Source organism: Paramylibacter ulvae (assembly GCF_014652655.1).
Taxonomy (GTDB): domain Bacteria; phylum Pseudomonadota; class Alphaproteobacteria; order Rhodobacterales; family Rhodobacteraceae; genus Amylibacter; species Amylibacter ulvae.
Genome location: NZ_BMZF01000004.1, coordinates 1 through 57,671, shown reverse-complemented (window position 1 = coordinate 57,671; position 57,671 = coordinate 1). Strand labels below are relative to the sequence as shown.

The following is a 57,671-nucleotide window of genomic DNA, read 5'->3' as shown; positions in this document are numbered from 1 at the left end:
CTGGTTGCAACGTCTTCACTGCGTTGAAACAATCCCCACGCCCCGCGTAAAAATCCAACGCTTAATATCACCGCAGCGGCGAAATACACTGGGCCACCAATACTTGTGAATGCCAGCGCAAGGGTAACGGGCGCCAACAAGATCGTGTAAATTAAAATTTGTTTACGCGTATATGGTTTGCCATGTGTCACAGTCATCATCGGCACCCCCGCCGCCGAATAATCATGGTTCATAAACAATGCCAGCGACCAAAAATGGGGTGGAGTCCACATAAAAATCAACGAAAACATCAACACGCTTTCAACAGAAACGCCACCCGTTGCCGCGGCCCAACCCACCATCGGTGGGAATGCGCCCGCCGCACCACCAATCACGATGTTTTGCGGGGTCGAGCGTTTCAGCCACATCGAATACACCACCGCATAGAAAAAGATGGTAAATGCCAGCAATCCCGCCGCCACCCAATTGGAAGTCAGCCCCAACATGCCAACCGCCAACACAGATAACCACAATCCCATGATCAATGCATTGCTTGGCGTTACACGCCCAGATGGAATGGGGCGCCCTTGTGTGCGCTTCATAATCTGATCAATGTCGGCATCCCACCACATGTTCAACGCACCTGACGCACCCGCGCCCAACGCAATGAACAATACGGCAGAAAACGCCAAAACAGGGTTCATGGAAACGGGTGCCACCAACAATCCAACCGCAGCGGTAAAAACCACCAACGACATGACTCGTGGTTTTAACAATGCAAAAAAATCGCCGAATTCGGCGTCATAGGATTGATTTGTCACGGTTGTTCCTGCCCAAATTGCAGCGCGGACAGGTCATCGACCCATCCGCGATAGGGATTAGTTTGCAGTTGCAACTTTCACGTCACGTGGGATGCCTGCATATTCTTCGATCGCGCCATCCAACCAGTTTTCATATACTTCTTCGCTCACAACCTTGACCGTGATCGGCATATATGTGTGGTCTTTACCGCACAATTCTGAACACTGGCCAAAATAAACGCCTTCTTTTTCAGCGTTAAACCAAAGCTCTGCCAAACGACCAGGAACTGCGTCTTGCTTTACGCCAAACGCTGGTATTGTCCATGAATGGATCACATCCGCGCCCGTCACCTGTACAACAACGGTTTTACCAACGGGCACAACAACGGCTGTGTCTGTTGCCAGCAAAAATTCGTCTTCGCTGTAACCTTTGTCGGCCAGCAAAGTTTTCACGGATGGTGACAATTTGAATTCATCGCCCTCTGTACCCTCGGGCATGGTCGCAGGGTGGCCCAACATATAGCTGTCAAAACCAAAACCGTGATCCACATATTCATGTGTCCAGTACCATTGGTTGCCAATCGCCTTGATGGTGATATCCGCCTCTGGAATGATTTGTTGCTTGTTCAAACGGTTCAAGCTTGGGCCGACCATAAAGATCAGCACCAGAACAGGAATAAACGTCCACGCGATTTCAATCGCAGTGTTGTGGGTGAATGTCGCAGGTGTTGGGTTGCGACGACGGTTATAGCGAATAATCACCCAAACCAACAAAAGCGTCACAAAAACAGTGATAATCGTAATGATAATCAACAGGAAATTATCCATCCAATGGATATCACGCGCCAATTCTGTCACGGCGGGCTGCCAGCCCATAGCACCATCAACGGGTTTACCAATTGATTCCAAACCTTGCAGCGAATCTTGTGCCAATGCACTCCCCGCGGCCATTACACCTGCCAGTGTTGCGCCAAATCTATTCAAAACCTTTGAAATCGCCATGCGTCCGATCCTGTCATTCTTGGCTGTTTTAGCCATTTTTCGGGGCTCTTACAATGTAACAAGAGAATCCCCAGTTGTTTCCTTGGCCTGAAAAACCATAATAAGGGCAAAAGAACAAGTATTCCCTTTGCGGCATTCAGCCGCTTTTGGACAGATTTATCAAAAGGACAGCACAAATGAACAACCAAACAGCGCCCTTTCGCCCGTTTGAAACCGATATCGACGAAAAAGCTGCCCTAAAAACTCTGCAAAACGCAGTAGCGGGTGCCGATGATGGGGAATTATTTCTGGAACGGCGTAAATCAGAGGCATTGGTATTCGATGATGGCCGTCTCAAAAACGCCAGCTACAACGCGTCAGAGGGTTTTGGCCTTCGCGCCGTGCGCGGTGAAACTGCGGGTTATGCCCATTCCACAACAATGACCGAATCCGCACTGAAACGCGCCGCTGAAACTGCTCGCCTCGCGGTTGGCGCGGGTGGTGCCACCCTTGCAAGCGCACCACAGGCAACCAATCAACGCCTTTACACCGATGCCGATCCAATGGCCGATGCAGAATTTTCTGTCAAAATCGAAACCCTGAAAGAGATCGACGATTTCACCCGAACCCTCGATAAACGCGTGGTACAGGTCAGCGCGACAATCGCCGCCAGCCTACAAGAGGTTGAAATCATGCGACCCGAGGGTACAATTTTGCGCGATGTGCGCCCGATGACCCGCCTAAACGTCAGCGTCATTGTTGAACAAAACGGGCGGCGCGAAAGCGGATCCGCAGGAGGCGGTGGCCGCTATTTGCTTTCCCCACTTTTGCAATCTGATCACTGGCAAAAAACCGCGAAAGAGGCATTGCGCATCGCGCTTGTTAATCTTGATGCCGAACCTGCCCCCGCAGGTGTGTTTGACGTAGCCCTTGGCAATGGCTGGCCGGGTATCTTGCTACACGAGGCTGTCGGCCACGGACTAGAAGGCGATTTTAACCGCAAAAAAACCTCTGCCTTTGCGGGGCTGATGGGGAAACAAGTCGCCGCCAAAGGTGTCACCGTTCTGGACGATGGCACAATCCCTGATCGTCGCGGCTCCATCAGCTTTGATGACGAAGGCACACAATCACAAAAAAACACCCTGATCGAAGACGGTATTCTGGTCGGCTATATGCAAGATCGTCAAAATGCACGCTTGATGGGTGTCGCCCCCACGGGCAATGGACGACGCGAAAGCTATGCGCATGCCCCAATGCCGCGCATGACCAACACCTATATGGAAGGCGGCAATGCGGATCCTTCTGAAATCGTTGCCGACATTAAAGATGGTATATATGCCGTTGGGTTTGGCGGTGGTCAGGTCGATATCACCAACGGAAAATTCGTGTTTTCCTGTACCGAGGCTTACCGTGTCAAAAACGGTAAAATCGGCGCACCCGTCAAAGGGGCAACACTAATCGGCGATGGGGCAACCGCCCTGAAACATATCCGCGCCATTGGCAACGATATGGCACTTGACCCCGGCATGGGTAATTGTGGCAAGGCGGGTCAATGGGTGCCCGTGGGCGTTGGTCAGCCAACATTGTTGATCGGTGGGCTCACCGTGGGTGGCTCACAAACTTAAACCCCTCTCCCATCGCCATTTTGCAAAAATATCCGCGCCGCAGGTATCCGCACGGCAAGTGGGATTTTTCGTCGGTGCAGCGCTCCGTCTACATTTTTAGTTGCGAATGACTCGCAATTTGGTGGTCACGCCCTATATAATATGGCATGAACAGACGCCAATTTACACAATCCATCCTCGCCACGGGTGGCGCACTTGCCGCGCCCACGCGCTTTGCCATCGGTGCAATGGGCACATCACCCGCTGCGGCCTACGTTGCCAAAACAGGGCTCGATGCATATGGGATGGCGGGATTTGCCGCACGTATTCACGATAATCTGACGCTCGAAACATTCATCCATAATTATTCATTTCCACCCGATGTCGCGACAGACTTGATGCAACATCTGATCAAAACAAATGTCATCGCGCCGGCAAATGCGCAGGGCGTGTTCAAGGCGATAGATTATTTCGACACACCTGCGCCAATTCAAAACATTGCGGCCAAACAGCCCGACGCACGAAAATCGCTTTCACAGATCAAACACCATTTTGACGAGTGCGACATTTCGGTTGAACCGATCAAAGAGCCTGAAACAGATGAATAGGCGCCAATTCTCCCAATCCATCGCCGCCCTTTTCGCTGCACCCGCATTGCCAACGGCAGCATTGGCGACACCTGTTGCACAAACTGCGGTGCCCAGCATGGCCTATTGCTGGGCGGATTATCTTACGCGTATGCACAAGGTCTGTAGCCCACAAATGCTCGCGCCTTTTTTGCGCATTGATCAAAGCACAGCAAAACTCATTCACGCACAACTGATCGCTGAAAATTACCTCACCGCCAGTGGTGCTGCCCACCCCAACTTGGTCGCACGCCAACCAAAATCCATTCCACATGCCGCGTCAAAAACAGTTGAACCAAAACAGCAAGCCAAACGCACAAATACGACAAACACCCCACAACCCCACGAACAACCACGCAACGCTGTCCAAGACGATATACCAGCGCTCGCGGAAATCTGGGAACAAAACTCAGATCAACCTTGCGAAGACATCAATACATACCTTCATACCGAACTTGCCAACACTATCGTCATCGGTGCCATTGGTGCGCCTGTGGGGTTTTACATTCACAACGGAACATCCATTTGTCATCTGTTTGCACAAACTGCCGACGCTGAAACAACGCTGCGCGATCACGCAAACGCCACTGTACTTGGTGATCAATCACCACACACCCTTTCAGATCAGGAACCAATGTTATGAACCGTCGCCAATTCACACAAGGCCTTGGCGCCATCGCATCCGCACCGATCAAACCGCTCACATTTGGGTTGGGCGGGCTTACGCAATCCAATCTGTATGAACGCGCGGTGTACTACGCAAACCTCTGGGATCGTGCCGCACCTGAAATGTTTATGGGTGTGCTCAACACGACAGAGGATGAAACACTATCCATCATTGCCAAATTGCAATCACAAAATGTGATTTCAGTTCCCGATGAAAACGGTTTTGTACGCGCCATTGCGCCCTATTGGAAATTGTCCGATGCCGCATTGCGCGTCGCACAACAAAGCGCGGTGACCGTTTCCAACATCGTCAAAAAACCAGATATCAGATCCACGATTGAACGTATCATTGATGAACCCGTGGAAACAGATCCACAGGAAACAGCGCAATCAACACCTGAGGAAACATCATGAACCGGCGTCAATTCACACTCGCACTTGGCGCAGCTGCTGTTATGCCAAACATATCAATTGCGACACCGTCAGGCGTAACAAAAACGCTCGGTGCGAAATCGGCACAATATGCACATTTATGGGGGCGCGGCATTGCGCAGGCACGCCCAGACATCACCGCCAAAACGCTGACCTCTATCTTGCAAATTCCCCAACCACTGGCACAAGACGTGATGCGGCATCTGGTTAAAACCAACGTAGTCACCGCCGCAAATGCCCAAGGCGTGTATCAAACCATCCGCCCCGATATTGCCACCATGAATCGAACCAGTCTAAATTTCGACACCACCAATGTTAAAAAACTGGCAAATCGCATCATCGCGGACGAGGATGGAACCAAAACTGCGTTGCCACAGGAACCAACCATATGAACCGTCGTCAATTCACCCAATCGCTCGCCGCATTGATCAGCGCGCCCGCAATCCCCGCCGCAGCACTTGCAAAAACCGCGACGACAACGCCGCTTCATATGTTTCAACACCCGTATAGCTGGGCCGCATTCACGGCGCGCATCCATGACAAAGCATCCCCAGCCATGTTCAAACGCCAATTGGCGCTAACCGATGAAATGGCACAACATGTCTATGATGTGCTGCTTAAGGAAAACGTCATTACGATGCCGGATGCGCTGGGGGTCAGTAAAACACTGAAACCATTCGGGCGTTCGGCTGAACGTGTTGCGAACCTGTATTCCCAAAATACCGATCAGGCTTCGTTGAAATCCAATCTGCGCGAACGTGCTGAAAAAATGTTGAATGATGATGAAGCGGGTGAAATTGAATCAAATGATTCAAACTCTGTTAACCATCAGGTGACACAGTCAGAACATGAGCGAACGATTCCACAAAATACCACCCAACCGCATGCCGAAATCCGTGAAGGATCAGATCAACTGGCTGCGCCTGACCCGATCGCGCCGGGTGGGGCCCGCGACATTCATCCGTCTGTTGAATGAATATGAATCGGTTGATGCGGCACTTGACGCATTGCCAAACATCGCGCGCGACGCAGGTGTTTCAAAATACACAACCTGTAACGTTGGCGTCGCCGAACGCGAATATGATGCGGGGCGGCATTTGGGGTTCACCCCGTTATTTCTGGGTCATCCAGATTATCCAACGCTATTAAACGAAGCCCCCGACGCACCGCCATTTTTATGGGCACAGGGAAATATCACACTTGGGCAACGCGACATCGTGGCCATGGTTGGTGCGCGCAACGCATCATCGTTGGGGCGGCGCATTGCGGGGAATATCGCGCGTGAATTGGGCGCAGCTGGCGTTTGCGTTGCATCGGGTTTGGCGCGTGGTATCGACGCCGCCGCACATCAGGCAAGCTTGCAAACGGGAACAATCGCGGTGCAAGCGGGTGGCCTTGATGTGATTTATCCCAAAGAAAATGACGCACTCACAAATGATATCGCACAATCGGGTCTGCGCCTGTCCGAACAACCCATCGGATTAATCCCACAGGCACGCCATTTTCCCCAACGCAACCGTATCATCGCGGGTGTTTCATCCGCCATTGTTGTGGTGGAAGGTGCCGCAAGATCAGGCAGTTTAATCACCGCACGTATCGCCGCCGAATTGGGGCGCGAGGTGATGGCCGTGCCCGGCAATCCCATGGATGGGCGCGCCACAGGGTGCAATATATTAATCCGCGAAGGGGCCACATTAATCCGAAGCGGTGCAGACATCCTTGAGTCACTTGACCGCCCCGAACAATCGCAAATGGCGTTTGCCGAACCACCCGCCGCTGAAATCCCGCGCCTGTCTGCGCGCCAAATTGCCGATCGGATTCTAAATCTGCTTGGCCCTTCTGCGGTCTCCGAGGATGACGTGATCCGCGATACAGGCTTGCCAACAAATTCCGTTTCCCCCCAAATCACCGCACTTGAAATCACGGGCGATATTTCGCGCCACCCAGGTGGCAAGCTGGCAAGAAAGGCATAATTCACCCCGCTTCAAATCTTATTTTTGTCCGCCCCATTGACATTGTACCGATAACCAACACATGTTCCGCGCCCATAGCCTATGGCCAAATTCGCTTAAAGGAATCAGTTATGCCTGTTGTTGTTGTCGAGTCTCCTGCCAAAGCAAAGACCATTAATAAATACCTTGGCAAAGACTACACCGTGCTTGCCTCTTATGGTCACGTGCGTGATCTGCCGCCCAAGGATGGTTCGGTTGATACCGACAATAATTTCGATATGAAATGGGAGGTCGCAAACGACAGCCGCAAACACATCAAGGCCATTGCCGATGCGCTTAAGAGCGATGATGAACTGATCCTCGCAACCGACCCCGACCGCGAAGGCGAAGCCATCAGTTGGCATCTCGAAGAAACTTTGCGCAAACGCAAAGCGATCAAAAAGTCCACGGCCGTAAGCCGCGTTGTGTTCAACGCCATCACAAAAACCGCCGTAACCGAAGCGATGAAAAATCCCCGCGCCGTTGATATGGAACTGGTCGAGGCATATTTGGCACGCCGTGCGCTTGATTATCTGGTGGGTTTTAACCTCTCGCCCGTATTGTGGCGCAAATTGCCCGGTTCAAAATCCGCAGGGCGCGTGCAATCCGTATGTCTGCGTTTGATTGTTGAACGCGAAATGGAAATTGAAAAATTCAAACCGCGCGAATATTGGTCGGTGAAAACCACCCTAACCAATTCGCGTGGCCAAGATTTTGATACCAGTTTGCGTATGCTTGCCGGCAAAAAGCTTGAGAAATACGATCTTGAAAACGAGGTCAGCGCGGAAATGGCGGTTCAGGCCGTCACCTCGCGTGATTTGTCGGTGCAATCGGTCGAAAGTAAACCTGCCAATCGCAACCCATCCGCACCGTTTATGACATCGACCCTGCAACAAGAAGCAAGCCGCAAATTTGGCTTTGGCGCACGTCAAACCATGTCCACCGCGCAACGTTTATACGAGGCTGGACACATCACATATATGCGTACCGATGGCATCGACATGGCTCCCGAAGCCGTGACCGAAGCACGCACCGCAATTTCTGGCCTCTACGGCAAAGAATTTGTGTCACCGGAGCCGCGCATTTACAAAAACAAAGCGAAAAACGCACAAGAGGCGCACGAATGTATTCGCCCAACCGTGATGGACGCAACGCCAGAAAGCCTGTCCAAATTGGAAGCGGATCAACGCAAATTATACGATTTGATTTGGAAACGTACGCTTGCCAGCCAAATGTCATCGGCCAAAATCGAACGTACCACGGTCGACATCGGATCGGATGACGGTCAGGTTGGCCTGCGCGCCACGGGTCAAGTGATCACGTTCGAAGGTTTCTTAAAGGTTTACGAAGAAGGTCGCGATGATGACGCGGTGATTGATGATGATGACAAGCGTTTACCACAGCTAACCAATGGCGAGGCTTGCGCGAAAAAATCGGTCACACCGAACCAGCATTTCACCCAACCACCGCCCCGTTACACAGAGGCGACATTGGTCAAACGCATGGAAGAATTGGGCATCGGTCGCCCATCGACATATGCATCAATCGTCACAACAATTCAAACGCGCGAATATGTGCGCAAAGAAAAAAATCGCCTGATCGCCGAGGATAAAGGGCGATTGGTGATCGCCTTTTTGGAAAACTATTTCCGCCAATACGTGGGCTATAATTTCACCGCCCAGTTGGAAGAAGAACTTGATGAAATTTCCGCAGGTGACGCTAATTACATCGATGTTCTGACCCGTTTCTGGCGTGATTTTTCCGCTGCGATCGGTGAAACCGCCGATTTGCGCATCACCGAAGTATTGGAAAAAATCAACGAGGTGTTGGAACCCCACCTGTTCCCCCCAACCGAGGATGGATCAGATCCACGCGTGTGTAAAACATGTGGCACAGGGCGTTTGTCCATGCGTACCGCACGATCAGGTGGTGCATTTATTGGCTGTTCGAATTATCCCGAATGCCGATACACCCGTCCATTGGCAGGTGAACTCGAGGGTGGCGATATCGCAGGCCCCGACGGGAAACCGCTAGGGCTTGATGATGACGGCGAAACCATCACCTTGCGAACAGGTCGTTTTGGCCCCTATGTTCAGCGCGGCAATGCAACGGATGAAATTCCAAAACCACCACGTGCATCCATCCCCAAAGGGTCGGATCTCAGCGAGGTAGGGCTCGAGCGTGCATTGCAATTGTTATCCCTGCCGCGCAAGGTTGGCGACCATCCCGATGGGGGCACAATCACCGCCGCAATCGGGCGTTTTGGTCCCTATGTGATGTGGGAAAAACCACTGGAAGAAGGTAAGAAAACCGCACAAAAAATCTATGCCAACATGAAAGACCCAGAAGAGGTTTTTACCGTTGGCATGAACCGCGCGGTGGAATTGATCACAGAAAAGGCCAATAAAACTGGGCGCGGCGCCGCGGCGACACCGTTGAAAGAATTGGGTGAACACCCAACCGAGGGTGGCTCAGTGAACGTCATGGACGGTCGATATGGCCCCTATGTCAAATGGGCCAAGGTTAATGCAACATTGCCAAAGGACATCGAACCTGCAGATGTGACAATGGAAAAGGCTGTGGAATTGATCACAGAAAAGGCAGGCAAGGCAAAACCTGCGCGCAAGAAAGCTGCGCCCAAGAAAAAAGCGGCAGCCAAGAAAAAGGCACCTGCAAAAAAAGCGGCCCCCAAAAAGGCCGCTTCAAAAACCAAAGCCGCGGAATAATTCCCGCGGCTTGCCGTTACGCGATTTCGCGCCCTTCCACACAGGCGCCATAAATGGTGGTGATTAACGACAACCCCACCATCGTTGCAACCCATTGAAACGCACCCATCACAACCGCGCCGATCACATTCACGGGCAGGAATGATTGCAATACCTGTCCGGTGATGCTGAATATCAACGACATCAAAACAGCCGCGACAAAGATATCTTTGCTACGGCTTTCCGTGTGTTTCCAAGCCTGTGCAAATGTCATTTCGCTCCCGATCGCGGTGGCGGGTAACACCATCGCCAATCGTGTCGACAACCAGATAATACCTGCAAACAACGCGATCATACCAAGCCCTGATAAAATCGGCGAAACCGCTGCCAGCATCCCCACGATCATCATGGGGATGATTGCGATTCCGATGATTAACAACCCCAATAAAATTGATTTCCAAATATACGCCATCACACGTGCACGGTTCCACGCGGGCACAACACCTTGGGCGTATTCTTCCAACAATACAAATCGATGCCACGCAACCGCGATCCACGACAACGACAAGATGGTGACAACAACAATCAACAATGCGCTGATCGTGGCACCCCCCGCGCGTTGTGCCATTTGTGCAGGGTCTTGTAATTGTGCCGCGTCAAAACCGCCAGTGATAGAGACCATCAACGCCGTGACAATCACAAATTGCACGATATAAATAACCGCGCTCACCCGAACTGCATCGTTGATATTGTCGCCAACCATCGCAATGGCTTTTTTAAAAAATACTATACCCGTTTCCATAACGCACCTCTATAATTTGCGGCGATTATAGGTGGCGTATCACAAAATCCAAGCGCATTCAGACCGATGCCTGTGTTAAACGCCCACGCACTAGACATTGCAAATCGCGCAGATTGCTTTTCCAATCATCACCGGCCAGTCGCGCCGCAAACCGCGTTGCGCATTCCATCATTTCCTGGTCATGCGCCACGCGCGCAACGGATTGCAAAAATTGTGCGGTGTATTGCAACACCTCGTGATCCGCGCGAATAATTGCGGCATCCATCATTTTGGCAATGTCGCGCAAATCTTCTTCGTATGCGTCTTCATCTGGTTCAACCGCATCGCCCGCAACCCGCGGTACAAAATCCGCCGATTTTTCGCTCGCATCCAATACCGACAACACCGATTGTTGAAATCCTGCCAAATCAAAGAACGGTTTTTCGATGAATTGCGCCGCGCCAGATGCCAGCGCATCGCCGCGCAAATAATCTGCACCGCTCATTGCGATCACCTTTGGCGCCCCTTGCCCGATCGCGACAATTTGGGTGATAAAATCCACACCAGATCCATCTGGCAGGCCCATATCAACGATCACCACATCGGGGCGGTAAATGCGGATATGTTTGCGCGCCGATTCCAAACAATCCGCACGGCGCAAACGCGCACCGCTGCGAATGGCCAACAGTCGCACCGCATCGGCGAAATAACGGCTGTCTTCGATCAACAGAATCGTCAACCCCAACAGCGGGCGTTTGGCGGTTCTGCGCGGGGCTAAGTGATTGTCATCACTGGCAAATTCTTCCATTTTCGGTTCTCCAGTCAAATTGCAGCGTATTTTTATAAAACCAATTGAATCCTAATATCGCCCTAACGCCGCGCGCATTTGCCCCGCTAATTCCCTTGCAAGCCTAAATCCATTTGGCCTAGATACCCCCAAAGGAGACCACAATGATTGGACGATTAAACCACGTGGCCATCGCAGTGCCAGATTTGAACAGCGCGATGGCGATGTATCGCGATACATTGGGTGCAGATGTGGCAGAACCATTTGATCAACCCGAACACGGTGTGACGGTGGTGTTCATCACCCTGCCCAACACAAAAATAGAGCTGATCTATCCACTGGGTGACGATAGCCCGATCAATAACTTTTTGGCCAAAAACCCCGATGGCGGCATCCATCACATGTGTTATGAGGTGGACGATATCATCGCTTCACGTGACAAACTGATCGCCAATGGCGCGCGCGTCCTTGGCAAGGGCGAACCCAAAATCGGGGCGCATGGCAAACCCGTGCTGTTTCTGCACCCCAAAGATTTCAACGGCACCTTGATCGAATTGGAACAAGTGTAATGAACATCAGCGCCGCACTCGTCCTCTTGGCCGTCACATGGTTTATGGTTCTGTTTATCGTCCTGCCCATCCGCCTGAAATCACAGGGCGAGGATAACAACGTGGTGCCTGGTACTCCTGCCAGCGCCCCGGCCGATCCGCAAATCAAAAAACGCATGCTGATCGTGACGATAATTTCCATCCCGCTCTGGCTGTTTTTTGTGTGGCTGATTTCATCTGGTTTGATCACAGCGGAACAAATGGACATTTACAATATCATTGAATCCAACTAGGGGCAGGTGGAAACCTCTGTTCAAAGGAACATAACATGTCTGTACTTACCGAAGGCGATATCGTCGTACTCGTCTCTGGCTCGCCACGTTTGGCAGTCGAAAAAATCACTGGCAAAGCCATCTCTGTTGTTTGGATCAACGAAGGCAGCGTCAATCGCGATACATTCGATATCGCCCTCATTCGCAAATGGGAGGCCCCAGCAGGTGGCGACCGTGGCGGTGATCGTGGCGGTTTCAAGGGTGGCGACCGCGGTGGTGACCGTGGCGGATTCAAAGGCGGCGACCGTGGTGGAGATCGCGGCGGCAAAGGCGGCTTTAAGGGCGGTGATCGCGGTGGTGATCGTGGCGGCGACAAGGGTCGCGGCAAACCGTTCGAAGGCAAAAGCTTTGACAAACCCAACAAAGACAAATCATTCTTTCGCAAAGATTGATCCGTTGGGCGCGGTAACGCGCGGGTAAAGAATTAGGAGACGGTCAAGGGAAACCTTGGCCGTTTTTTTGTGAATAACGAGCAAACAAAAAACCACCTATAGTTGAAAAAATTTTATTTTCTTGCTATTGTGCCACAATATTTAAGTAATTGAAAAACAGAGTAATAAATTTGCTCGGAAGAGAATTCGAGAATGAATATATTCAAGAGTGAAACTGCGCCTTTTGCTATTGTCATTTTCGTCGCTGCGCTAGGTTGGTATATTTCAACTTTGCAAGAGGCGTTAAGTGACCGGCTTTCATTGATATATTCTTTTTCAAAATCTCAATCTGGCTCTGTATTTCGACTTGAAAACATATCTAGAGAAAATGTTTTCGAAGGTGAATTTACGCTCACGTGCCTATCGCAAGATAGTTCGGCTCCCTGCTTTGACGTGTCTAATAATAACAAACCACAATACCGTATTGTAACACCTTATAATTTATCAAACGAAATCGACCCAACGATGTCGCCTCTAGGTGGCACCATAAAAGTTACGGCTTGGATTCCTCCCTCCGCATCGGTCGAGATTATTTTTCAATCTGACTACCCCCTAAAGAACTTTCGGTTCCAGTACTTTCCTTCAAAAAACGTTGTATCTAAAGAAAGCAATCCAAAGTTCTTTGAAAAAAATTTGCAAAGCAGTGTTATCAAACACTTTGATTCAGCCCTCATCTACGCTTTTGCCATTACATCAATTGTCTTCGCAATTTATGTGGCCAAACACCTTCTCAATGAAATTAAGCCTTACTTTAAAAAAATCGTACCAAATGGGAGACGACAAAATGCGCAAGCTGAAACTTCCAATACCCATAGTCCTAGCGGCACTGGTAGCGCCCCTCCAACTAGCGAGAGCTCAGGAATTTCAAATTGAGTTTAATACTTATTCTTCTCTATCCAAAGAAACTGGCGTTCAAGCAGATATAAAAGTCATCTATCCAGACGATTCAATTCAAGAGTTTCGCACGAACGAAAACGGCTATCGAAACGCAAAGCTGAAAATGTGTGATGCTAACGTCAAAATCGAGGCACGCTCGATCTGGGGAACACATACGATGGCGCGCAAAAATTGCGATCCTGTGCCAGTAGAGCTCGAAATGACCCCGACAATCCAAGCTGGGTTAGTTGAAAGTGTCTTAAGGCGGATCAGTCAAGAAAATCAGGAAAGCTACCCAATTACCTCAAGGAATTATTTTGTAGAGTTCCAACAAGCAGTCGAATCCGCAAATGTTTCAAAAGCAGCAGAGTCAGCAAATAACCTCCAATGGTCTTTGCTAAACGAAGGGCGTTCAATATCCGCTTACGAATTTGGGGTTTTTGCTCAAGCAGCTGGCTTTGCATCATTCGCAAATATAGAAAATTCGTCGATCAATTCTATAGGTCAAATTGAAAATTCTTTGATGGTCGTAGATTACCAACGCGACCTGATAGTGATGTCAAACAACGGCAAGTCATATCTAGAAAAAGCACAAAATGAATTAGGTATATTTCCAAGTGGTTCATGGGATGCACAAACTTTTCGCTCTTTGAGTGATGCAGAAGCCTTACGTGAACAAAGAATGTAAACCTAGTCTTTTTGCCCTTGAACCATGCCCCCCATCTGTCCGCCACGTGTCCCCCGCATGTCCGACGGATGTCCTACACCCAAAATCGGGGCTATTTCGCGGTGTTGATACGGTGAAACAGGTGGGTAAATGTGGCCACACCCAGCACGGGGATGAACAGGTTTATGAACGGAACCGACAGCGGTACCGCCATCAAAAATCCTGCCAGGAAAATCTGAAATCGGTGTTTTTTACGCATTGCATTTGCGCCCGCACGGCCCAGTTTTCGCATCGCGACAAGTTGGAAATATTCACGCCCCAATAACATCCCATTCACCGCCCAAAACAGGATCGGTGCAATCGGTGTAAATATCAAATACAGCACCAGTGCGCACAGGTTCACCACCACCAACAATGCCAAAAATTTCGCGCTATCAATCAGCATATCCATGAACGGAACGGGGCTGACATCCGCCAGCGTGGGGTAATGTTTATCCTCCACCGCATCGGCCACTTGTTCCAAAAAGAACCCTGTGAAAATTGATGCCACAGGCACCATTAAAAACACCGACATGCCGATCATTGCGAACAGAACAAAGCCAGACAACAGGCTGCTTAACCAAGCAATTTCGCCGACCCAAGGCAGGCTAATCGTATCGGGTAAAATCCATTGCACCCCCATGGTCACGGTGGCCAGCAACGCAACCGTCAACGCCACGCCATATCCCATGACGCGCAAAAATCGGCTATCATTTAATTGTGAAATGGCTTTCTGAAAATCGCTGAATATCATCGGTTTCATCCTTTGTTAGAATGCAACCTAATCCTTATTCGCAAAATTTCCAGCAACGACTTGCCCAAAGTTTTGTGATCGGGCAAGTCTTTGATTTTATGTCGCAAATCTGCGCAGAATTATTTATCCTCTGCGGGAATAACCCGCAGGTGCAATTCACGAAGCTGTTCATTTGTCGGCTCTGATGGGCCGCCCAGCATCAAATCTTCGGCGCGTTGGTTCATCGGGAACATGATCACTTGGCGGATGTTTGATTCATCGGCCAACAGCATCACAATACGGTCAATCCCTGCCGCACAACCACCATGGGGTGGCGCGCCATATGTGAACGCATTGACCATCCCGCCAAAGCGTTTTTCAACCTCTTCTTTGGGGTATCCCGCGATTTCAAATGCCTTGTACATGATTTCGGGCTGGTGGTTTCGGATCGCACCCGAAATCAGCTCGTAACCGTTACAGGCCAGATCGTATTGGTAACCCAAAATCGTTTCGGGGTCTTCTGCGCTCAACGCATCCATCCCGCCTTGTGGCATGGAAAATGGGTTGTGGCTGAAATCGACCTTGCCGCTTTCTGGATCGCGCTCATACATCGGGAAATCGACGATCCATGCGAATTGGAAACTGTCCTTATCGGTCAATTCCAGCTCTTCGCCAATCACGGTGCGCGCACGCCCCGCAACCGATTCAAATGCCGCTGGTTTGCCGCCCAAGAAAAACGCAGCATCGCCAACCGCAAGGCCAAGCTGTTGACGGATCGCCTCTGTACGCTCTGGCCCGATGTTTTTTGCCAACGGCCCCGCGGCCTCCATCCCTTCGCCCTGATCGCGCCAGAAAATATAGCCCATGCCGGGCAACCCTTCTTGTTGCGCAAATTTGTTCATCCGATCACAGAATTTCCGCGACCCACCCTTGGGCGCCGGGATCGCACGAATTTCAGTGCCTTCGTTTTCCAAAAGCTTGGCAAAAATTGCGAAACCAGAGCCTGCGAAATGTTCAGACACAACCTGCATTTTAATCGGGTTACGCAGGTCTGGTTTATCGGTGCCATACCACAGCGCGGAATCTTTGTATGAAATCTGTGGCCAGTCTTGAGACACGGGGCGACCCTTGCCAAATTCCTCAAAAATACCCTTAACCACTGGCTCAATCGTATCGAACACATCTTGTTGATTTACAAAGGACATTTCCAGATCGAGCTGGTAAAAATCGGTTGGGCTTCGGTCGGCGCGCGGGTCTTCGTCACGGAAACACGGTGCGATTTGGAAGTATTTATCAAAACCCGCGACCATGATCATTTGTTTGAACTGTTGCGGGGCTTGTGGCAGGGCGTAAAACTTGCCCGGGTGCAGGCGTGATGGCACCAAAAAATCGCGTGCACCCTCTGGTGATGATGCGGTGATAATTGGCGTTTGAAATTCGTTGAAACCCTGTCCATCCATGCGGCTACGGATGGATTTCACGACGTTTGAACGCAGGATAATATTGTTGTGCAATGTTTCACGGCGCAGGTCCAAGAAACGATATTTCAGGCGGGTTTCTTCGGGGAAATCTGGTTCGTCGAACACTTGCAATGGCAATTCTTTGGAGGCGCCCAACACTTCCATATCACGCACAAAAATTTCCACTTCGCCCGTGGGAATGTTTTTGTTTACCAATTCTGGTGCGCGTGCCTTTACCTCGCCATCAATGCGAATGCACCATTCTGAACGGACCTTTTCCAGTTCAGAAAACGCAGGGCTGTCGGGATCGGCCAAAACCTGTGTAATGCCGTAATGATCGCGCAGGTCGATGAACAAAATCCCGCCGTGATCGCGCACACGATGCACCCAACCAGACAGGCGAACATTTTCGCCAACATGTTTCGCGTTAAGATCTGCGCAAGTATGGCTGCGGTAGCTGTGCATCGGACATCCCTTCAAGGGTTTAAATTTGGATTATTCTGTTGCGCTGATACACTTGTTTATCGCCAAATTGTCAAGCCTTGGGCGCATAAAACCGCCAAACAACACGGATCGACGTTGTTTTCCATCGGTTCGGGAAAAACCGCGATCTGACAGAACCAAAAACGGCGCCCCAATGGGACGCCGCAATTTTAATGATCAAAAGTCGTGAATTACGACATGCCATTCAATGCTGAGCGAATGCCGTCTGCGTATTGCTGGCTGATCTTCGCATAGTGGCTCAGCGCCAAATCTACGATATGATCGGGCACGCCCACCATGGATGCGGCGGTGTTTGAATACAGCCGCGCCTGTTGGTCAGCGTTCATCAAATCATGCAACGCGCGTGGCTGACCGTAGTCATCATTGCCATCACGGTGATTGAAACGATCGGCATTTCCATCAAGTGGCAATGCTGGCTCGTTAAAGTCGGGTGATTCAGTTGCGCCACCCATTGAGTTTGGCTCGTAATAGGCATCTTTCGCACCTGTCACCTGACCCAACACATTCATAGCACCATCTTTGTGATAATGATGCACAGGGCATTTTGGCTGGTTCACAGGCAGTTGTTCGTAATGTGTGCCAATCCGATAGCGATGCGCATCCGCATAACTGAATATACGCGCTTGCAGAACCTTATCTGGGCTAAACCCGATGCCGGGTACGATGTTTGATGGGCTATACGCAGCCGTTTCAATTTCCGCGAAATAGTTATCGGCATTGCGGTTCAATTCCAATGTGCCCACGTCGATCAATGGGAAATCGCCATGCGGCCAAACCTTGGTCAGATCAAACGGGTTATATGGTGTTTGCGCGGCTTGTTCCTCGGTCATCACCTGAATTTTCATGTCCCATTTTGGGAATTCACCAGATTCAATCGTACCGAACAAGGATTCTTGGTATCCCTCGCGGGTTTCGCCAATTTTTTGGCCCGCTTCTTCGTTTGTCAAATGCGCGTGGCCTTGTTGTGTTTTAAAGTGGAACTTCACCCAAACACGTTCATTATCCGCATTGATCATCGCATATGTATGGCTGCCGTAGCCGTTCATGTTCATTGGTGTTGTTGGGCAACCGCGATCGGACATCAAGATTGTTACCTGATGCAATGCCTCTGGGCTTTGCGACCAGTAATCCCACATCGCGGTGGCGCTACGCAGGTTGGTGCGCGGGTGGCGTTTTTGCGTGTGGATGAAATCTGGGAATTTGTAAGGGTCGCGCAGGAAAAACACAGGTGTGTTATTGCCAACCAGATCCCAGTTGCCCTCGTCCGTGTAAAATTTCAGCGCAAAACCACGCACATCGCGTTCGTTGTCCGCCGCACCCAATTCACCTGCTACCGTAGAAAAGCGGCAAATCATCGATGTTTGTTTGCCTACTTTGGAAAAAATATCCGCCTTGGTGTATTTGGAAATGTCGTTGGTGATGGTCAATGTCCCGTGTGCACCCCAACCTTTGGCGTGTACAACACGTTCTGGGATACGTTCGCGGTTTTGATGCGCCAACTTTTCGATCAATTGGTAATCCTGCATCAATACAGGGCCGCGTTCACCTGCGGTTTGTGAATTTTGGTTATCTCCGATTGGCGCACCTGCGGTGGTGGTTAATCGCTTGGTTTTGTCAGACATCTGGCTCTCCTCTGGTTATGGAATCAACTGTTCTTAAAAACAGAGTAATCTAGAAAAATGATAATTTAAAATTGCAAAATAATTTAATTTTGATAGGTAAAAGTTATGAAAGTATCTTTGCGTCAATTGCAATATTTCCAAAGTTTGTGTCAGCATGGCCATTTTGGCCGTGCGGCGGCAGCGGCAAATGTATCTCAACCCGCACTTTCCGTAAAAATCAAAGAGTTGGAGGAAACATTGGGCAGTGCATTAATAGATCGCACTGCACGCCCCATATCGCCAACGCCGTTTGGGGCGGATATATTGGCGCGGTCAAAATCAATTTTGACCGATGTGCATGATCTGGAAAATGCGGCACGCCTGAAACGCGGATTACAGGGGCGGTTTAGCCTTGGGGTGATCCCAACCGTGGCGCCCTATCTATTGCCGAGTGCGATTGCCAAAATTCAATCAAATCTGCCTGATCTGGATCTGCACCTGCGCGAAGCACAAACCGACATTTTGCTGGAAGAGTTGCAAAACGGACAGCTTGATGCCTGTGTCATTGCAACCGACGTGCTCAATGATAATTTGCGCCAACGCCATTTGTTCGATGACCGTTTCATGTTGGCCATACATGCCGACCAAGCGGCGGCAATGTTTTTAGCAGATGGTGAAATCGCGCTCACCGATATGGCACCCCTGAAATTGCTATTATTGTCAGAAGGTCATTGTTTGCGCGACCAAGCACAAAGCCTGTGCCGTTATGCTAGCCAAGAAACATTGAACCAAATCGGGGCGAGTTCATTGTTAACCCTCACGCAACTTGCGGCGGGGGGGTATGGTGCTACATTATTGCCCGAACTTGCGTTTGATCCATCGTATCGCGATGAAAACCTATCGGTATTACGATTGGCCGAACCCCAACCCGATCGCAAAATATCGTTGGTCACGAAACGCAACTTGGATCGCGCGATGGACGTCACCCAAATCGCCGATATCCTCGCCGATGCAGGACGCGAAAAAACAGAGGCAACCCGCGCCTGTTTTCCCAACCTATAATTTACGTGCCGATGCGCGCTTCACCAGTTCACGGCCCAATTTGCGTGAAAAACCGTTGATCATTTCATTTTCGACATCACGCACAGTACGATACAGTTTTTGTGCGAGGTCAGATTTCAAAAATTCCACATATTCTGCGAACTCTTCATTGGATGCGTTTTGATATGTGAACGCGGTGCCATTCAAAATGTCCAGCTTCATACCATTGGCGATTTCATCATGTTGCGCCGCCATATGACGCAACACTTGTTGTTCTGTCACACCCAATGGATTGTCGCTCGCACTGATCATCCCCATGGTCAGCGCAAACCCCATATTCATCGCACCCGCCGTGCTATTTTCAACAATGCCCAGCGCATCGATCAAATCATTGATTTGCCCCAGACGTTCTGGATTTACCTCTGACAATTCTTGCAAAATACCGGGGCCATAGGTTTCGGCCATACCAATACTTTCCACACCATTGGCCGCATTTTCCAACTGCGTCATTTCATATCCGATGCCCGATGAAAAATAAGTAGTCAGCGTTTCGGACTGCGTTGCAGTCAACGCATTTGTCAGCGCCTCTGCTGTGGCCTGCATGATGGCGTCTGGCTGGTAAACTTGTTCAACAACCACGTCCCAATCGTCAAAAACCTCGTCGCCCATATCGGGTGCGTTATCTTTGACGGCCTTCATTTGTGGCACCAAGCTGGCAATCGCCACATCAAATCCCATCAGGGTCAACAATTTACCACCGCGCGTGTCTTCATAGGCCTGCACAGATGTCGCAATTGTAAAAACGATGGCGACACATGAAATAAGATACCGCATTGAACTCTCCTATTGTTTCGCACAGCTTTGCGTATTGCGGCTCAGCCTGTCAAATCAACTTGGCACGAATAAGGCCGCGGAGCGAATTGCCAACATAAATCGCACTGGCCACTTTCAAATCAGCGGGTGTTAAAATTGCTTCGCGAACGCGATGTTCATCCAACATGGATTGGCGCAAAATACCAGGCAGCAAACCCGATTGCAGCGGCGGCGTGCATAACTGGCCATCAATCTCCACAAACAGATTGGTAATCGCACCCTCGCACAGTTCCCCCCGTTCGTTTTGATAAATATATTCATCCACCCCATCGGGCAGATTGGCGCGATCCTGATCATATCCAGCGCGCTGGTTTGTTTTTACCCTTAACCACGGATCATCCGATTGCAATCGGCGCGGTGCAATTGCGACATTCCAATCGCGCGCAATCGGTGTGAACGCGAATGTTTCAACCACAATCGCACCTGTTTTTGCAATCGTTAAGCGCACGCGGCATGTGGCATCACCAACAGCCGCCCCCAAGGTTTGCAACGCATCTGCACGATCAAACGAAACCCCGAGCGTTTCACAACTACGCGCCGCGCGATCCAGATGCAGCCCAAGACGCACGAATCCGTCCTGCCCATCAAACCGCAAGGTTTCAATTACAATCAGCCCATCGGGCGAATTTTGGTATAGCGTGCTTTCCACAATGCTTCCTCATATTCGCTGTCCGCGGTTGAATCATAAACAACCCCGCCACCTACGTTTAGTCGCACCGATTGATCGTCAAACAGGCTTAATGTGCGGATTGCCACATTAAACGCCATTTCCCCAGATGGTGCGATCCACCCAATGGACCCGCAATAAATATCACGCGGGAATGGTTCCAGATCATTAATCACTTCCATCGCGCGCAACTTGGGCGCGCCTGTGATCGATCCACAGGGGAACAGCGCTTGAAACAGATCTTCTACGCTTAACCCATCTTGCAAATCCGCCTCGACCAGCGATGTCATCTGATGCACGGTGGCGTAACTCTCGATGGTGAACAATTCAGGCACACGCACCGATCCCACCTTGGCCACGCGTGAAATATCATTGCGCAACAAATCCACAATCATCAGGTTTTCCGCACGGTTTTTCTCATCACTTTGCAAGAATGCTTTGAGATCGGCATCCTCACCCGCGGTCTTGCCCCGTGGTACCGTGCCTTTCATCGGGCGCGTTGAAATCACACCCGCTGCGTCCACTTTGAAAAACAGCTCTGGCGAGCGGCTCACCAATATCGGCCCCTGCCCCAGTTGAACAATCCCACCATAATTCACAGGCTGCCCATGGCGCAATGCGGCGTAAAGACCAAGGGGCGAACCTTTGAATTTACTGTCCATCGGGAATGTCAGATTGGTCTGATAAAAATCACCAGCGGCGATATATTCCGCCACCTGCGCAAATGCAGTACCATATTCATCCGCTGACCATTTGGGGCTTGGCGCATCCAGTGTCGCTTGCGCCGCTTCACTTTGTGCGCGATGCATCAACCCACGCGTTGCGGCCATTTCCACACCATCAAACACGCCAAAACATAACAACGGGCTTTGCCGTCCCTCTGGCATACGCGGCGCCAATCGCGGCTCAAACACATAGCCAAGCTCGTATGACGCAAACCCCGCCAGCCATTTACCAGCCGCTCGCGCCGCCTCGATGCGCGCAAACGCATCCGCCACATCGTCCGCGTCCCATGCGACAATCACTTCGCTTGGATCAACAAATCCCGCCAAATCACCATTTGGCCCCGTGTCAAATATGATAAACCGCTCGCTCACACGCCATCCCTTACTTGCACACCTATGTAATCACCCGATCACATCTATGCCAGAGAGAAACGTGAAATATGCCGCGTATTACAACTTCTTTGCAAGCTCTTCTAATGAGAATAACTGTTCTATCTTGTTGGCAAGTTCACGCAGGTTTTGCGTAATGTTTGCATTATCAATTGGCGATTCAGAGATTGGCTCAATGCCCTGCTCTTGAAACATTGCATTCATCGCCTTTCGCGACGCAACACCGCCCTTTTCAATGAACCTTGCAAACGCCCGCGCGCCTTCTTCGGGGCGTCCAGCGGCACTATATGCTACCCCACGGATCAATTCATCTGTATCCATACCCAAGATGTGTTTGCCGAAGAAAAATAGAAACGTATCCCATAGGTCACTTCGAGCTGCTCGTGCGAGCAACGCTGCTTCCACATCTTTCTCGATATAAATCTTTGCTTGTGTATCATCGTTCAACTTAAAATGCGCCATTGCCAACAGGATATGCCTTGCTTCATGTTCTGGCTCCAATTGTGCTACTGTGGTGAATGCCGCCAATGCCTTTTCATAATCGCCCGTCTGTTGAACATGTAACAAACCAAGAAAAAAATATGGCAGCTGTTTGTTCTCCCACCGTTGTGCGGTTTCGTTCAAAAAGCCAACCAACTGGTCATAATTTTGCGCTTTCAAATGCATTGCCGAAACACCATTTAGTGCGGCGTAATTCGAAGGTTTCATTTCCAGCACCTGCTGAAAATCACGCAATGCTTTGCCATATTCACCGCGTTTTTTATAAAACTTTGCACGGTTCAAATATGTGTGGAACCGCGTTGGCCGCAACGCAATTGCCGTTTCAAAATCGGCCTCTGCCGCATCAATATCACCTGCTGCGTTGTGGATATACGCCCGCTATTCCAAATCATTCACATTCTTGGGCTGCAATGTAATCGCCGCGTCAATGTCGGATAACGCTTTGTCGTAATCGCCCGCCCGCCTATGCGCCCAAGCGCGGCTTTTATAATACTGATGTTCAAACGTTTCATCGACATCACGCGCTGAAACCTTGGTACAGGCCGCAATAATATCAGCGGCTTTTTGTTTGTTGTTAACACATCCATTATGCTCCGCCACGATGGGTCGGATTATCAAAACGGGCTTTCGGGTGGCATTAAAAATCGTCAGGGATATCGCCATTGCGGATACGATTATTGCGATATGGCGCAGCGTGATAAAATACTCTCAATCTTACACATCAATTATCCTTTCAAGCGTAACAACCATCTGCCTCAACAACAACCTCAACATATATACACTTCGCCTATGGCATCCTCCATTTTCCAAATGTTCCAAATATCCGCGCCGCAGGCATTCGAACCTTTAAAAAACACGTAAATCCGCGCAATTCATCCTTGAACCAAACGCGCCAAATCATTACACCCACGATAATTTGCAAACTGCACGGCGATTCCGCTGCCACGGGATTGGACATGCACACCATCAGGGGCCACGCGCTATGCCAAAAAGAACCGACATCAACACAGTTATGATCATCGGTGCGGGCCCCATTATTATCGGCCAAGCCTGCGAATTCGACTATTCTGGTGCACAGGCCTGTAAGGCGCTCAAAGAAGAAGGTTACCGCGTGGTCTTGGTCAATTCCAATCCTGCCACGATTATGACCGACCCAAATATGGCCGATGCCACCTATATCGAGCCCATCACACCAGAGGTCGTCGCAAAAATCATTGAAAAAGAAATCAATCTACACCCCAATGATAAAATGGTTCTCTTGCCCACGATGGGCGGGCAAACAGGTTTGAACACCGCCCTTTCATTAGACGAAGACGGCACACTTGAAAAATTCAACATCGAATTGATCGGTGCGGATCGCAAGGCGATTGAAATGGCCGAAGATCGCAAATTATTCCGCGAGGCAATGGATCGTTTGGGCATCGAAAACCCGCGCGCCACAATCGCTGAATCAATGGAAGAGGCAATGGCCGCCATTGAAACGGTTGGTCTGCCGGCAATCATTCGCCCCGCATTCACCATGGGTGGTACGGGTGGCGGTATTGCCTATAACCGCGAAGATTACGAAAAAATCTGTGCCAGCGGCATTGATGCCAGCCCCGTTAATCAAATCTTGATTGATGAATCGTTGTTGGGTTGGAAAGAATACGAAATGGAAGTGGTGCGCGACAAAGCGGACAACGCCATTATCGTTTGTGCGATTGAAAACATCGATCCAATGGGTGTCCACACAGGCGATAGTATCACTGTCGCCCCTGCCCTAACCCTGACGGATAAAGAATATCAAATGATGCGGACACATTCGATTAATGTACTGCGTGAAATTGGTGTGGAAACGGGTGGCTCCAATGTCCAGTGGTCGGTAAACCCAGCCGATGGACGTATGGTTGTGATTGAAATGAACCCACGTGTGTCTCGTTCATCTGCACTTGCATCCAAGGCCACAGGTTTCCCGATTGCAAAAATCGCCGCAAAACTGGCGGTTGGTTACACATTGGATGAACTCGACAACGACATCACCAAGGTGACACCAGCATCGTTTGAACCATCCATTGATTACGTGGTCACCAAAATCCCACGTTTCGCATTTGAAAAATTCCCAGGTGCCGAAGCATCATTGACCACAGCGATGAAATCCGTGGGCGAGGTGATGTCAATCGGGCGTACAATCCATGAATCATTGCAAAAAGCATTGGCATCGATGGAAACTGGCCTGTCAGGTTTTGATGAACAAATCATCGAAGGTGCACCCGAAAAATCCGCGATCATCAAAGCGATCAGCAAACAAACACCAGACCGTATGTTACTGATTGCACAGGCCATGCGTCATGGGCTGACCAATGATGAAATCAACGAGGTCACATCATTCGATCCTTGGTTCCTTGCGCGTATCCGCGAAATCATTGATATGGAAAATGACATTCGCGAAAACGGATTGCCAACAGAAACCGCGGCACTGCGCCGTGTGAAAATGTACGGCTTTTCTGATGCACGCCTTGCCACATTAACAGGCCAAGCCGAACGCGATATCCGCATCACCCGTACAAAGGCGGGCGTTACCGCCGTATTCAAACGCATTGATACCTGTGCTGCCGAATTCGAGGCCCAAACGCCATATATGTATTCAACATATGAATCAGATGCGATGGGCGAGGTCGAATGCGAAGCACGCCCATCAGACGCCAAAAAGGTTGTCATTCTGGGCGGTGGACCAAACCGCATCGGCCAAGGCATCGAATTTGATTACTGCTGTTGTCATGCGTGTTATGCGCTGACAGATGCGGGTTATGAAACCATCATGGTGAACTGTAACCCCGAAACGGTATCCACCGATTACGACACATCGGATCGTTTGTATTTCGAACCGCTGACCATGGAAAACGTGATGGAGATCCTGCGCGTGGAACAGGAAAACGGAACACTTCATGGTGTGATCGTACAGTTTGGCGGCCAAACCCCCCTGAAACTCGCCAATGATTTAGAGGCCGAAGGCATTCCAATTCTGGGTACAACCCCCGATGCGATTGATCTGGCAGAGGATCGCGAGCGGTTCCAACAATTGCTCCATGATCTGGATCTGAAACAACCATACAATGGTATCGCCAGCTCGCCCGAACAGGCGTTTGAAATCGCACAGGATGTTGGATACCCGCTGGTCATTCGCCCATCTTATGTTTTGGGTGGTCGTGCGATGGAAATCGTGCGCGATGATGCGCAACTGAAACGCTATATCACCACCGCGGTGAATGTATCAGGCGACAGCCCCGTATTGCTCGACAGCTATCTCGTTGGCGCGATAGAGGTTGACGTTGACGCGCTGTCTGATGGCAAGAATGTCCATGTCGCAGGCATCATGCAACATATCGAAGAAGCAGGCGTACATTCAGGCGACAGTGCGTGTTCATTGCCACCCTATTCATTGTCCGATGACCTGATCGAGGAAATGAAACGCCAAACCGAAGCAATGGCAATTGGCCTCAACGTGGTTGGTCTGATGAACGTGCAATTCGCCATCAAAGATGGCGAAATTTTCATCCTAGAGGTCAACCCGCGTGCATCACGTACCGTGCCATTCGTGGCCAAGGCGATTAACAGCCCGATTGCATCCATTGCGGCGCGTGTGATGGCAGGTGAACCGCTGACCAATTTTGAATTGAAATCACCCCACCCCGATCATTTCGCGGTGAAAGAGGCGGTATTGCCATTCAACCGTTTCCCCGGTGTTGATCCATTGTTGGGACCAGAAATGCGCTCCACTGGCGAGGTGATGGGGTTGGACAAAACCTTTGAACGCGCATTTTTGAAATCACAATTGGGTGCGGGTACACCGTTACCATCATCGGGCACTGTGTTCATTTCAATCAAAGATTTGGATAAAACCCCGCTGATTTCAGAGGCGGCAACAATCTTGTCTGACCTTGGGTTTAACATCCTTGCCACGGGTGGCACGTCAACGTGGCTGACCGAGAATGGCATCAAAAACACCAAAGTCTTAAAGGTATTCGAGGGTCGCCCGAATATTGTTGATACGCTCAAAGACGGCGGTGTTGATCTGATCTTTAACACCACCGAAGGGTCGCAATCATTGGAAGATAGCCGCGATATTCGATCTGCCGCGCTTTACGGTAAAATCGCATATTACACCACCGCCGCTGCCAGTAACGCCGCCGCCAAGGCAATCCGCAATATGAGCGAGAGTGAAATCGAAGTGAACGCGCTGCAAAATTATTAAACCTGTTGAATATCAATCAAAACGCCCGAGCATCCGTTCGGGCGTTTTGCGTTTAACAGGTGCCATATGCCCCATTGCTAAAACTGCAATATTCCTGCGCCTGTCTTGTCGCGATCATCATGGCGCCAATATCATTGTCGCCCTGATAACACCGCGCAACCGTGCGCTTATATTGATCGACAACCACTTTATCACAGCGCACGACCTGCCCCTTGATCATATCGGTTAAATATGCACGCGATGTAACCCCTGCATCGGTATCGCGTTCTGGCGCATCAATGCCCCAAACCCGCACAGGCCAATCATGCCCATCGACCAAAAATGTATCGCCATCCGTCACCCATTTCACCACGCCTGAAAACGTAGCATTTGGGGCAGGCTTTGCAGGTTCAATGCGTGTCGGCGCCCCCAGATAGGTGATTAAACCAATCCCACCAAAAACCAACCAATTCATGATCACCGACGCATGTTTCATGGCAACAAACTACCACGTGTATTCCACCAACGCGAGACATGCAGTTTCACAAAACGTTTTGATTTTTCACGCATTTTCGATACCCTATTGTCAAAACAGGAGGAAACCATGCCAGAACTTGTTGCAAATTATTCCACCGCGCTGTTGGCGCTTGCCGTTTTGTCATTTGTCATGGTGATACAGGCCACAATTGCAGGTATTGTGAAAAACGTGATTTCGGGGCAAGACGCTGGCGTCACCGTACGCGGCAACATTGAACACCGCACATTTCGCGTGGTGCGCAGCCACGAAAACAGCGTTGAAAATTTTTCTGCCCTGATGGCGGCATCGCTCTTGGCGATGATCGCGGGTGCCAGCCCCGTTTGGGTAACCTATCTGGTGGTCAGCGCCGTGGTGTTGCGCATGTTGCACTGGGTGTTTTACGTCATGCGCGTGGGTGCGGATGCGGGTGGACCGCGCACAATTGCCTATGTCGCGGGCTTGTTGATCAATCTTGCCTTGGCGCTTTTGGCGATTATCGCCTTAATGTAATCACACCGGCCAACGTTGCGGTAATTTGGGATTGGTGCGCGCAGCCTTGATAATTTTGATATATTCCAACACCTTATGGTTAAACCCAATATCCAGCGTATTGGGTGCCATCCAATAGGTTTTGCCAATATGGCGGAACTTCTTTTTGCCCGGCGGCATAAAACAAATCGGATCATCCATGCGTTGGTAATTCACCACATGATGTTCACCGCGAACCTTTTTCGCGCCGCTTAAAACCTTGGGCGATGCAAATGCAATCGTGGGAATGCCAAGCGAGCTTCCGACAATTTGCGCGCTGGCACCGCCGAGCGAATGACCGATTACAAATTTGGGTTGTAACCCTTTGGCAAACGTAAACACCAATTGTGCGTGGCGTAAAAACCCACGGTGATAAAACCGCCCGCTGTCGCCTTTGATCTTTGATATATCCAGATTGAATTCAGGGTAATCCGAAATTTCATTGCTGCCTGGAATAACCAGTGTTTCGTCATCTAAGAAAAATGCCTGTGCGCCACCAACATCAAATCGGTGCGATACGTTTAACAATGTATTGGCATAGGCATGGCGAACCAGTTCGCCTGCTGCGATAATATCCATGATTTCACCTAAAATGATTTAAAACTGTGTTTACGTCACTATCATCATGCCGCGTGCCTGCATGTGACGAAACACACGCTTTGACGTGGCGAACGGGTTGACCATTCGCGCCCGAACCATCATTTAGGTATGAGGGAGAAATTCATGTACACACCAGCGATCACCGGCACGGGCGTTTTCACGCCAGAAAACACCATCACGAACGACGAATTGGTCGCGTGTTTTAATACATATGCACAAAAATTCAACGTGGATCACGCCGATCAAATTGCATCGGGTGACGTGGATGAAATGCCGATGTCGAATGCAGAGTTCATTTTCAACGCATCAGGCATCGAACAGCGCTATGTTTTGGATAAAACGGGCATCTTGAACCCCGACATTATGCATCCAAGCCTGCGCCAGCGCAGTGACGATGAACCAGGTGTCATGGCAGAAATGGCGCTTGATGCCTGTGCCAAGGCATTGGCCGATGCGGGCAAAACCGCCGCCGATGTTGATGCCGTGATTGTGGCGGCATCAAACCACGAACGCGCATACCCCGCCATTGCCGTCGAAATCCAAGATTTGATGGGGATCAAAGGGTTTGGTTTTGATATGAATGTCGCCTGTAGCAGTGCCACATTCGGCATCCAAGCCGCAGCAGATATGGTGCGCAGCGGCTCAATCCGAAGCGCACTTGTCGTGAATCCCGAAATTTGTTCGGCGCATCTGGAATGGCGCGATCGCGATTGCCATTTCATTTTTGGCGATGTGTGCACCGCAACCTTGATTGAACGCAAAGAAGACGCAACAGGCGATCATTTTGAAATTATCTCCACACGTTGTGCGACACAGTTTTCCAACAACATCCGCAACAACGATGGTTTCTTGCGCCGCACCCGCCCCGACGGCATGAAAGATCGCCGCGATATGCAGTTTATGCAAAACGGGCGCAAGGTGTTCAAAGAGGTCGTGCCAATGGTCAGCGCCCATATTTTGCAACACATGGCGGATGAAGGCATTGAAAACACCCAACTGTCGCGCATGTGGTTGCACCAAGCCAACAAATCCATGAATGATTATATCGGGCGCAAGGTCATGGGCCGTGTCCCAGAACCAGCGGAACAACCCAATATTTTACAAGATTACGCCAATACATCATCGGCGGGTTCCATCATCGCATTTTCGAAAAATTCCGATGATATGAAACCCGACGACATCGGTTTGATCTGTTCCTTTGGCGCAGGCTATTCCGTTGGCAGCGTGTTGTTGAAACGCTGTTAATCAGCGTTTCTTTTGCTTGATCGCACGGTTCACCATTTTCTGAAATGATTTATCCTTGGCGCGCCGCTCTGACAGGCTTGTGGAATTAAATTCATCCTCTGCCACCAATTTACGCCAGCGTTGCAATCGTGCGGGATCAACCGTGCCATCGGCGACGGCGGCCAGCACCGCGCATTTTGGCTCGCTTTCATGTTTGCAATCGTTGAAATGACATTGCCGCCCTAGATCGGCCAGATCGCCAAACACATCCTCCAACCCTGCGGACACATCGGTTAATTGCAATTCGCGCATACCGGGCGTGTCCAACACCGCGCATCCATCGGTGATAAAATGCAGATGACGCCGCGTGGTGGTATGGCGCCCTTTTGCATCATCCTCGCGGATACCTTGAGTCGCGATATTGCCCGCGGATAATGCATTGGTCAGCGTGGATTTCCCCACGCCCGATGATCCAACAAAGGCCACGGTTTTTCCAGGCTTGCACCATTGGGACAAAATCCCAGTCACATCGTCACTACGCGCATCAACAACCACAACGGACACCAGATCGGATATCGTTTCTGCTTGGGTGCGATATGTCTCAACATCATCGCATAAATCCGCTTTGGTCAGGATGATCACGGGGGTGACATCCGCCTCGAAAACCACCGCTAAATAGCGTTCCAGCCGCGCAATGTTGAAATCTTGGTTACAGGATGTCACGATAAACGCGGTGTCGATATTAGTCCCGATCAATTGCACGGCGCGCTCATGGCCCGCGGCGCGGCGCTTCATCACGGATTTGCGTTCCAATCGGCGGCTATGCGCAGGGCTATCGCGATCAAGCAACATCCAATCCCCCACGGTGGCATCTATCTGGGCGGGGATTTGCATATCAATACCATCGCCCATTACCTGAAACAGGCTACGGTGTACCTGTGTAATCCGCACCGGCGGATGCGTGGCCATTTCATCCACGTCGGTTTGCTGTGCGAAAAAGCTGCTCCAGCCTTGGGTTTCCAGTGTTGATAATTTGCGCGGTGTTCCCAAATTGCCGCCAAAAAACGCTGAGTAGTCTTTGGTCATGGTCTTATCTTTCATGTCCTGCCACGTATTTTACGCAGCACATTTATTTTCAAAATGAATTCATCACACCGCAAAACCCCCGATCAATCGGGCACATCTTTGTGGTGGGTTTGAAACGGAAGGGCGCTCTGCCTTCCCTTTTTAACGGGACATAAAATCTCCATCTGGGTTTGGGGAATGATAAACCGCAACGCGCACGCTGACAAGCAGGTGATCAATATTTCACCCCCTTGCCGAACATATCCCCCCGCGCTAGAAACCACATGTGAGGACGACCTCCCCCATTATGGGCATCACAGCGGGACGACCCGATTAAAAGGGTTCAACCATGCGCACCACATTTGATCGTATCCGCCACGCACTCAGCTTTGAAATTATTGGCCTGTTGGTCATCACGCCTCTTGGCGCATTGGCATTTCACATGCCGATCCACGATATTGGCATCGTCGCCATTTTGGCGGCAACGCTCGCGACACTTTGGAACTATATTTATAATCTGATTTTTGATCGCGCCATGTTGCGCATCCGCGGGTCGGTTCACAAAACCATTCCCATGCGCATCATACATGCGCTGTTGTTTGAACTTGGCCTGCTTATTGTTTTGCTTCCATTCGTGGCGTGGTATTTGCAAATATCTCTGATGCAGGCGCTGATTATGGATATCTCATTCGCGCTGTTCTATCTGATCTATGCGTTCGTATTTAACTGGGCATATGATTTGATATTCCCGATCCCAAACAACGAACAAACATCCTAGCCAATTTGATTGGGCGGTGTGTCACCTGTGAAAAAGACTCGCAGATTTTCCACCGCCAACAATCCCATATCGCTGCGCACGTCCAATGATGCCGTGCCAAGATGGGGTAACAAGGTGACGTTTTTCATTGCTATCAACGCCTCTGGCACTTCTGGTTCATGTTCGAACACATCCAGTCCCGCCCCAGCGATGGTGCCAGCGTTCAATGCCTTGATCAACGCTGTCTCATCAATCACATCGCCCCGCGCGGTGTTAACCAAAATCGCCTGCGGTTTCATCGCCGCTAACTCCGCCGCGCCAATCATGTGGCGGTTTGCACCACCCCCTGGAATATGAAGCGAGACAACATCGCTCGCACGCATCACATCGATGATGCTATCCATCTGTTTGGCGGGAACACCAAAATCGTCAACGCGGGATCGGTTGTAAAACACTACATCCATGCCAAACCCAAAATGCGCACGTTTGGCCATCGCCTTGCCGATATTGCCCATGCCAATAATGCCAAGCGTCTTGCCACCCAGATGCATCCCCAACAACTGTGTCGGATGCCAGCCTTCCCATTTACCCGCGCGCAATAATGCTTCGCCTTCGGATGCGCGCCGCGCTGTCATCAGGGCCAGCATCATCGCGATATCTGCGGTGGCATCGGTTACGGCACCGGGTGTATTGCACACAACAATCCCCGCGCCGTTCGCCGCCGCGACATCAATATGGTTATACCCCACCCCAAAATTGGCAATCACCTTGGTTTTGATCCCCCCATCAAACACATCGCCGTCCAGCGGATCGCGCAGGGTTGGTAAAAACCCGTCATATTGTGATAACACTTCGCGGATTTCACCCTTGGTCATGGGCGAAGTATCAAGGCGCATGGTCACATCAAAATGTTCCTCTGCGCGTTCAACCACCACATTTGGCAAGGGGCGGGAAATATAGATACAGGGGCGCATTAATGCATCCGCCCACCATCGGGCACCACCATATCAGGGGTCAGCAACACAATTTCCTTGTCTCCGTCTGGCAGGCCCAGAACCAGCACTTCTGACATCACAGGGCCGATTTGGCGCGGTGGAAAATTCACCACCGCCATCACTTGGCGCCCGATCAGGGTTTCGGGTGTGTAATGTTTGGTAATCTGTGCCGATGATTTCTTTTCACCAATCTCGCCACCAAAATCGATCCATAGCTTGATCGCGGGTTTGCGTGCCTCTGGGAATGGTTCGGCGCGGGTCACTGTGCCAACGCGCACATCAACGCGCATGAAATCGTCAAAACTTATTTTGTCCATTATTCTTTTCCTAATTCGCGGCTACGATCTGCGGCGGCGGTGACTGCGCGGTCTAACAGGGCTGGAAACCCATCGGTTTCATTCATCAAGACCTCTAGCGCCGCCGCGGTGGTGCCGTTAGGCGAAGTGACATTGATGCGCAGTTGCGTTGGATCTTCATCCGCCGCTTGTGCCAATGCCCCAGCACCAGCCACCGTTGCCTTCGCCAATTGCAATGCCATATCTTTGGGCAAGCCTTGCGCCACACCCGCCGCGGCCAATGTTTCAATCAGATGAAAAACATATGCAGGGCCAGACCCCGAAACAGCCGTCACCGCATCCATTTGATCTTCTGACGCTAAACGCACGGTTTGGCCAACCGCGCCCAGCAATGCTTCGCCCATTTGCATATCTGCATCATTGATATGGGGATTTCCGATCAATGCGGTAATGCCCTGTCCCACCGCCGCTGGCGTATTGGGCATGGCGCGAATTATCGGGGATTGATCGCCAAGCGCATCTGCAAATGCGCCAATTGATGTGCCCGCCGCAATGGATAGAAACACGGTTGAACCGTTGCCAAGTGCGCGCAACGCAGGCAACGCATCGCCCATCTTTTGGGGTTTGACGGCAATAATACAAATCGCGGGATTATCGGGAAGCGGCTCATTCAGATGCAAACCTTGTTGCACCAATCCTTGCACCCATTGGGATGGATGCGGGTCGATCACGGTGACACTATTTGCGTTTAAACCTTGTGTCAGCCAGCCTTGCAACATGGCCGAACCCATCTTGCCACAGCCCAGCAAAACCAGACCGTTTTCATTCACGCGTGATAATGTCATTTTTCCATCCCAGTCGATTCACTGGTTTGGGATAACACGGTTTATGCGCGCCCGTAAGCCTCGGAAATGGCAACATTCATGGATTCTGCTGGTGATTGGTCGCCCCAGCAGACCAATTGAAATGCCGGGTAAAACTTTTCACAGGCCAAAACCGCATTATGCATCATCTGATCAATCTGATCAGGCAGCGCAATCGCACCCCCTGACAGGGTTAATCCGTAGCGATAAATCATAATGCGTTCTTCGTTCCACATTGAAAAACTACCCGTCCAAAGCCGATCATTGGTCAGGTTCAAAACCTCGTACAATTCCGCCATTTTTTCGGCGGGGGGTTCCATTTCAAATGTACAGACCAACCGCAAGGTTTCGTCAAATCCAGACCAAGCAAGCGTTAATGTATAGCTACGCCATGATCCTTCGACGGTCAGTGCGATTTGATCTTCGCCAACGCGATCAAAATCCCAATCGCGGCTTTCGGCGAGGTTTTCGACGATGTCAATCGGGTGAATGTCGGTGGTTTCGAAATACTGCTCTGTCGCTGCCATGCCCTGTCCCCTTTTAATTCGGCTTTAAGGGCAAAACCCCCTAGGTATAGGGTGCCTTGCTAGGTATCGGGGTTTCTGATTGATCCCCTTACTAGATATGGTGTGCGCAAATCAGATGTAAGTAAAGGAAAAACTTGGGCAAGGCTTGGTTTACCCACAGAAAAGTTGCGGTTATCCACAAGAAAACCGCATCAATCTGTTAAAATATCAATGAAAGGCGTATGCCAATCTGTGACGGGCGTTATGCCATATCCGCGTCGATCAATCCTTTGGCGATCTTGGCATAGGCATCGGCAATTGGGCTGTCTGTTGCGGCAATCGGTGTGCCACCGTCCCCTGCCAAACGGATTTCCATATCCAATGGGATTTCACCTAAAAATGGCAACCCTTGTTTTTCCGCCTCGGCGCGTGCGCCGCCATGGCCGAAAATATGCGCCTCTTTCCCGCAATCGGGGCACACATAATGCGACATGTTTTCAATCATGCCTACGATGGGCGTTTTCAACTGATTGAACATATTCATCGCCTTGCGCGCATCCAACAATGCCACGTCTTGAGGTGTGGATACGATCACCGCGCCCGTCACTTTGGATTTTTGCGCCAATGTCAATTGCACATCACCTGTCCCCGGTGGCAGGTCAATAATCAGAACATCAAGTTCACCCCATTCAACCTGTCCCAACATTTGTTGCAATGCACCCATCAACATCGGCCCGCGCCAAATCACGGCCTGATCTTCGTCCAACATCAATCCCAGCGACATCATGGTCACGCCATGCGCTTGCAATGGAATAATGGTTTTACCATCGGGCGATGCTGGGCGTTTGCTCACCCCCATCATGCGCGGCTGGCTTGGTCCATGGATGTCGGCATCCAATAATCCAACGCGCCGCCCCTGTTTGGCCAGCGCCACCGCCAGATTGGATGAAACGGTGGATTTGCCAACGCCCCCCTTGCCCGATGCAATGGCCAATATCCGATCAACACCTGGAATGGATTGTGAATCCGCGGCCGGTTTTGGGTGGCCACCAATTTTCAAACTTGGCGGTGCCTTTGGCGCAGATGGGGATGTTAGGATCACGGACACTTTGCCAATGCCCGAAATCTGTTCCACCACCTGTTGCGCCGCGGCGCGCACAGGTTCCATACGCGGCCCATCTTCGGCCGATACCTCGATCACAAAACGCACATCGGATCCATCAATCGTTATGGCACGCACCATATCAAGTGCGACGATGTTTTTACCATTTGGCAAATGCACCGTTTCCAACTGTTCCAAAATGGCCTGTTTCGTGATCGACATAAGTATACCTTTTTTCACATTGCCCTAGACTGCGACCACTAAATTGGCCAAATAGAAAGAAAGGGCAAGCAGAAAGCATCGTTTAATTAAATGGACGTCATTTCCAAATCCATTCAACTGATTTTCAGCGGCGATCATGATTTATTCCAAATCGTTTTATTATCACTGCGCGTGAGCTTTACCGCGACATTCATCGCATCCTGTTTGGCCATTCCATTTGGCGCAATGCTGACCAATTATGATTTCACCGGCAAACGCGCGATCATGGTTGTGGCATCCGCATTCATGGCCCTGCCCCCTGTTGTGGTTGGCTTGCTGGTTTATCTGATGTTGTCGCGATCTGGGCCGCTTGGGGAATGGGGGCTTCTCTATACACCTAGTGCCATGATCATTGCCCAAACCATGTTAATTTTCCCCATCGTTTTGGTTTTGACGGTCGAGGCATTGAAACCCATCAAACGCGACTATTCCCATTTGATGAACGCATTGGATGTGCCACCCATGTTACGGCTTCGCACCATGATTTGGGATGCGCGATTTGCAATTTATACTGCGGTGCTCGCAGGGTTTGGTCGTGCCTTGGCAGAGGTGGGCGCGGTGATCTTGGTGGGGGGCAATATCAACGGGCAAACCCGTGTGATGACCACCACCATCGCACTTGAAAGTTCAAAGGGTAATCTTGAACTCGCCCTTGCGCTTGGGCTGATTTTAATCCTGCTGGCATTGATCATCAACGCAGCCATGCACGGGGTTGCCCGCATTGGCCAACGCTATCAGGTGACGCGCCAATGACGTTGATCGTATTTCACAAAACCACCTATGACGCGGATGGCCAATCCTTGGTCGGGCCGTTGAATATCACGCTTGATGCAACGGGTGTGACGGCATTGTTGGGTCATAACGGAGCTGGCAAATCGCTGTTTTTGCAATTGGCCCATGGCATGTTGCGCCCCACCGACGGGCGGGTTGAAATTGATGGGCAAGATGTGCGCGAAACACGCCGCACACGGGGCTTCATTTTCCAAAACAACGTATTGATGCGCCGATCCGTGGCGCAAAACGTGGCATTCGCGCTTGCGACCAGCAATATGTCACCATCGCAGAAATCCGAACGGGTTGATGAATTGCTAACCATGGTGCAACTGCGTGATCGCGCCGATCAACCCGCCGCATTATTATCTGGGGGAGAAGCACAGCGCATGGCATTAGCGCGTGCATTGATCAACGATCCCAGCATCGTAATGATGGATGAACCCACATCCAGCATGGATCCAGGCGCCACCGCCCAATTCGAGGCCATCATAACAGCGGTTAAATCCGCAGGAGTTGGATTTATTTGGGCCACCCATGATCGCGCACAGGCACAACGTTGTGCGGATCAGGTGATATTTATGGAGCGCGGTAAAATTTGCGAAGATTCCAGCGCCGAGGATTTTTTCCGCATGACCAGATCAGATGCGGCCAAACGATACCTGAACGGAGAAATATAATGCGCCCATTCATCGCCGCCCTCACCATCGCGATCAGCACCGCCAGCATGGCAATGGCCGATTTCATCACCGTGGCATCAACCACTTCAACACAAAATTCAGGGCTCTATGATCAAATCCTGCCCCAGTTCACCGCCCAAACAGGAATAGAGGTGCGTGTCGTGGCCGTTGGCACTGGCCAAGCAATCCGTATCGCGCAAAACGGTGATGCGGATGTGTTACTGGTACATCACCGCGCGTCAGAGGATGCATTCGTCGCCGAAGGCTATGCCAAGCAACGGTTTGATGTGATGTATAACGATTTCATCATTGTTGGCCCTAAAACAGATTTTGCACCCTCATCGTTGGATGAATTGCTGAATCATTTTGTGAAAACGGGTGACCAAACCTTCATTTCACGCGGCGACGACAGTGGCACACATAAACGCGAACGCGAGCTTTGGGCGAAATACGCAGAATCCATGCCTGCGGGTGATTGGTATCGCGAAATCGGGTCTGGCATGGGGGCCACGTTAAACATGGCCAGCGCAATCAATGGATTTACCCTGACAGATCGGGGTACTTGGTTGTCATTTGGGAACAAGGGTGATCTGGGAATCATCTGGCAACAAGACAAAGATCTACGCAATCCTTACGGCGTGATGGTGGTGGATTCGGATCGTTTCCCCCATGTAAAATCCGATTTGGCCATACAATTCGCGCAGTGGTTGATTTCCGATACGGGTCAAACCGCCATTGGTGATGTGCGAGTCGCTGGCAAACAGCTATTCTGCCCCAACGCAAATCAGCAGTCAGAACAGGAACAAACACCTGATGACGCATGTCCTGCCCAGTAATTAGTCAAAATCGCCAAAATAGGTCAGAGTTTCTGCACAAATGCATGAAGTGACGCTAAGTCATGCGCCGAACGCATAGCGGATTTGCACATTTCAGCCCTAGAAAAATCACAATGATAAGCTAAATATTATCACAAGAGCGGCGAGAGCCACTCCGCGCCCACCTCCTCCCGGGCGCCGAAATAGAAGCGTTGATATACACCTCCTCCCGTATGGAGACGCTTTATAAAAGAACGGTGATGCTCTACCTCCTCCCAGAGCATCGCCGTTTTTCGTTTTAAGAACAATTATTTAGCTATGCATTTTGCGAAAAGCGGAAATGCAAAACTATGCCTACTCAACATGGCTGAAACCCTTATGTATGGGTTAACGGAACACGAACGAAGGAAAACAAAATGGCTTTTCTAACACAAACACAGACTAAACCATCATTGCTGAACATCTTGGCAGACAAAATCGACGGTTTGAAAAAATCATATGCACAATACCGCGTTTACGCACGCACCGTTGCAGAACTGTCAGAGCTTTCAACCCGCGATCTTAACGATCTGGGTATTGGCCGCGGTCAAATCCGTGCGATTGCACGCGACGCAGCCTACGGCGCTTAAGAGATTCTTCACGGCCTTGTATTAGGCAATGAACAAGGGTTGTTGCGTTCCCCCTAGTACGCAAACCTTTAAATATTAACGGCGATGCACACTCCTCCCTCGTGCATCGCCGTTTTTTTATTCTGCGTCGAAAACTTCCAATGCTGCGTTCAATCCATTGATCGCGGCAGGAAACCCACCATACAGCGCCATTTGCCAAATCACTTCGCCGATTTCTTGTTGGGTTAACCCCGCTTTGCGCCCACCTGCGATATTCACCTTTAACTGTGGTTTGGTATGCCCACCGAGCGCGGTCAACGCCGCAATCGTTGCGATATAGCGGGATTTCAAATCCAAACCATCGCGTGCGTATTGACGACCATAGGCGAAATCAACCACGCCTTCGGCCATGCCCGGCACCAAATGCCCATATCGTTCATTTAATGCGTCTTCCATGCCGGGGTTTAATTCTTCGGATAATGCGCGTCCACGCTCTGTCGTGTTCATGATAAATTGCTTTCGTTTTGGAGGTATCCAAAACAAAACACGTCACGAAACATTGGTAAAGTTTTTAAAACGGCACATCATCGGATGAAACATCATCCGCCGCGGTAACAAAACTGGCGACAACCTTTTTCGCACCGCCATTTTCAAACACGATGGATAACTTATCACCTTCAACCCCGATCACCGCGCCAAAGCCAAGTGCACTGTGATGCACACGATCGCCAATGCCAAAACTGGATACGACCTTTGCGTCAATCACCAGACTGCTGGTTTTCTTGGGTTGGCTTAACCCGCGCGACGATGTGCGTTCCTGCATCCGTTTCCAACCGGGTGATGCATATGCATCCGCATTCGACACTCGTTCGGTTAACCCCGAACTGTAATCGTTGCCTGCACCCATTCCACCATACAGACCAGGGGGCGTTAATACCTCTACATGTTTGGCGGGTAATTCATCAATGAAACGGCTTGGCATTTGCGATTGCCATTGGCCGTACACACGCCGATTGGCGGCAAATGAAATGGTGCAATGTTCCTCGGCTCGCGTAATCCCGACATATGCCAGACGGCGTTCTTCCTCGACCCCCTTTTGCCCAGATTCATCCATCGAACGTTGGGAAGGAAACAACCCATCTTCCCATCCGGGCAGGAACACCACGGGAAATTCCAAACCTTTGGCCGCGTGCAATGTCATGATGCTCACCTTTTCGGTGGCGTCCGTGGCATCATTTTCCATGATCAGGCTGACATGTTCCAAAAACCCTTGCAGGTTTTCAAATTCTTCCAACGCTTTGACCAATTCTTTCAGGTTTTCCAACCGACCGGGGGCCTCTGGCGTTTTATCGTTTTGCCAAAATGCCGTGTATCCGCATTCATCCAATATCACTTGTGCCAATTCAACATGGCTCACGGTTTCATCGCGCAACGCCGCCGACCAGCGATCAAACCCAGCAACCAGCGTGCCAAGTTCCTTGCGTGCCTTGGCAGATAACCCACCTTGTTCAACCAAGATGCGCGACGCTTCTAACAGTGACACGCCATTGTCACGCGCAACCTGATTGATGGTTTGCTGTGCCTTGTCACCAATGCCGCGTTTGGGCGTATTCACAATGCGTTCAAACGCCAATCCATCATCGGGGGAAACCGCCACACGAAAATACGCCATCGCATCACGGATTTCCAAGCGTTCGTAAAACCGCGGCCCACCAATCACGCGATACGGCAAACCAATGGTTAAAAACCGATCCTCAAAGCTTCGCATTTGATGTGATGCCCGTACAAGGATTGCCATATGATCAAGGCTGATGGGATCAAGCCCGCGCGTTCCACGTTGGAAATTTTCAATTTCCTCGCCGATCCAGCGTGCCTCTTCTTCGCCGTCCCAATGGCCGATCAAGCGAACCTTTTCGCCATCAGTCCGATCCGTCCACAATGTTTTGCCCAGTCGCGTGGTATTGCCCGCAATCACCCCCGACGCAGCACCCAAAATATGGGGTGTCGATCGATAGTTTTGCTCAAGCCGGATAACCTTTGCGCCCTCGAAATCCTTTTCAAAGCGCAGGATATTGCCCACCTCGGCACCACGCCAACCGTAAATCGATTGATCGTCATCGCCCACGCAACAGATGTTTTTGTGTTCCGATGCCAACAGGCGCAACCACATATATTGCGCCACGTTGGTATCTTGATATTCGTCCACAAGGATATATTTGAACCAGCTTTGATAGCGGCGCAAAATATCGTCGTGCTTTTGAAAAATCATCACCACATGCAACAACAGATCACCAAAATCCACGGCATTGAGCGTGATCAATCGCGCCTGATATTGCGCGTATAATTTTTGCCCCTTGCCATCGAAACCGTCTTCGCCAGCGGTAACATGTTCGGGCGTCCATGCACGGTTTTTCCAACCATCAATCATCCCCGCCAATAATCGCGGCGGCCAGCGTTTTTCGTCAATCCCTTCGGCGCGGATCAATTGTTTCATCAATCGGATCTGATCGTCTGTATCCAAAATGGTGAAATTGGATTTCAACCCAACCAATTCCGCATGACGGCGCAGGATTTTCACACAAAGCGAATGAAACGTGCCAAGCCAGGGCATGCCTTCGACCATTTCGCCCAACATGCCCCCCACACGCATTTTCATTTCGCGTGCGGCCTTGTTGGTGAATGTCACCGCCAAAATTTCATTTGGACGCGCCATGCCCGTATTCATCAAATGCACAATGCGTGTGGTCAACGCTTTGGTTTTACCCGTGCCAGCACCCGCCAACATCAACACCGGCCCTTGCAAGGTTTCCACCGCGTCACGTTGCGCTGGGTTCAACCCACCCAGATAGGGCGCAGAGCGCATGCCCATCGCCTGTTGCGACAGGCTGGGTTGGGTTGCGGCCTCAAATGCGTCTGATTCTTCCCATTCATTCATGCCCGCCACAATAGACCGCATCGCAAAATTTGAAAACCCATGTTCCGTAATTGTTCCGCGCATTTTTCGCCATTGTCAAGAACGCGCAATCTTCGCATAGTTTATTCATGGATTTAGAAAACAAATACCCCAGCCTTGATGACATTAAACGCCGCGCAAAATCACGCCTGCCCCATTTCGCATGGGAATATGTTGATAGCGCGACGGGCAAAGAGGATCAGAAACATCGCAATCGCGCCGCGCTTGATCGGGTTTTGTTTCACACCAAAATATTACAGGGGGAATATACCCCCGATATTTCCACGCGGTTTTTGGGGCATGATTTTGCCACGCCATTTGGCATTGCGCCCATTGGCATGTCGGGGATGATTTGGCCCAACGCCGAACCGATTTTGGCGGATAAGGGGCGCGAACATAATATCCCCTATTCCATGTCCACGGTTGGAACCCTGACACCTGAAACCATCGCACCCCATCTGGGCGAACATGCGTGGTTTCAATTCTATCCCGCACGCGATCTGGAAATTCGTGCCGATATGATCAAACGCGCACGTGCGGCGGGGTTCACCACGCTGGTGCTGACCGTCGATGTGCCCATGACCAGTATTCGCGAACGCCAAAAACGCGCACAGCTCACCATCCCGCCGCGCATCACCCCGAATATGATTTGGCAATCCATCACCCATCCAACATGGGCAATGGGGATATTGAAACATGGCAAGCCACGTCTGCGATTTGCCGAGGATTATCTGAAACTGGGGGGCAAGGTTTCATCCACCGCCCATGCGGGTTACGTCATTCGCGGCATGCCCGACTGGGATTATCTGGCCAGTCTGCGTGATATGTGGGATGGCCCGATGATCGTAAAAGGTGTCACCACCCCCGCGGATGCCACCCGTCTGGCGCAAACGGGGATTGATGCCATATGGGTGTCCAATCACACGGGGCGCCAATTTGATGGTGGGTTGGACAGTATTTCAATGTTACCCCCCATTCGCACAGCCCTTGGCCCCAATTTCCCTGTGATATTTGATAGCGGCGTTGAATCGGGTCTTGATATCATCCGTGCCTATGCACTGGGCGCTGATTATGTCATGTTGGGGCGGGCGTTTCATTATGCATTGGCGGCGTTCGGCGCAACAGGAATTGACCATTTGATCAATATCTTACGTGCCGATATCGAATCGAATTTGGCGCAAATGGGGGTAAAAAACCTCAAGCATTCGCCAAAAGCGTTAGCGCTAACGGAAATCCAGCCGCAAATTGCCTCAAAATGACGCTAAATCTCAAATTTTGCTTACAAAACACGATATTGTCGCTTAAAAATTGTCCTAACGTCAAACCTCTACCCCGAATAGGTGAAGCCATATGAAATCCTTTAAGAAAATTCTGATCGCCAACCGCGGTGAAATTGCCATTCGCATCATGCGTGCTGCCAATGAAATGGGCAAAAAAACCGTCGCCGTATTTGCAGAAGAGGATAAGTTGGGGCTGCATCGGTTCAAGGCCGACGAGGCATATCGCATTGGCGAGGGCATGGGGCCAGTGGCCGCATATCTGAGCATCCCTGAAATTATTCGTGTCGCGAAAATGTCGGGCGCGGATGCCATTCATCCCGGTTACGGGCTGTTGTCCGAAAACCCCGATTTCGTTGACGCCTGCGAAGAAGCAGGCATTAAATTCATCGGTCCCAAGGCAAAAACCATGCGCCAATTGGGTGACAAAGCATCGGCACGGCGCGTGGCGATGGAGGCAGGCGTGCCTGTCGTTCCCGCCACCGAAGTGTTGCCCGATGATATGGCCGAGGTACGCCGCATGGCGGACGAGGTTGGCTATCCTTTCATGCTCAAGGCATCTTGGGGTGGTGGGGGGCGCGGTATGCGCCCGATCATGGATGAATCCGAACTCGAAGAAAAAGTATTGGAAGGACGACGCGAGGCAGAGGCCGCATTTGGCAATGGCGAGGGATACCTTGAACGTCTGGTCCAACGCGCCCGCCACGTAGAGGTGCAAATTCTTGGCGACAGCCATGGCAATATTTATCACCTGTTTGAACGCGACTGTTCCGTGCAACGTCGCAACCAAAAGGTCGTGGAACGCGCCCCTGCCCCTTATCTGACGGAAAAACAGCGCACGGAACTTTGCGAATTGGGTCGTAAAATCTGTGCCCATGTTGGCTATGAATGTGCAGGTACGGTTGAATTCCTGATGGACATGGACACAGACGAATTTTTCTTTATCGAGGTGAACCCGCGCGTTCAGGTGGAACATACCGTCACGGAAGAGGTCACCGGCATCGACATCGTGCGCGCCCAGATTAAAATCGCCGAAGGCGCCACATTGGAACGCGCCACAGGTGCGGCGAGCCAAGCAGACATCAAATTGAACGGGCATGCGTTGCAAACCCGTATCACCACCGAAGATCCGCAAAACAATTTCATCCCCGATTATGGCCGCATCAGCGCCTATCGTTCTGCCACGGGTTTGGGTATTCGTCTTGATGGTGGTACGGCATATTCTGGCGCGGTTATCACACGTTATTACGACAGCTTGCTGGTGAAAATCACCGCCAAGGGGCCAAGCCCTGCGAACGCGATTGCGCGGATGGATCGTGCGCTGCGCGAATTTCGTATTCGCGGCGTATCGACCAATATCGCCTTTGTAATCAACCTGTTGAAACATCCAACATTCTTGGACAACACCTATACCACCAAATTTATCGACACGACACCCGATCTGTTTAAATTCCCACAGCGTCGTGATCGTGCGACCAAGATTTTGAACTATATCGCCGATGTCACCGTGAACGGACACCCCGATGTGGAAGGGCGCGCAGAACTTGATCCGTTAATCAAGGCACCAAAAGCGCCAAAAAACCACGCCGATAAACCCGCATACGGTACGCGTAACCTGCTAGAGGACAAGGGGCCACAGGCCGTGGCTGACTGGATGGGTGAACAAAAACAACTGTTGATCACCGACACCACCATGCGCGATGGCCACCAATCATTGTTGGCAACCCGCATGCGCAGCCACGATATGATCAAGGTCGCCGAGGCATATTCACACAACCTGCCACAACTGTTTTCAATGGAATGCTGGGGGGGTGCCACATTTGATGTGGCATATCGTTTCTTGCAAGAATGCCCATGGCAACGCTTGCGCGATTTGCGCCGTCGCATGCCCAACCTGATGACGCAAATGTTGCTGCGTGCATCAAACGGTGTGGGCTACACCAACTATCCCGATAACGTGGTGCAAGAATTCGTTCGCCAAGCCGCCACCAGCGGCGTGGATGTGTTCCGCGTGTTTGACAGTTTGAACTGGGTCGAAAACATGCGCGTCGCAATGGATGCGGTTGTTGAAAACGGCAAGGTTTGCGAAGGCACGATTTGTTATACAGGCGATATTTTGGACCCGAACCGTGCCAAATATAACCTTAACTACTACGTCAAAATGGGTAAGGAACTGAAATCCGCAGGCGCACATGTTCTGGGCCTAAAAGACATGGCTGGTTTGCTAAAACCATCTGCCGCACGCGTATTGGTGAAGGCGTTAAAAGAAGAGGTCGGATTGCCGATCCATTTCCACACCCATGATACATCTGGCATTGCGGGTGCCACAATCTTGGCCGCGGCCGAGGCTGGCGTTGATGCGGTTGATGCCGCAATGGATGCCTTCAGCGGTGGCACATCGCAACCTTGTCTTGGGTCCATCGTCGAAGGATTGCGCCACACTGATCGCGACACAGGATTGGATATCGCACATATTCGCGAAATCAACGATTATTGGGAAGGTGTGCGCGCCCTTTACAAACCATTTGAAAGCGGCCTGTCATCCCCCGCATCCGAAGTATACTTGCACGAAATGCCTGGTGGCCAATTTACCAACCTCAAAGCGCAAGCGCGTTCATTGGGATTGGAGGATCGCTGGCCAGAGGTTGCAAAAACCTATGCCGATGTGAACCAAATGTTTGGTGATATCGTCAAAGTGACCCCATCGTCCAAGGTTGTGGGCGATATGGCCTTGATGATGGTAACACAGGATCTTACCCGCGCGGATGTGGAAAATCCCGAAACAGAGGTCGCATTCCCTGACAGTGTTGTCGATATGATGCGCGGCAATCTGGGCCAACCAGAGGGCGGTTTCCCCGATGGAATCGTATCCAAGGTTTTGAAAGGTGAAAAACCAGATACATCACGCCCGGGCGAACACCTGAAACCCCTTGATCTGGAAGCGGAGCGTGCAAAACTGTCCAAAGAACTGGATGGTTTCAAGGTCGATGATGAGGATTTGAACGGTTATCTGATGTATCCAAAGGTGTTTTTGGATTACATGGGACGCCATCGCAAATTTGGCCCTGTGCGCACCATCCCAACCAAAGTTTTCTTTTACGGGATGAACCAACGCGAAGAAATCACCGCAGAAATTGATCCAGGGAAAACGCTGGAAATTCAATTGATTGCTGTGGGTGATACCGATGATGACGGTCAGGCGCGCGTGTTCTTTGAATTGAACGGTCAACCACGCACGATCCGCGTAACAGATCGGTCCAAGGCCGCAACCAGCGCCAAACGCCCAACGGCGGAATCTGGCAATGCCGCCCATGTTGGCGCACCCATGCCCGGTGTGATTTCATCCGTTGTGGTCAATGTCGGCCAAGAGGTGAAACAGGGTGATATGCTGTGCACCATCGAGGCGATGAAAATGGAAACAGGCATCAACGCCGAACGTGATGGCGTGATCAAGGCGATCCACGCCCCCGCAGGTTCACAAGTTGACGCCAAGGATTTGTTGATCGAATTCGAAGCGTGACGCAAATACCAACGATTGATCTGCCCCAAATCAAAGCCGCGCAAAAAACGCTGGCGGGGCAGATTATCAAAACACCCATTGTTGATCTGAACCAACCCCAAATGGTTGACGCCCTGCCCGATGGATGTCGTGCGACACTGAAACTGGAACTGTTTCAAATGGCGGGATCGTTTAAGGCACGCGGCGTTTACCTGTCTGTGCAAAACCTCACCGATGAACAGCGCAAATCGGGTGTCGTTGCCGCCAGTGGCGGCAATCATGCGCTTGCGGTGTCATGGGCGGCCAATGCCGCAGGGATCAGCGCCAAAATCGCCATTCCACGCCATGCCGATGCCATTCGCATTGATGGCTGTCGTGCACTGGGGGCTGACGTTATCCTGTGTGATGATATCGCCCATGCATTTCAATCCATGCAAGATATCGCGATCGCTGAAAACCGCGCCATATTGCACCCGTTCGAAGGGTTATCCATGTCGCTTGGCTCGGCCACATTGGGCGCTGAATTTCATGCCCAAGTCGATGATCTAGATTTCGCCATTTTCCCCGTGGGTGGTGGTGGGTTGATCAGCGGGGCGAGCGCGGCGCTGAAACTGTTGAACCCTGCGATCGAGATTTACGGCATTGAACCATTTGGTGCGGATACGATGTATCGCAGCTTTGCCAGCGGCAAACCCGAACAGATTTCAACGGTGGATACTATCGCCGATAGTCTGGGATCACCCACCGCCCTGCCCATTTCATTTGACCTGACACAACAAAATGTCAGTGCCATTCACCGCGTGCACGACGATGAAATGCGCCGTGCAATGGCGTTGATGAATCAATCGTTAAACCTGATGCCAGAACCCGCCTGTGCGGCAGCACTTGCAGGGTTGATCGGCCCATTGCGCGATATTTGCGCGGGCAAACGTGTGGGCATTTTGGCCTGTGGTGCAAATATCAGCTTGGAAAAATTTCAAACCATTCTAGGGTAGTCGCAATTTTCGATTTGCGAGGGATGTGATGCATAAAATCTTGGTCATGACGGATATTCACCTGTGCGAAGCAGGGGAAACGATTATCGGGCTTGATCCGTTGGATCAGTTTCAACGCGCACTTGATCACGCGGCCAAAACCCACCCCGATGCCAAAGCGTTATTTTTAACGGGTGATCTGACCCATGCGGGAACACCTGCACAATATCAGGCATTAAAATCCGCGATTGATGGATACCCGATCCCGATCACATTGTTGATCGGCAATCACGATGAACGCGAACCGTTTCTGGCGGCATTCCCCAATGCACCCCAAGCGCCCGATGGTTTCATCCAATCGGTGCAAACCATTGGCGATGATGTGATTATCACGCTTGATACGGTTGATCGTTCATTGGACAGCCTGATGGGACATGCGGGTTTTTTATGCCCTGCACGTCTGGCTTGGCTGGAACAACAATTGATCAATGCAGGTGATGCGCGGGTATTGTTATTCCTGCATCACCCGCCCCATGACATCGGGTTTCCAGGGATGGACATGATCCGTATACGCAATGGCGATGAATTGCTGGCACTGTTAAACCGTTTTCCCAATGTCGCCCATTTTTTCGCGGGTCATGTGCATCGTACAATTTCGGGCACAACACAGGGACAGAGTTTTTCCATGTTCAAAAGTACCTGCCATCAGATGCCGATGGTCACGGATGTTTGTGACCCGTCCTTATCGGTGGAAGAACCCGCGGCCTATGGCATTATTTTCGTCTCGAATGACAGCATTGTTGTCCACAGCGAAGATTACGATATCGCCGTTGAAGCGGGCGCGGCCAAACGCGATGGCGCGTCTCAGGTCACGGCGGATCGTGTTTGAAATTTCGCGTCTTGCCACAGGTTATCGCGCATGATCCGCGCCAATATATCCACCGCTTGATCAATATCGCCGCTATCTAAATACAAGGGCGTGAACCCAAATCGGATCAGGTCAGGTGCACGAAAATCGCCGACCACACCGTGGTGGATCAAGGCCTGCATCACTGCATATCCGTTTTCACATTGAAACGACACTTGCGATCCGCGCAGTTGCGGATCACGCGGGCTGGCCAATGTTAATGTGGGGCAGTGTTGTTCAACACCACTGATAAATCGTTCTGATAATGCAATGGAATTACTGCGCAATTCATCCATTGAAACCCCGTCCCACACATCAAGCGCGGCATCCAGTGCCGCCATTTGCAAAATCGGCGGTGTGCCGACGCGCATGCGATCAATCCCGCCCGCTGGGCGATACCCCAATTCAAACGCAAACGGCGCATCATGGCCAAGCCATCCTGACAATGACGGATCAATGCGATCAATCAAATCGGGGCGTACATAAATAAACGCAGGCGCCCCCGGCCCACCGTTCAGATATTTATAGGTGCAACCAACCGCAAATTCTGCGCCACTTGCCCCCATATCAACGGGAACCGCCCCCGCCGAATGCGCCAGATCCCAGATCACCACCACACCCAAATCCTGTGCGGCCTTGGTCAGCGCCAACATGTCATGCATACGCCCGCTGCGATAATCGATATGCGTTAACATCAACACCGCTACGTCAGATGTGATATGTTCCAACACTTTATCAGGATCCACCACGCGCAATTCATGCCCGCGATTCAGTGTGTTGAGCAATCCTTGCGCCATATACAAATCAGACGGAAAATTGCCATTGTCGGATAATACAACACGGCGGTCGGGGTTCAGGTTGAGCGCCGCTGCCAATGCCTGATACACTTTGATCGACAGGGTATCGCCCAACACCACGCTGCCATTGGCGCATCCCAACATGGCACCAATTCGATCTCCTAATCGCGTTGGCATATCCATCCAACCCGCATCGTTCCAACCTTTGATCAACATCGCGCCCCATTCATCGTGAACGGTTTGTGACAGGCGCGTGGGCACGGATTTTGGCAATGGCCCCAGTGAATTACCATCCATGTAAATCACACCGTCTGGGATTTGAAACAGGTCTTTTTTCACGGTGTTCTCCGATAAATTAGAATGGGCGTAGGATGGTTTGCATCAAGGCAGAGTTGTGATCGCGCAGCCCGTCGATCACATTAAAATGGTGGCGATCTGGTTCCACGATTTCATCGCTCCAGATCCCAAGCCCGCGCCAGATATTTGCAATCAATGCGTTTTGGCGCAAAAATTCCGAACGCTCACCCCCGCCCACCCAGGCGGTGATACGCGCATCCTTGCGTGGTATTTTCAATGCTGGGCTGCTTTCAATGGCCGCGGACATATCCAAGCCCAGCGCATCATTGATTTTTGTCTGTAGTAATGGGCGCAAATCAAACAGCCCCGAAATCGGCACCACATGGCGAATTCGTTTGGCGATATCGGGCGCAATGGGCGCATCCGTTTGGCACATGGATGCCACCAAATGCCCCCCTGCGGAATGCCCTGCCAACACAATGGGGCCGCCGTATTGCCCACCCGCATGATCAATCGCCGCCCCAACCATTTTTATAATCGTTGCAATGGATACATCAGGGCACAGATCATACGATGGCAAAACCGCCACCCATCCCGCATCAACCGCACCCTGCGCCAAATGCGACCAGATGGATTTGTCCGTGGCTTGCCAATATCCACCATGGACAAAGACAAACAATCCTTTGGGCGTTTGATCGGGAAAAAACACATCGTATTTTGCGCGATCCGTAGCACCAAATGCCGCGCTATATGGAAGATCCAATTTGCATGTCACATTGGCGCGAAACGCCGCTGCATCGACTGCCCATGCATCGCGGATCAGCGCACTATCAACGATATGCCCCGAATTTTCATAGGCATCATCCCAATCGGTAATCTGAAAACCAGCCATATATCCCCCCATGTGTTGCGGGTATTAAATACATCCCACACGCTATGCGCAATTGCCAAGATCAGCGAACGCATGGGTTACGGATTGCTAAATCATCTGCGCTATAACATCGTTGACGTCAAAATTGTGGTTCTTGGTTTGCGGGGCTGACATCCCATATGCAAATCTGCTGAATTTCACTGGTGAGCAAGGTTAAAAACCTTTGGCATTTCGGATTAACACCCCGAAAGAACGAACCGCTTGGCGGGCCTGCCCATATATTTCTGTTACTGCATCATTTGCATGACACATGAAACAAACCCCGCAACGTAAACGCGTTGCGGGGCGTTTGTGCTGTTATGCGGGCAATGTGCCGTTTGAAATATAGCGCAGCATATCAACAACCTGCTTAGGGTGTTCGCACACGGCCAGTGCGGCGGCGTCCACCTCTTTTAACGCATGTTGATGATCAGGCCCGTGGATCACGATCAGCGATTTACCAAGCGCTGCGGCATAGCCCGCGTCAAAGGCTGCGTTCCATTGTTTGTATTTGTCGCCAAAGCGCACCACAACAATATCCGCATCCGCAATACCCTTGCGAATGCGCATCGCGTTGAGCTTGGCCGATTTGTGATCGTGCCAGAATTTATCCGATTCCGCGCCCATGATGGCAGGTCCACAATCATCCGATGCCCCGTGATCCGTGACCGCCGATGCAAATGTCACATCCAGCCCCGCATCACCACAGCCCGTTTCGATTTCATTGCGCCAATCGGTGTGGATTTCGCCTGATAAAAACACATTCAATCCCATGATATTTCCTTTCATCTTTCCCCTGTTAGGCCAGAAATGGCCAAAATCAGCAAGAGATGAAAATTTTTTGCAAAAGCGTGTTTTTCCCCTTGCGAGTCGCGGCTGTATGCTTATAACGCCCCTTACCCAAGGGGATGAAACAAGCCTCACATATGGAAGCGGGCGTAGCTCAGGGGTAGAGCATAACCTTGCCAAGGTTAGGGTCGGGCGTTCGAATCGCCTCGCCCGCTCCAAATAAAACAAAGGGTTGCAACACATGTTGCAACCCTTGTCTCGTTTCAGATCAAACGATTTATCTTACCCAACGACATCATCATGGATCTGTCTTGGGCTTGTGCGCCCATCGTGCGAGTGCAATAAAACAATTAATCTTACACAGGTCAAAGATGCCCAAATCCAAATCCCGCCCCCGTGATATGCCCGATGGAGATTTCCAATTTATCGCGCTGGATGTGGAAACCGCAAACGCAGACAGCGCGAGCATCTGTCAAATTGGGATTGCCTGTGTTGGATATGACAATCACATTCAAACCTGGTCCACTTATGTTGATCCGCAGATGCCGTTTGCACCGTTTAACATTGATCTGCACGGAATCGGGCCAGACACGGTGCAAGGTGCCGATAGTTTTGCCCGGTTATGGCCCGACATGGAACCATTGCTGGCGCGCCACCCAATGGTGCAGCACAGCCGTTTCGATGAAAAGGCCATCAACGCAGCATGCAAGGCACATCGCCTGATCCGCCCGCGCCTAAACTGGCACGATAGCGTCACAATCGCGCGCGCCGCGTGGCCAGAGCTGCGTGGAAATGGCGGTCATGGGCTGGCCAATTTGAAACAGGTGTTGGATCTAGATTTTCAACATCACGATGCCGGCGAAGACGCACGCGCCGCCGCTATGGTGGTGTTACACGCACAGGCCGTCGCCAAAGACGCCCCAGTTATCACCGCATTGCGCCGCAAACCGATACAGCTCTCTTGGCCGTTTTAAGGCTGGCCTTGATCCTACCCCGTCAGTTTAGGCGAATTATCAATCCTGTAGTGAATGACTAAACGCTTTGAAAAACGGAGCGATCAAAAAATCAAAGAACGTAATTTTCCGCCCCTCCAACGCCAAGCTGACGGGCATATCTCTGGAAAGACGCAACAACCCATCCAAATTATCGCGCAGATTGGCAATATCCGTAACCGCAATGCTTGCCTGTGCGTGAAATTTACATTGTATCTAAAACAAAAAGCCCGCGAAATAATCGCGGGCTTTGAATTGGATCGTTGTTAAATTTTACTCGGCAGCGGTTTCGATTTTATCTTGGGTTTTGGTTTCAAAATCGCTGGCGTCATGGCGTTCGTGCAGTTGCTCGGATGGCTCGCCCCACCCACGGTTTACCATTTTTCCGCGTTGATATGCAGGGCGTGCGAACACCTCGTCTGCCCAACGGTTCAGGTTTTTATAACTGCCAGTATCCAAAAACTCTGCGGCATCATAAACTGTGCCTTTCACCACGGCACCATACCATGGCGCGGTTGCGATATCAGCGATGGAATATTCGTCTCCGCCCAAGAATTGACGATCAGCCAAATTGCGATCTAACACATCCATTTGGCGCTTGGCTTCCATTGTGAAACGATTGATCGCATATTCGAATTTTTCAGGTGCATAGGCATAGAAATGGCCAAAGCCACCCCCCAGATACGGTGCGGAGCCTTGCAGCCAGAACAACCAATTTAACGCCTCTGTGCGTGCGGCAGGATCTTTGGGCAGGAATGCATCAAATTTTTCTGCCAGATATAACAAAATCGCACCGCTTTCAAAAACGCGGCTGCCTGTTGTGGTGTCAAACAGAGCGGGGATTTTTGAATTTGGGTTTACGTCAACGAACCCGCTGCCAAATTGATCACCCTCTTGGATGTTGATCATCCATGCATCATATTCCGCACCTGTGTGCCCTGCGGCCAACAGCTCTTCGAGCATGACTGTCACCTTAACCCCGTTTGGTGTTGCAAGTGAATAAAGCTGCAACGGATGTTTGCCCGTTTGCAATTCTTTGTCATGGGTCGGGCCCGAAATGGGGCGGTTAATACTGGCGAATTTTCCGCCACTTTCGGCATCCCATGTCCAAACTTTGGGTGGGGTATATGTCATGTCATTCTCCTTGCAAATTTGCACCGACCCTAGGCGTATTGTGCACGGGGATTAAAGCGCGAAAATCAACATTCACACCAAATTTACATTTCGTCGTAAATATCGCCAGCGGCATAGCCAAATTGGCGTACGAAAACCAATGTAACAAGGTGCGAATTAACTCTAAGTTGCGAATTTTATTTTCGTTTCGTTAATCGTTTGCTGAATCATAAAATGAATGCCTAAAACTCGTGATTACAAAAACGAGATTGCTACTGGAGCATGTATGCTAAAGCCGGCGCAGCCAACACAATTGCACGCCTGGATTGTAGAAGCATCTAAAGTATATTTTCCTTCAAAATAGGTATCGGCCGCGCAAATGCAGCGAGGGTCCACTTTCCGCCCAATTTAGACATTCTTGAATATCATGACAATGTCACTGTATCCGCCTAGAAAAGCGCTGCTCATCAAAATTACCGTCAATGGAAATCAAACGAACTCAACAATGGAAATTATAGGCAATCACATTGGTATTAGGTAAAAACGATTCCGTTCTTTTCAACAACAGTAAGACTTTAACATCTCACTGCTTCCGAATCCAAAAACACGATTTTCGCCTCGCAGCAAAAAACGCACAACACACTGATATTTAATTGAAAAATGGTGCCCACACGGACTGTGATTTAACGTGTAAGTTATTATAATTAAAAGAAATAAAAATTATATTTTAATGCTGCACCCCCATATATACCCCCCAGTATAACGAAATCTCTCTTTCACAACATTAAACAGGCTTCACCCAAATTGAACGCTATTTAATCTCTTCAGGTTTATCACGAGTGTAAAAACGCTTCGCAACCGAATTGATTTGCCCAGACTTGAACAAACCACGCATTGTCCATTCGGGTTGATCTCCCGCGAACAGGTCCAAAAAACCAATTGCTTGAGTTGAGTCTTGCTCTACGTTTTCTTTAAAGCTCCACCATGTTCGCAAATCATTAACCACAGCACTTGGATGCTGTTCATGATTAAAGTCGGCTTTGATAACCAATCCTCTGACATTCAAACAGAATGCAACATATGCGTATCCCTCGGGCCAGAAGTACGCAGGGTTTGATGACGGACAAGCCACAGTTTACCAGTTCGCTACACACTAAATTCCGCGCCGCAGCGAAAGTCCGTTCTGGTGTAACTGCACCGCTGCGCGTGACGGCATCGGCAACGGCCGGTTTGGCCGAAAGCTGACATAACTCCAAACTGCAGCATCATACGTGCTAGGAAGTCACCAAGGGTGCAAACTACGCATGCGCTGCCAATGCATCAACGGCCACTAAAGAGGCTTTGGGAGTGATCTTGGCTGGGTCAGGGCCTAGTCGAATGTCATCATACCGGCCCGGCAGGCTTGCGCACTGAATGCCTTAACAAAAATTGATCTACGTCGTTTTGTTCTGGGCACATCCCTGCAAACAGCTCCACGTAATGCTGCACCCGCGCGAGCCGTTCGTTTCTCGCCTCATTGATCTGCATCGAGATATAGCCAATCTGTGTCAGCATGACTGTCAGGCCGCGCACCTGAGCTTGCTCCGGGTTAAACTCAAACCGCGAGAACATTTCTGCTACGGCTTGGATGCGTTGGGCGTCCGCAGAGTCGAGCTGCTGCTTTAGCTTTGCGTCTTTGCGTGCCCAGTTGCGAATAGCAAGATCAAGCGGAGCATCAAACAGATCAGAGTCGAGCCAGCAGTCCATAATGTGAAAAAGTGCTTGGCAAATATTGGAGGCGGGTTTGTTGCACTGTGTGATCAATATTTCTGTATTTTTGCTTTCCCAAAGTGCGATCATGGCTTCGTGCAGTTCTGCAATGTCCTCGAAAAACCAATAAAATCCGGTTCGGGTCAGGTTCAGTTTATTTGCTAAGGGCATGATTTTAACAGCGTCGATCCCTTCGGAAATCAACATGTCGTAAGCGGCCTGAAGCCATAGGTCTTTTGATCCGCGCTGGCGCGATGAAGTGTTCGTCATGGTCGCTATGCTAGAATACTTGACAGGTATGTCAATTGTGATGCAAGCTTTAACATGACATATGTGTCAAGTTTATGAATTACACAGACATTCCAGATCGCGAGACGCCAGACATGACCAAAGATCCTCTGCTCCAGCCCTATCAACTTAAGCATCTCACGTTGAAAAATCGAATCATGACAACCAGTCACGAGCCAGCCTATCCAGAGGATGGTATGCCCAAGGATCGCTATCGCGCTTATCACGAAGAACGCGCCAAGGCGGGTGTTGCATTGGCGATGACGGCAGGCTCTGCCGCTGTTTCCAAAGATAGCCCACCGGTGTTCAACAATGTGCTCGCATATAAGGACGAGGTTGTGCCATGGATCCAAAACCTGACAGACGGTTGCCACGAGCATGGTTGTGCAGTGATGATCCAATTGACACATTTGGGTCGCCGCACAACGTGGAACAAGGGTAATTGGCTGCCCTCGGTATCGTCCAGCAAACATCGCGAGCCCGCGCACCGCGCCTTTCCCAAGCTGATTGAGGATTGGGATATCGAACGCATCATCAATGACTTTGCCGATGCGGCAGAGCGGATGAAAGCGGGCGGTATGGACGGTATCGAATTGCAGGTTTACGGGCATTTGCTTGATCAATTCTGGTCGCCGCTGACCAATGATCTGGTCGGCCCATATGGTGCCGATACTCTGGAAAATCGCATGCGATTTCCGCTTGATGTATTGGCCGCCGTCCGCAAGCGTGTGGGCCCTAATTTCATCATCGGGTTCCGCTATACCGCGGACGAAGCGCAAAAGGGTGGTATCACTGAAGAAGATGGTCTTCTGATCTCGCAAAAGCTAGCTCAGACGGGGCAGTTGGATTTTCTGAACGTTGTGCGGGGGCGTATCCACACCGATCCCGCGATGACCGACCTGATCCCCATTCAGGGGATGAAAAACGCGCCGCATCTGGATTTCGCGGGTCAGGTCAAAAAGCTGACCGGCATGCCCACATTTCATGCCGCAAAAATTCCTGATGTGGCAACAGCGCGCCATGCGGTCGAGGCGGGTCTATTGGACATGGTTGGGATGACTCGCGCACATATGGCCGACCCTCATGTGGTGCAAAAGATCATGGAGGGGCGCGAAGACGACATTCGCCCCTGTGTCGGGGCAACGTATTGTCTCGACCGCATTTATCAGGCAGGGGATGCCTTATGCATTCATAACGCTGCCACCGGGCGTGAATTGACCATGCCACATACGATTGCGCCCGCCGAGATCAAGCGCAAGGTGGTGATTGTTGGCGCTGGTCCTGCCGGTCTGGAAGCCGCCCGCGTTGCCGCCGAACGCGGCCACCATGTCACTGTATTCGAGGCCCAACCGAACCCAGGTGGCCAAGTCAGACTGACCGCGCAAAGCCCGCGACGCCGCGAAATGATCTCCATCATCGACTGGCGAATGGCGCAATGTGCCGCGCGGGATGTTGTGTTTCACTTCAATACATGGGCCGAGGTTGAGGACGTCATTGCCCTGAACCCTGATGTGGTGATTATAGCCACCGGCGGCATGCCTAACATGGAGCTTTTTGAGAGCGGAAGAGAGGCGAGCAATGTCGTCTCCACCTGGGATCTGATCGCGGGCGATGTGAAACCTGCAAGCAATGTGTTGATCTATGACGAAAGCGGTGATCACCCAGCGCTGCAAGCTGCTGAAATTGCGGCCAATGCTGCGGCAAAGGTTGAAATCATGACACCTGACCGCACCTTCGCACCCGATATAATGGCTATGAATTTGGTTCCCTATATGCGGTCACTTCAAGACAAGGATGTCACCTTTACGGTGGCGCGTAGGTTGCTGGATGTTGCCAAAACCGGGAACATTCTGACGGCGGTTATTGGCACTGACTATAGCGATCACACCAATCTGAAAAAGTATGAACAGGTGGTTGTTAACTATGGCACCTTGCCTCTTGATGAGCTTTATTTCGATCTGAAACCGCTGAGTTCGAATGCCGGTGCCATCGATCACGATGCCCTGATCGCAGGCCAACCACAGACGATAGAACGCAACAGTGCAGGCAAATTCAAACTGTTCCGCATCGGTGATGCTGTGTCGGCGCGAAACACTCACGCCGCGATCTATGACGCGCTGAGGTTGGTAAAGGACATATGAACGTTTAAAATTTTCAAGTACCTGATAGCCGACAGTCAGTATTACCACAGCATTCGGCACTCATGGCTCGAAGCGGTCGTTTTCTGCATTGCAGCATCATATCGGGGTGGCCCAGATCGCAATTGCCGCTTCCGTCCCTGAGCAGACCTCGACGGTTCTGTCGATCGCTGCGGTGTAGAAATTCGAAATCTGCCGCTTGACACCTGACGCAGCAAATTTGGCAGCCCAAGGTCGGCTACGCGGAAATTTGGGCTTTCGCTGCGCATGCGCCAAGGTCTGCTTATGCCGCTTCAACTGCTGGTAGCGTTACATCGGCTTTCTTGAGCTGTTGGGCGACAATCTCATTGAAAGTCATGCTTGGGTTTGTTTCGGCAAGCATACCTACCTTTATCCAGAACTCCGCCTGCGCATTGATAGACCGGCACATGACCGTGCTGGCTTTGCGGA

At 50.8% G+C, this 57,671-nt stretch carries 58 protein-coding genes and 1 tRNA gene (1 of these 59 running past the window's edge); 30 read left to right on the top strand and 29 right to left on the bottom strand.

The annotated features are described in order from the left end of the window. Together cyoE and coxB are read right to left on the bottom strand one after the other, a co-directional pair. Nucleotides 1-800 carry the 5' portion of a heme o synthase gene (cyoE, locus tag IE094_RS08800; RefSeq protein ID WP_229802195.1) on the bottom strand. Its footprint begins 136 nt before the window's first position, so only the first 800 of its 936 coding nucleotides appear in the window; the start codon lies at nt 798-800; the stop codon falls past the left edge of the window. Between the two features lie 57 nt (nt 801-857). Then, nucleotides 858-1,781, bottom strand: coding sequence for a cytochrome c oxidase subunit II (coxB, locus tag IE094_RS08795; RefSeq protein ID WP_189640562.1), 924 nt, complete (start codon nt 1,779-1,781; stop codon nt 858-860). Between the two features lie 176 nt (nt 1,782-1,957). Between coxB and tldD the strand changes: the two genes are divergently transcribed. From tldD to topA, 8 genes are all read left to right on the top strand, one after another. Next, the gene (gene tldD, locus IE094_RS08790; RefSeq protein WP_189640333.1) at nt 1,958-3,385 is read left to right on the top strand and encodes a metalloprotease TldD; all 1,428 of its coding nucleotides are present in this window, start codon (nt 1,958-1,960) and stop codon (nt 3,383-3,385) included. A 146-nt stretch (nt 3,386-3,531) separates the two neighbouring features. Continuing rightward, nucleotides 3,532-3,972 carry a hypothetical protein gene (locus IE094_RS08785; RefSeq protein ID WP_189640332.1) on the top strand — a complete coding sequence of 147 codons (441 nt, stop codon included), beginning with the start codon at nt 3,532-3,534 and terminating at the stop codon, nt 3,970-3,972. Beyond that, nucleotides 3,965-4,633: a hypothetical protein gene (locus IE094_RS08780; RefSeq protein WP_189640331.1), complete on the top strand. Its 669-nt coding sequence runs from the start codon at nt 3,965-3,967 to the stop codon at nt 4,631-4,633. Before IE094_RS08785 ends, IE094_RS08780 begins: the two co-directional genes overlap by 8 nt. Further along, nucleotides 4,630-5,070, top strand: coding sequence for a hypothetical protein (locus tag IE094_RS08775; RefSeq protein WP_189640330.1), 441 nt, complete (start codon nt 4,630-4,632; stop codon nt 5,068-5,070). The genes IE094_RS08780 and IE094_RS08775 overlap by 4 nt, the downstream gene beginning before the upstream one ends. Then, complete coding sequence (locus IE094_RS08770; RefSeq protein ID WP_189640329.1) at nt 5,067-5,480, top strand: hypothetical protein; 414 nt, start codon at nt 5,067-5,069, stop codon at nt 5,478-5,480. The genes IE094_RS08775 and IE094_RS08770 overlap by 4 nt, the downstream gene beginning before the upstream one ends. Further along, nucleotides 5,477-6,064 carry a hypothetical protein gene (locus tag IE094_RS08765; RefSeq protein WP_189640328.1) on the top strand — a complete coding sequence of 196 codons (588 nt, stop codon included), beginning with the start codon at nt 5,477-5,479 and terminating at the stop codon, nt 6,062-6,064. Before IE094_RS08770 ends, IE094_RS08765 begins: the two co-directional genes overlap by 4 nt. Continuing rightward, a complete protein-coding gene (gene dprA / locus IE094_RS08760) occupies nt 5,973-7,061 on the top strand; it encodes a DNA-processing protein DprA (protein ID WP_189640561.1) in 1,089 nt (362 codons plus the stop codon). Before IE094_RS08765 ends, dprA begins: the two co-directional genes overlap by 92 nt. A gap of 110 nt (nt 7,062-7,171) precedes the next feature. Then, entirely contained in the window at nt 7,172-9,805 is a 2,634-nt protein-coding gene (topA, locus tag IE094_RS08755) for a type I DNA topoisomerase (protein ID WP_189640327.1), read from the top strand. 16 nt (nt 9,806-9,821) lie between these two features. On the opposite strand, the gene IE094_RS08750 is transcribed toward topA, so the two are convergent. Continuing rightward, nucleotides 9,822-10,586: a hypothetical protein gene (locus IE094_RS08750; protein WP_189640326.1), complete on the bottom strand. Its 765-nt coding sequence runs from the start codon at nt 10,584-10,586 to the stop codon at nt 9,822-9,824. 58 nt (nt 10,587-10,644) lie between these two features. Next, on the bottom strand, nt 10,645-11,373 hold the full coding sequence (locus tag IE094_RS08745) for a response regulator (RefSeq protein WP_189640325.1): 729 nt from the start codon (nt 11,371-11,373) through the stop codon (nt 10,645-10,647). Nucleotides 11,374-11,516: 143 nt separating this feature from the next. Here IE094_RS08745 and mce point away from each other — a divergent pair, with 143 nt between their 5' ends. From mce to IE094_RS08720, 5 genes are all read left to right on the top strand, one after another. Next, nucleotides 11,517-11,921: a methylmalonyl-CoA epimerase gene (mce, locus tag IE094_RS08740; protein ID WP_189640324.1), complete on the top strand. Its 405-nt coding sequence runs from the start codon at nt 11,517-11,519 to the stop codon at nt 11,919-11,921. Beyond that, on the top strand, nt 11,921-12,193 hold the full coding sequence (locus IE094_RS08735; RefSeq protein WP_189640323.1) for a DUF1467 family protein: 273 nt from the start codon (nt 11,921-11,923) through the stop codon (nt 12,191-12,193). The genes mce and IE094_RS08735 overlap by 1 nt, the downstream gene beginning before the upstream one ends. Before the next feature lie 35 nt (nt 12,194-12,228). After that, a complete protein-coding gene (locus IE094_RS08730; RefSeq protein ID WP_229802190.1) occupies nt 12,229-12,624 on the top strand; it encodes a hypothetical protein in 396 nt (131 codons plus the stop codon). A 192-nt stretch (nt 12,625-12,816) separates the two neighbouring features. Continuing rightward, nucleotides 12,817-13,536, top strand: coding sequence for a hypothetical protein (locus IE094_RS08725; protein ID WP_189640322.1), 720 nt, complete (start codon nt 12,817-12,819; stop codon nt 13,534-13,536). Next, nucleotides 13,448-14,227 (top strand): hypothetical protein, encoded by a 780-nt coding sequence (locus tag IE094_RS08720; RefSeq protein ID WP_189640321.1) that lies wholly within the window; start codon nt 13,448-13,450, stop codon nt 14,225-14,227. The genes IE094_RS08725 and IE094_RS08720 overlap by 89 nt, the downstream gene beginning before the upstream one ends. Before the next feature lie 91 nt (nt 14,228-14,318). On the opposite strand, the gene IE094_RS08715 is transcribed toward IE094_RS08720, so the two are convergent. The 3 genes from IE094_RS08715 to IE094_RS08705 all read right to left on the bottom strand — a co-directional run bounded on the left by IE094_RS08715 (nt 14,319) and on the right by IE094_RS08705 (nt 18,564). After that, nucleotides 14,319-14,999 (bottom strand): EI24 domain-containing protein, encoded by a 681-nt coding sequence (locus IE094_RS08715; protein WP_229802217.1) that lies wholly within the window; start codon nt 14,997-14,999, stop codon nt 14,319-14,321. A 119-nt stretch (nt 15,000-15,118) separates the two neighbouring features. Further along, nucleotides 15,119-16,903 (bottom strand): aspartate--tRNA ligase, encoded by a 1,785-nt coding sequence (aspS, locus tag IE094_RS08710; RefSeq protein WP_189640320.1) that lies wholly within the window; start codon nt 16,901-16,903, stop codon nt 15,119-15,121. 209 nt (nt 16,904-17,112) lie between these two features. Continuing rightward, nucleotides 17,113-18,564, bottom strand: a complete 1,452-nt coding sequence (locus tag IE094_RS08705; RefSeq protein WP_189640319.1) for a catalase — start codon at nt 18,562-18,564, stop codon at nt 17,113-17,115. 105 nt (nt 18,565-18,669) lie between these two features. Between IE094_RS08705 and IE094_RS08700 the strand changes: the two genes are divergently transcribed. Then, nucleotides 18,670-19,605 carry a hydrogen peroxide-inducible genes activator gene (locus IE094_RS08700; protein WP_189640318.1) on the top strand — a complete coding sequence of 312 codons (936 nt, stop codon included), beginning with the start codon at nt 18,670-18,672 and terminating at the stop codon, nt 19,603-19,605. Here the strand turns inward: IE094_RS08700 and IE094_RS08695 are convergent. The 5 genes from IE094_RS08695 to IE094_RS08675 form a co-directional block, all read right to left on the bottom strand. Next, nucleotides 19,600-20,418: a DUF2059 domain-containing protein gene (locus tag IE094_RS08695; RefSeq protein ID WP_189640317.1), complete on the bottom strand. Its 819-nt coding sequence runs from the start codon at nt 20,416-20,418 to the stop codon at nt 19,600-19,602. The two genes, IE094_RS08700 and IE094_RS08695, sit on opposite strands and share 6 nt — an antisense overlap. 49 nt (nt 20,419-20,467) lie before the next feature. Beyond that, nucleotides 20,468-21,106 (bottom strand): aminotransferase class IV family protein, encoded by a 639-nt coding sequence (locus tag IE094_RS08690; RefSeq protein WP_189640316.1) that lies wholly within the window; start codon nt 21,104-21,106, stop codon nt 20,468-20,470. Then, on the bottom strand, nt 21,067-22,221 hold the full coding sequence (locus tag IE094_RS08685) for an aminodeoxychorismate synthase component I (RefSeq protein ID WP_229802188.1): 1,155 nt from the start codon (nt 22,219-22,221) through the stop codon (nt 21,067-21,069). The genes IE094_RS08690 and IE094_RS08685 overlap by 40 nt, the downstream gene beginning before the upstream one ends. Before the next feature lie 78 nt (nt 22,222-22,299). Next, the gene (locus IE094_RS08680) at nt 22,300-23,049 is read right to left on the bottom strand and encodes a tetratricopeptide repeat protein (protein WP_189640315.1); all 750 of its coding nucleotides are present in this window, start codon (nt 23,047-23,049) and stop codon (nt 22,300-22,302) included. A gap of 69 nt (nt 23,050-23,118) precedes the next feature. Continuing rightward, nucleotides 23,119-23,403: a tetratricopeptide repeat protein gene (locus IE094_RS08675; RefSeq protein ID WP_189640314.1), complete on the bottom strand. Its 285-nt coding sequence runs from the start codon at nt 23,401-23,403 to the stop codon at nt 23,119-23,121. A gap of 319 nt (nt 23,404-23,722) precedes the next feature. Here IE094_RS08675 and carB point away from each other — a divergent pair, with 319 nt between their 5' ends. Continuing rightward, complete coding sequence (gene carB / locus IE094_RS08670; RefSeq protein ID WP_189640313.1) at nt 23,723-26,971, top strand: carbamoyl-phosphate synthase large subunit; 3,249 nt, start codon at nt 23,723-23,725, stop codon at nt 26,969-26,971. A gap of 52 nt (nt 26,972-27,023) precedes the next feature. Here carB and IE094_RS08665 read toward each other — a convergent pair whose 3' ends face one another. Beyond that, nucleotides 27,024-27,425, bottom strand: coding sequence for a thermonuclease family protein (locus IE094_RS08665; protein WP_229802187.1), 402 nt, complete (start codon nt 27,423-27,425; stop codon nt 27,024-27,026). A gap of 129 nt (nt 27,426-27,554) precedes the next feature. Here IE094_RS08665 and IE094_RS08660 point away from each other — a divergent pair, with 129 nt between their 5' ends. After that, on the top strand, nt 27,555-27,977 hold the full coding sequence (locus tag IE094_RS08660; protein WP_189640311.1) for an MAPEG family protein: 423 nt from the start codon (nt 27,555-27,557) through the stop codon (nt 27,975-27,977). On the opposite strand, the gene IE094_RS08655 is transcribed toward IE094_RS08660, so the two are convergent. Beyond that, nucleotides 27,978-28,574, bottom strand: coding sequence for an alpha/beta hydrolase family protein (locus IE094_RS08655; protein ID WP_189640310.1), 597 nt, complete (start codon nt 28,572-28,574; stop codon nt 27,978-27,980). A 144-nt stretch (nt 28,575-28,718) separates the two neighbouring features. Between IE094_RS08655 and IE094_RS08650 the strand changes: the two genes are divergently transcribed. Beyond that, on the top strand, nt 28,719-29,840 hold the full coding sequence (locus IE094_RS08650) for a beta-ketoacyl-ACP synthase III (RefSeq protein ID WP_189640309.1): 1,122 nt from the start codon (nt 28,719-28,721) through the stop codon (nt 29,838-29,840). Here the strand turns inward: IE094_RS08650 and rsgA are convergent, their stop codons facing one another. Beyond that, nucleotides 29,841-30,920, bottom strand: a complete 1,080-nt coding sequence (gene rsgA / locus IE094_RS08645) for a ribosome small subunit-dependent GTPase A (RefSeq protein ID WP_373295864.1) — start codon at nt 30,918-30,920, stop codon at nt 29,841-29,843. It abuts the gene before it with no gap. Between the two features lie 313 nt (nt 30,921-31,233). On the opposite strand from rsgA, the gene IE094_RS08640 reads away from it, so the two are divergent. Further along, nucleotides 31,234-31,662, top strand: a complete 429-nt coding sequence (locus IE094_RS08640; protein ID WP_189640307.1) for a PACE efflux transporter — start codon at nt 31,234-31,236, stop codon at nt 31,660-31,662. Here IE094_RS08640 and IE094_RS08635 read toward each other — a convergent pair. The 5 genes from IE094_RS08635 to IE094_RS08615 all read right to left on the bottom strand — a co-directional run bounded on the left by IE094_RS08635 (nt 31,659) and on the right by IE094_RS08615 (nt 35,625). Next, nucleotides 31,659-32,615: a 2-hydroxyacid dehydrogenase gene (locus tag IE094_RS08635; RefSeq protein WP_189640306.1), complete on the bottom strand. Its 957-nt coding sequence runs from the start codon at nt 32,613-32,615 to the stop codon at nt 31,659-31,661. The two genes, IE094_RS08640 and IE094_RS08635, sit on opposite strands and share 4 nt — an antisense overlap. Continuing rightward, nucleotides 32,615-32,953 (bottom strand): tRNA-binding protein, encoded by a 339-nt coding sequence (locus IE094_RS08630; RefSeq protein WP_189640305.1) that lies wholly within the window; start codon nt 32,951-32,953, stop codon nt 32,615-32,617. The genes IE094_RS08635 and IE094_RS08630 overlap by 1 nt, the downstream gene beginning before the upstream one ends. Continuing rightward, nucleotides 32,953-33,777: a pyrroline-5-carboxylate reductase gene (proC, locus tag IE094_RS08625; protein ID WP_189640303.1), complete on the bottom strand. Its 825-nt coding sequence runs from the start codon at nt 33,775-33,777 to the stop codon at nt 32,953-32,955. Before proC ends, IE094_RS08630 begins: the two co-directional genes overlap by 1 nt. Nucleotides 33,778-33,818: 41 nt before the next feature. Beyond that, nucleotides 33,819-34,322, bottom strand: a complete 504-nt coding sequence (locus IE094_RS08620) for a type III secretion system chaperone family protein (RefSeq protein ID WP_189640301.1) — start codon at nt 34,320-34,322, stop codon at nt 33,819-33,821. Between the two features lie 241 nt (nt 34,323-34,563). Next, on the bottom strand, nt 34,564-35,625 hold the full coding sequence (locus IE094_RS08615) for an Mrp/NBP35 family ATP-binding protein (RefSeq protein ID WP_189640299.1): 1,062 nt from the start codon (nt 35,623-35,625) through the stop codon (nt 34,564-34,566). Nucleotides 35,626-35,715: 90 nt separating this feature from the next. Between IE094_RS08615 and IE094_RS08610 the strand changes: the two genes are divergently transcribed. From IE094_RS08610 to IE094_RS08595, 4 genes are all read left to right on the top strand, one after another. After that, nucleotides 35,716-36,417, top strand: a complete 702-nt coding sequence (locus tag IE094_RS08610) for an ABC transporter permease (RefSeq protein WP_189640298.1) — start codon at nt 35,716-35,718, stop codon at nt 36,415-36,417. Next, nucleotides 36,414-37,115 (top strand): energy-coupling factor ABC transporter ATP-binding protein, encoded by a 702-nt coding sequence (locus tag IE094_RS08605; protein ID WP_189640296.1) that lies wholly within the window; start codon nt 36,414-36,416, stop codon nt 37,113-37,115. The genes IE094_RS08610 and IE094_RS08605 overlap by 4 nt, the downstream gene beginning before the upstream one ends. After that, entirely contained in the window at nt 37,115-37,951 is an 837-nt protein-coding gene (locus IE094_RS08600) for an ABC transporter substrate-binding protein (RefSeq protein WP_189640294.1), read from the top strand. Before IE094_RS08605 ends, IE094_RS08600 begins: the two co-directional genes overlap by 1 nt. A gap of 395 nt (nt 37,952-38,346) precedes the next feature. Beyond that, nucleotides 38,347-38,559, top strand: coding sequence for a DUF1127 domain-containing protein (locus tag IE094_RS08595; protein WP_189640292.1), 213 nt, complete (start codon nt 38,347-38,349; stop codon nt 38,557-38,559). 117 nt (nt 38,560-38,676) lie between these two features. Here IE094_RS08595 and IE094_RS08590 read toward each other — a convergent pair whose 3' ends face one another. Together IE094_RS08590 and IE094_RS08585 are read right to left on the bottom strand one after the other, a co-directional pair. Beyond that, the gene (locus IE094_RS08590; RefSeq protein WP_189640290.1) at nt 38,677-39,045 is read right to left on the bottom strand and encodes a carboxymuconolactone decarboxylase family protein; all 369 of its coding nucleotides are present in this window, start codon (nt 39,043-39,045) and stop codon (nt 38,677-38,679) included. A 64-nt stretch (nt 39,046-39,109) separates the two neighbouring features. Next, nucleotides 39,110-41,473, bottom strand: a complete 2,364-nt coding sequence (locus IE094_RS08585; RefSeq protein WP_189640558.1) for an ATP-dependent helicase — start codon at nt 41,471-41,473, stop codon at nt 39,110-39,112. A gap of 107 nt (nt 41,474-41,580) precedes the next feature. On the opposite strand from IE094_RS08585, the gene IE094_RS08580 reads away from it, so the two are divergent. The 4 genes from IE094_RS08580 (at nt 41,581) to IE094_RS08565 (ending at nt 48,130) form a co-directional block, all read left to right on the top strand. Then, nucleotides 41,581-42,750, top strand: coding sequence for an alpha-hydroxy acid oxidase (locus IE094_RS08580; protein WP_189640289.1), 1,170 nt, complete (start codon nt 41,581-41,583; stop codon nt 42,748-42,750). A gap of 91 nt (nt 42,751-42,841) precedes the next feature. Then, nucleotides 42,842-46,288, top strand: coding sequence for a pyruvate carboxylase (gene pyc, locus IE094_RS08575; protein ID WP_189640287.1), 3,447 nt, complete (start codon nt 42,842-42,844; stop codon nt 46,286-46,288). After that, on the top strand, nt 46,285-47,262 hold the full coding sequence (locus tag IE094_RS08570) for a threonine ammonia-lyase (protein WP_229802182.1): 978 nt from the start codon (nt 46,285-46,287) through the stop codon (nt 47,260-47,262). The genes pyc and IE094_RS08570 overlap by 4 nt, the downstream gene beginning before the upstream one ends. A 28-nt stretch (nt 47,263-47,290) precedes the next feature. Continuing rightward, a complete protein-coding gene (locus tag IE094_RS08565; RefSeq protein WP_189640285.1) occupies nt 47,291-48,130 on the top strand; it encodes a phosphodiesterase in 840 nt (279 codons plus the stop codon). Here the strand turns inward: IE094_RS08565 and kynU are convergent. The 3 genes from kynU to IE094_RS08550 all read right to left on the bottom strand — a co-directional run bounded on the left by kynU (nt 48,106) and on the right by IE094_RS08550 (nt 50,926). After that, nucleotides 48,106-49,284: a kynureninase gene (kynU, locus tag IE094_RS08560; RefSeq protein WP_189640283.1), complete on the bottom strand. Its 1,179-nt coding sequence runs from the start codon at nt 49,282-49,284 to the stop codon at nt 48,106-48,108. The genes IE094_RS08565 and kynU overlap by 25 nt on opposite strands. A gap of 16 nt (nt 49,285-49,300) precedes the next feature. Continuing rightward, nucleotides 49,301-50,134 carry a hormone-sensitive lipase gene (locus tag IE094_RS08555; protein ID WP_189640281.1) on the bottom strand — a complete coding sequence of 278 codons (834 nt, stop codon included), beginning with the start codon at nt 50,132-50,134 and terminating at the stop codon, nt 49,301-49,303. A gap of 336 nt (nt 50,135-50,470) precedes the next feature. Further along, nucleotides 50,471-50,926 (bottom strand): YtoQ family protein, encoded by a 456-nt coding sequence (locus IE094_RS08550; protein ID WP_189640556.1) that lies wholly within the window; start codon nt 50,924-50,926, stop codon nt 50,471-50,473. A gap of 158 nt (nt 50,927-51,084) precedes the next feature. On the opposite strand from IE094_RS08550, the gene IE094_RS08545 reads away from it, so the two are divergent. Together IE094_RS08545 and IE094_RS08540 are read left to right on the top strand one after the other, a co-directional pair. Then, nucleotides 51,085-51,159: transfer RNA gene (locus IE094_RS08545), tRNA-Gly, on the top strand. 153 nt (nt 51,160-51,312) lie between these two features. Continuing rightward, nucleotides 51,313-51,915, top strand: a complete 603-nt coding sequence (locus IE094_RS08540) for a 3'-5' exonuclease (RefSeq protein WP_229802180.1) — start codon at nt 51,313-51,315, stop codon at nt 51,913-51,915. Nucleotides 51,916-52,206: 291 nt separating this feature from the next. Here IE094_RS08540 and yghU read toward each other — a convergent pair whose 3' ends face one another. Continuing rightward, entirely contained in the window at nt 52,207-53,067 is an 861-nt protein-coding gene (gene yghU, locus IE094_RS08535) for a glutathione-dependent disulfide-bond oxidoreductase (RefSeq protein ID WP_189640279.1), read from the bottom strand. A 790-nt stretch (nt 53,068-53,857) separates the two neighbouring features. Continuing rightward, on the bottom strand, nt 53,858-54,097 hold the full coding sequence (locus IE094_RS08530; RefSeq protein ID WP_189640277.1) for a hypothetical protein: 240 nt from the start codon (nt 54,095-54,097) through the stop codon (nt 53,858-53,860). A gap of 65 nt (nt 54,098-54,162) precedes the next feature. Between IE094_RS08530 and IE094_RS15605 the strand changes: the two genes are divergently transcribed. Beyond that, nucleotides 54,163-54,291, top strand: a complete 129-nt coding sequence (locus IE094_RS15605) for a hypothetical protein (RefSeq protein WP_268247221.1) — start codon at nt 54,163-54,165, stop codon at nt 54,289-54,291. Between the two features lie 138 nt (nt 54,292-54,429). Here IE094_RS15605 and IE094_RS08525 read toward each other — a convergent pair whose 3' ends face one another. Then, a complete protein-coding gene (locus tag IE094_RS08525; RefSeq protein ID WP_189640276.1) occupies nt 54,430-55,065 on the bottom strand; it encodes a TetR/AcrR family transcriptional regulator in 636 nt (211 codons plus the stop codon). Nucleotides 55,066-55,178: 113 nt separating this feature from the next. On the opposite strand from IE094_RS08525, the gene IE094_RS08520 reads away from it, so the two are divergent. Continuing rightward, on the top strand, nt 55,179-57,224 hold the full coding sequence (locus IE094_RS08520; protein WP_189640554.1) for an NADH:flavin oxidoreductase: 2,046 nt from the start codon (nt 55,179-55,181) through the stop codon (nt 57,222-57,224). 280 nt (nt 57,225-57,504) lie between these two features. On the opposite strand, the gene IE094_RS08515 is transcribed toward IE094_RS08520, so the two are convergent. Further along, nucleotides 57,505-57,671: TA system antitoxin ParD family protein (locus IE094_RS08515; RefSeq protein ID WP_189640274.1), on the bottom strand; the 167-nt coding region annotated here is incomplete at its 5' end.

Coding starts and splice junctions, on each gene's coding strand:
- IE094_RS08555 (WP_189640281.1), bottom strand. CDS start 50,134: ATGGCTGGTTTTCAGATTACCGATTGGGATGATGCCTATGAAAATTCG.
- tldD (WP_189640333.1), top strand. CDS start 1,958: ATGAACAACCAAACAGCGCCCTTTCGCCCGTTTGAAACCGATATCGAC.
- coxB (WP_189640562.1), bottom strand. CDS start 1,781: ATGGCGATTTCAAAGGTTTTGAATAGATTTGGCGCAACACTGGCAGGT.
- IE094_RS08785 (WP_189640332.1), top strand. CDS start 3,532: ATGAACAGACGCCAATTTACACAATCCATCCTCGCCACGGGTGGCGCA.
- IE094_RS08695 (WP_189640317.1), bottom strand. CDS start 20,418: ATGCGGTATCTTATTTCATGTGTCGCCATCGTTTTTACAATTGCGACA.
- IE094_RS08775 (WP_189640330.1), top strand. CDS start 4,630: ATGAACCGTCGCCAATTCACACAAGGCCTTGGCGCCATCGCATCCGCA.
- IE094_RS08665 (WP_229802187.1), bottom strand. CDS start 27,425: ATGAATTGGTTGGTTTTTGGTGGGATTGGTTTAATCACCTATCTGGGG.
- IE094_RS08595 (WP_189640292.1), top strand. CDS start 38,347: ATGGCTTTTCTAACACAAACACAGACTAAACCATCATTGCTGAACATC.
- IE094_RS08525 (WP_189640276.1), bottom strand. CDS start 55,065: ATGACGAACACTTCATCGCGCCAGCGCGGATCAAAAGACCTATGGCTT.
- yghU (WP_189640279.1), bottom strand. CDS start 53,067: ATGACATATACCCCACCCAAAGTTTGGACATGGGATGCCGAAAGTGGC.
- IE094_RS08725 (WP_189640322.1), top strand. CDS start 12,817: ATGAATATATTCAAGAGTGAAACTGCGCCTTTTGCTATTGTCATTTTC.
- aspS (WP_189640320.1), bottom strand. CDS start 16,903: ATGCACAGCTACCGCAGCCATACTTGCGCAGATCTTAACGCGAAACAT.
- topA (WP_189640327.1), top strand. CDS start 7,172: ATGCCTGTTGTTGTTGTCGAGTCTCCTGCCAAAGCAAAGACCATTAAT.
- carB (WP_189640313.1), top strand. CDS start 23,723: ATGCCAAAAAGAACCGACATCAACACAGTTATGATCATCGGTGCGGGC.
- IE094_RS08650 (WP_189640309.1), top strand. CDS start 28,719: ATGTACACACCAGCGATCACCGGCACGGGCGTTTTCACGCCAGAAAAC.
- IE094_RS08770 (WP_189640329.1), top strand. CDS start 5,067: ATGAACCGGCGTCAATTCACACTCGCACTTGGCGCAGCTGCTGTTATG.
- IE094_RS08745 (WP_189640325.1), bottom strand. CDS start 11,373: ATGGAAGAATTTGCCAGTGATGACAATCACTTAGCCCCGCGCAGAACC.
- IE094_RS08730 (WP_229802190.1), top strand. CDS start 12,229: ATGTCTGTACTTACCGAAGGCGATATCGTCGTACTCGTCTCTGGCTCG.
- IE094_RS08705 (WP_189640319.1), bottom strand. CDS start 18,564: ATGTCTGACAAAACCAAGCGATTAACCACCACCGCAGGTGCGCCAATC.
- dprA (WP_189640561.1), top strand. CDS start 5,973: ATGCCGAAATCCGTGAAGGATCAGATCAACTGGCTGCGCCTGACCCGA.
- IE094_RS08780 (WP_189640331.1), top strand. CDS start 3,965: ATGAATAGGCGCCAATTCTCCCAATCCATCGCCGCCCTTTTCGCTGCA.
- IE094_RS08600 (WP_189640294.1), top strand. CDS start 37,115: ATGCGCCCATTCATCGCCGCCCTCACCATCGCGATCAGCACCGCCAGC.
- IE094_RS08750 (WP_189640326.1), bottom strand. CDS start 10,586: ATGGAAACGGGTATAGTATTTTTTAAAAAAGCCATTGCGATGGTTGGC.
- IE094_RS08610 (WP_189640298.1), top strand. CDS start 35,716: ATGGACGTCATTTCCAAATCCATTCAACTGATTTTCAGCGGCGATCAT.
- IE094_RS08580 (WP_189640289.1), top strand. CDS start 41,581: ATGGATTTAGAAAACAAATACCCCAGCCTTGATGACATTAAACGCCGC.
- IE094_RS08735 (WP_189640323.1), top strand. CDS start 11,921: ATGAACATCAGCGCCGCACTCGTCCTCTTGGCCGTCACATGGTTTATG.
- IE094_RS08640 (WP_189640307.1), top strand. CDS start 31,234: ATGCGCACCACATTTGATCGTATCCGCCACGCACTCAGCTTTGAAATT.
- IE094_RS08590 (WP_189640290.1), bottom strand. CDS start 39,045: ATGAACACGACAGAGCGTGGACGCGCATTATCCGAAGAATTAAACCCC.
- IE094_RS08550 (WP_189640556.1), bottom strand. CDS start 50,926: ATGGGATTGAATGTGTTTTTATCAGGCGAAATCCACACCGATTGGCGC.
- IE094_RS08630 (WP_189640305.1), bottom strand. CDS start 32,953: ATGGACAAAATAAGTTTTGACGATTTCATGCGCGTTGATGTGCGCGTT.
- IE094_RS08520 (WP_189640554.1), top strand. CDS start 55,179: ATGACCAAAGATCCTCTGCTCCAGCCCTATCAACTTAAGCATCTCACG.
- IE094_RS08700 (WP_189640318.1), top strand. CDS start 18,670: ATGAAAGTATCTTTGCGTCAATTGCAATATTTCCAAAGTTTGTGTCAG.
- IE094_RS08620 (WP_189640301.1), bottom strand. CDS start 34,322: ATGGCAGCGACAGAGCAGTATTTCGAAACCACCGACATTCACCCGATT.
- IE094_RS08635 (WP_189640306.1), bottom strand. CDS start 32,615: ATGCGCCCCTGTATCTATATTTCCCGCCCCTTGCCAAATGTGGTGGTT.
- IE094_RS08720 (WP_189640321.1), top strand. CDS start 13,448: ATGCGCAAGCTGAAACTTCCAATACCCATAGTCCTAGCGGCACTGGTA.
- IE094_RS08715 (WP_229802217.1), bottom strand. CDS start 14,999: ATGATATTCAGCGATTTTCAGAAAGCCATTTCACAATTAAATGATAGC.
- proC (WP_189640303.1), bottom strand. CDS start 33,777: ATGACATTATCACGCGTGAATGAAAACGGTCTGGTTTTGCTGGGCTGT.
- mce (WP_189640324.1), top strand. CDS start 11,517: ATGATTGGACGATTAAACCACGTGGCCATCGCAGTGCCAGATTTGAAC.
- IE094_RS08660 (WP_189640311.1), top strand. CDS start 27,555: ATGCCAGAACTTGTTGCAAATTATTCCACCGCGCTGTTGGCGCTTGCC.
- IE094_RS08675 (WP_189640314.1), bottom strand. CDS start 23,403: ATGGCGATATCCCTGACGATTTTTAATGCCACCCGAAAGCCCGTTTTG.
- IE094_RS08765 (WP_189640328.1), top strand. CDS start 5,477: ATGAACCGTCGTCAATTCACCCAATCGCTCGCCGCATTGATCAGCGCG.
- IE094_RS08565 (WP_189640285.1), top strand. CDS start 47,291: ATGCATAAAATCTTGGTCATGACGGATATTCACCTGTGCGAAGCAGGG.
- IE094_RS08540 (WP_229802180.1), top strand. CDS start 51,313: ATGCCCAAATCCAAATCCCGCCCCCGTGATATGCCCGATGGAGATTTC.
- IE094_RS08605 (WP_189640296.1), top strand. CDS start 36,414: ATGACGTTGATCGTATTTCACAAAACCACCTATGACGCGGATGGCCAA.
- IE094_RS08655 (WP_189640310.1), bottom strand. CDS start 28,574: ATGGATATTATCGCAGCAGGCGAACTGGTTCGCCATGCCTATGCCAAT.
- pyc (WP_189640287.1), top strand. CDS start 42,842: ATGAAATCCTTTAAGAAAATTCTGATCGCCAACCGCGGTGAAATTGCC.
- IE094_RS15605 (WP_268247221.1), top strand. CDS start 54,163: ATGACGGACAAGCCACAGTTTACCAGTTCGCTACACACTAAATTCCGC.
- rsgA (WP_373295864.1), bottom strand. CDS start 30,920: ATGAAAGATAAGACCATGACCAAAGACTACTCAGCGTTTTTTGGCGGC.
- IE094_RS08615 (WP_189640299.1), bottom strand. CDS start 35,625: ATGTCGATCACGAAACAGGCCATTTTGGAACAGTTGGAAACGGTGCAT.
- IE094_RS08585 (WP_189640558.1), bottom strand. CDS start 41,473: ATGAATGAATGGGAAGAATCAGACGCATTTGAGGCCGCAACCCAACCC.